We start from the raw sequence: 56,052 nt of genomic DNA, 5'->3' as shown, positions 1-56,052 counted from the left end.
CTGATCGAACGAACGCATGCCGGCATCGCTCGCGCTAAGGCAGAAGGCAAGACGATGGGACGGCCGTCCGCCCTGTCGGACCAACAGCGGGCGGAGGTGCTGCGCGAGCTGGATGCGGGGGCGAGCGTGGCCGCGCTCGCCCGACAATTCGGCACGAGCCGCCAGACAATCATGCGGGTACGCGACGCGGCGTAACGCATCTCCTACCCAATTCACTTTTCAAGGGCCGCAAGGCCCGTTTCTGTTTCTGCTCGCGGAGGAGTGGCGGCACCGGAGATTCTTTGCGCGCAGCGTCCCAGACGGCGGGCCAATTCCCGAGCTGGTCGACGTGGCTCGACGCATTCGACGCTTATCTCCAAACTTATCTCCAGAAAAATAGGTGTGTTGGAGATACACTTGGAGATGACCAAAGCCCCGCCAGATAAGGCAGATAGGCCGAGTTGAGCCGTTATCTCCAACTCTCCAGAAAATTTCGCGTCTGGCGAGGCAAGAATGGACCTTGATCTCTTCGTATAGTGGCTGCGCCGGCAGCGCGGGGGCAACTCCGGGGGCAACTCCACGACACCCTCCAAGCAATCCCCTTACAGCACGGGCCTTACAGCGAATAATTTCATTCCGGCCCTGGCACCAGTATTTCGCAGCGTCATGCGCTGCAACTGTCGAAACCCGCGCAAGCTCGCCGCTTCGCGGGTTTTTTGTTTTGCGTCGCGTTCGCCGCAACAGGTGCCCCGTCCGGCAGTCCAAGCATCATGGATGCCGAGCACGGAGGCCGCCCATATCGATGCGCACGATTTCATACCGGGTGGGCCGCGGCGTGCTCGCGGCAGTGCTGGGTTTCATGCTCGGTGGATGCGACGTGCTGAGCGCGCCGCCCGTCCCCGACTGGCCGGGGCCGCATGCGCCCTATCCGTTCCCGGACAACATTCCCCATCGCACCGAATGACCCGACGGTCGCCCTTCTCTCCCAGCAGACTCAGGCCATCAGTTCGCGGACGAAGTCGAGAAACACGCGCACCTTCGCGGCAACGAGATTGGACGCGTGGTGATACGCGTAGAGCGGAAATGTCTCGTCCGTCCACTCCGGCAGCAGCAGGACCAGCTTCCCGTCGGCAACGATGTCCCGCGCGTAGAGTTCCAGCAATTGCGCGATACCGGCGCCGCCCAGGCACGCGCCGAGCAGACCGCCCGTATCGTTGACCATCAATTGTCCACCGGCATCGAACGGCACCACTTCCTTGCCCCGATGAAATTCCCACTCGTACGGCCGCCCCGTTACCGGGTCGCGGATCAGCACGCACCGGTGACCGTCCGCGAGATCCCGAGGGTGCCGCGGTTCGCCATGACGCGCGACGTAGGCCGGCGACGCGCAGGTCAGCACGCGCGTCTCGAGCAGCAGTCGCGCACGATATGACGACGGCTCGGGGATGCCGAAGCGCACTGCCACGTCGAAGCCGTCGGCGACGAGGTCGCCCATCCGGTCCCGCACGCTGATTTCGACCGACAGGTCGGGAAAGCGGTCGAGAAATTCCGCCATCCGCGGCGCCAGCACGTAGTGACCGAACGTGCCGTCCACGTTGACCCGCAGCCGCCCCCTCACGCGCGCCTTCGACTGACCGGCGTCGAGCGCCGCCTCCTCGATGCCGGCCAGCAGCGGCGCGACCGTCTCGTAAAAGCGCCGCCCTTCGTCGGTCAACGTGATCGCGCGCGCCGTCCGGTTGAAGATCCGGATGCCGACCCGCTCTTCCAGCCGGGCGACGGCGCGGCTCACCGCCGGCTGCGTCAGCCCCATCGCCTCCCCCGCGCGCGCGAAGGTGCCGGCCTCGATCACCGCGGAGAGCACCCCGATACCGCTGAGGAGCCTGCTGTCGAATCCCATGAGACATACTTTCAGTCATTCATTAACTGATCATTATTCATTATTTTTATCGATCGCAGAAGCCTACATTTGTCCTGTCGCCGGATCAACCGGCACTCACGAACCAAGGAGCAGGACATGAGCACATCGGAACAGGTCGCCCTCGTCACGGGTTCGTCGCGCGGCATCGGCGCGGAAATCGCCCGCCAGCTCGCCCGGGACGGCTTCCGGGTCGTCGTCAACTATGCCGGGAGCGCCGGCCCGGCCCGCGAAGTGGTCGACGCGATCGTCGCCGACGGCGGCCATGCCGTCGCGGTGCAGGCGAACGTCGCCGACCCGGCAGCCGTGGCCGCGCTGTTCGACGCCGCCCGCGATGCATTCGGCGGCATCGACGTGGTGGTCAATTCCGCGGGCGTGATGAAGCTGGCGACCATCGCCGACTGCGACGATGCGCTCTTCGACGAAACGATCGCCATCAACGTGAAAGGCACGTTCAACGTATGCCGCGAAGCGGCAAGGCGGGTGCGCGACGGCGGACGCATCATCAACCTGTCGACCAGCGTGATCGGCATGCGCATGCCGACTTACGGCGTGTACGTCGCCAGCAAGGCGGCGGTCGAAAGCCTCACGCAGGTGCTCGCGCAGGAAATGCGCGGGCGCGGCGTCCGCGTGAATGCCGTCGCGCCGGGACCGGTCGCGACCGAGTTGTTCCTGCAGGGCAAGAGCCCCGAACTCGTCGATCGGCTCGCGAAGCTGAACCCGCTCGAGCGGCTCGGCCAGCCCGACGACATCGCGCGCGTCGTCGCGTTCCTCGCGGGCCCGGACGGCGCGTGGATCAACGGCCAGATCCTGCGCGCCAACGGCGGCATGTGCTGACGGACCGCTCGCCGCCACCTCATCTTTCCGCCAGGAGATCGCTCATGAAGGAAGTCGTCCTCGTCACCGGCGCGTCCAGCGGCTTCGGCTTGCTGACGGCCCAGGCGCTCGCCCGCGCCGGTCACACGGTCTATGCATCGATGCGTGAGAGCGCCGGGCGCAATGCGCCGCGCGTCGCCGCCGTCGCCGCCTATGCGCAAGAACACGGCGTCGACCTGCGCAGCCTCGAACTCGACGTCGGCGACGACGTATCGGTCGATGCCGCAATCGAGCGCGTGATCGCCGACCACGGCCGCCTCGACGTCGTGATCCACAACGCCGGCCACATGGTGTTCGGGCCGGCCGAAGCGTTCACGCCCGAGCAGTTGGCGCAGCTCTACGACATCAACGTCGTGTCGACCCAGCGCGTGAACCGCGCGGCGCTGCCGCACCTGCGCGGCCAGGGCCGCGGCCTGCTCGTGTGGGTTTCGTCCTCGTCGGCGCGCGGCGGCACCCCGCCGTTCCTGGCGCCCTACTTCGCCGCGAAAGCCGCGATGGATTCGCTCGCGGTGTCCTACGCTGCCGAACTCGCCCGCTGGGGCATCGAAACGTCGATCGTCGTACCGGGCGCGTTCACCCGAGGCACGAATCACTTCCTCCATGCGGGCAAGCCGGCCGATACCGCCGTGCAGGCTGCCTACGACAGCGGGCCGTACGCGGGCGTCGCCGATCAGGCGCTGAAGGGCCGCGCCGCGCTCGAACCCGCGGACGCCGATGCCGGCGCGGTCGCGACGGCGATCGTCGATATCGTCGCCGCGCCGCACGGCAAGCGCCCGTACCGCGTGTTCGTCGATCCGTCGCAGGACGGCGCGGAGGAAGTGTTCCGCGTCGGCGATCGCATCCGCCGCGAAATGTTCAGGAATATCGGGCTCGCCGACCTGCTCGCGCCGCGCGTCGACGGCTGATCCTTCCCGCGCCGGGCCGGCCGGCGCGGGTCAACCCCGCTCGCAGAACCCGAGAATCGCGTCCGCGACCGCCGCTGGGGATTCGCGCTGCGGGAAGTGCCCGACTCCATCGAGCACCTGTCGCTCGTAACGCCCGGCGAAGAACCGTTCACGCCCGGCCGAGCTGTCCGGATGATTACAGGAGTCCGCACCGCCATGCAGCACGAGCGTCGGCACCGTCAGCACGGGCGCCGGGTTCAGCCGCGCGTCGTCGTCGGCATAGGCCGGCGTACCCGCCGCGAAGCCCCAGCGCTGCCGGTACGAATGCAGCACGACGTCGATCCAGTCGGGTCCGTCGAACGCGACGGCCGCCGCGTCGAAATCGCTGTCGCGATACCAGCCCGGCGGCGACCACGTCTCCCACATCAGGTGCGCAAACGCACGGCGGTCGTCGCGCAGCGCCTGCTCGCCGCGCGGCGTCGCCATGAACCAGTGATACCAGTAGTTGCGCGCCTGCTGCAGCGACAGCGGCTGAGCGGGATCGTTGGTGCCGTACCCGACCGACAGCATCACGAGCTGCGATGCGACACCGTCGCGCAGCCCGCACGCGTTCGCGGCCGCGCGGGCGCCCCAGTCGTGCCCGACCAGCACGGGCCGCTCGATACCGAGCACGTCGACGAACTCGAGCAGGTCGCGCCCGAGCGCCGCGAGCTGGCCGCTGCGCGGCACGGACGCATCGCGAAAGCGGGTCGGCGCGAAGCCGCGCAATGCCGGCGCCAGCACGCGATAGCCGCCCGCAGCGAGCGCCGATGCCACCGCCTCCCAGCCGACCGGGCTGTCCGGCCAGCCGTGCAGCAGCACGGCCACGCGTTCGCCGCACGGGTTCCATTCGAGATAGGCAATGTCGAGCGACGCGGTCGTCGCATGCGCATAGGTCGTCATCGGGTACTCCGTCAGGTCAGCGTGAACCTACGATGGTAGGTCGGCCTTTCATCACGATTCACGGAGTATCATGATTCATCCTTCAAATATTGCGTTGAATCGATCCATGGAACCGCCGACCGACCCCGCGTCGACCGCGCTCGACATCGCGCTGCTGCGCACCTTTCTCGAAGTCGTCGACAGCCGCGGGTTCGCGCCGGCCGCGGAACGCCTCGCGCTGACGCCGTCCGCCGTCAGCGGTCACATCAAGCGGCTCGAACAGGCAGCCGGCACCGTGCTGCTCGCGCGCACGACACGCCGTATCGCGCTGACGCCAGCCGGCGACACGCTGTACGCGTACGCGCGCAACATCGTCGACATGGAGCGCGAGGTACGCGCGCGGCTGCGCGGCGCGCCGGCGCACGGGCCGCTGCGGGTCGGCGCGTCGGAGGATTTCGCGGGCACGTGGCTGCCGCAGGTGCTGCGCACGTTCCGCGACAGCCATCCGTGCACATCGATCGAACTGAAGGTCGGCATCACCGCGTCGCTGCTGCGGGAGCAGACGCTCGGCCGGCTCGACGTCGTGTTCGGCAAGCAGTGCCAACAGGTCGACACGCCCGGCGAACTGCTGTGGGAGGAACCGCTCGTGTGGGCATTCGCGGCCGATACGGCGCTCGACGCCGAAGAAGGCGTGCCGCTCGCGCTGTTTCCGGAACCGTGCGTGTATCGGCAAGCCGCGGTGTCCGCGCTCGCCGCCGCGCTGCGGCCCTTTCGCGTGCTGTTCGAAAGCGCGAGCATGGCCGGCTGCATGTCGGCCGCGCTCGCCGGCTTCGCGGTCACGGCGCTCGCGCGCAGCCAACTGCGCGACGGCCTGCGCGAGTGCGGGCCGCACGACGGCCTGCCGGCATTGCCGGCCGCACGCTTTTACGCATTCGTGTCGAAGCCCGACGGCGCCGGCGCCGCGCTGATCGACGCGGTACGGGCCACCGGGCGCACGCGGCAGTTCGCCGCGCAAGCCGGCTGACCACGCGCGCGCCGGTCGCGGCACGTATCAAATGTCGCTGACGGCCCACCGGTTCAGGCCAGCAAACCGCCGATGCCCCGCGTTCGGGCGCGACGCCTGTTGTGGCGCCTGTCGTGGCGACTTTGTCAGTCGTCGCTGCCGCTCGCGCCCGCGTCGTTCAATGCATCCGCCATCAGCTCCCCGAACCACTCGATGAACGCGTTGAGCCTGCGCGATCGATGCCGGCGGTGCGGATACACGGCCGCCACGTCCATCGGCTCGGCGCGGTGGCCGGGCATCACGTCGACGAGTGCGCCGCTTGCCAGCAGATGCTCGACGTCGAAGCGCGGAATCTGGATCAGCCCCATTCCCGCGATACAGCTGGCGATATAGGTTTCGGCGTTGTTGACGATCACGCGGCTCGGCAGCGTCAGCATGTGCCGCTGCCCGTCCGCGCAGTATTCCCAGCCGAGCTCGCGCCCCGTCGTCGGCGACGCATAGCCGATCGCCCAGTGCCCGTGCGCAAGCGCATCCGGATGCTCGGGCACGCCGCATTCGCGCAGGTAATCGGGGCTCGCGCAGTTGATCAGCGTGAACTGCCCGAGCGGCCGCACGACAAGGCTGCTGTCCGCTAGCCGCCCGACGCGGATCGCGCAATCGACGCCCTCCTGCACGAGGTCGATCGTGCGGTCCGTCGAGCCGAGCGACAGTTGCAGCTTCGGGTGGCGGCGAAACAGCGACGGCAGCGCGGGCGCCACGACGCGGCGCGCGATCCGGCTCGGCACGTCGACGTTCAGCCGCCCGACCACGTCGCGGTCGCGGCGCCGAAACAGGCGGTCGAGTTCGTCGGCCTCCGCGAGCAGGCGCCGGCCGCGTTCGAGCAGCAGCGCGCCGTCGGCGGTCAGCTGCACCTGGCGCGTCGTGCGGTGCAAGAGGCGCGTGCCGAGCGCCATCTCAAGTTGCTGGACGGCCGCCGACACGGTCGCGCGCGGCACGTCGAGCGCATGCGCGGCCTTGATGAAGCTGCCCATCTCGGCAACCTGCAGGAAGATCCTGACCTGATCCAGCTTGTCCATCGGCGGGAAACCCGGGTTCGAACGACGGTCGGCGCCGGCTGCCGCGCATCGCGGCCGGCTTCGGCGACACAGAGAAAACGGGCGCGCGGCCTCGTGGCTGCGCGCCCGTCCATTGTCCACGCAAACGCGCCAGTGCGGTGCGCCGCGCGGCCGCAAGCGGCCCGGTTACTTGGTCGTATAGCCGCCGTTGATCAGGATCGTCTGCCCCGTGATCCACCAGCCGTCGGTCACGAGATGGCGGATGAACGGCACGACGTCCTCGATGTCGGTCAGCCCGGTCTTGCTGAACGGCGACAGCGCGGCGGCCGTCTTGTGGTACGCGACCGCATCGGCGCCTTCGGCCGGATAGAAGAACGGCGTGTCCATCGGCCCCGGCCCGACGGCCGTCACCGAGATCCCGCGCGCGCCGTATTCCTTCGACGCCGCGCGCGTGAAGTGCTCGACCGGCGCCTTCGACCCTTCGTACGCCGCGTAGAACGGCGTGAACGCGCCGAGCAGCGACGTCACCAGCGTGACGAGCTTGCCGTGATCCTCGAGGTGCCGCCCGGCTTCCTTGATGAAGAAGAACGCCGACTTGCTGTTGACCGCGAACATCTCGTCGTACTCGGCTTCGCTGATCTCGGTGAACGGCTTCTTCAGCACCTTGCCGACCGTGTTGATCGCGATGTCGATCTTGCCGAAACGCTGCTTCGCATCGTCGAACAGCTTCTCGACCGCGGCGGCCGTCGTGAGGTCTGCCTGGAACGTCGCGGCTTCCGCGCCGGCCGCGCGCACCGCGGCGGCCGTCTCCTCGGCCTGCGCCTGCGACGCCGCGCTGTTGTAGTGAATCGCCACCGCCTTCGCGCCGTGGCCCGCCAGGTCCCGGGCGATCAGGCCGCCGAGATTCTTTGCGCCGCCTGCGATCAGGACGACCTTGTCTGCGAGCGTATGAGTTGCCACGGTTGACTCCTTGTTTCGTTGGACGAAGCTAGGAGTGTAGGCATGCGCGACGCGCCGGTCAGCCGGTTGCGGCTGGATGGATTATCCAGAAAACCGATCCAATCGAAGCCACGCAAGGTGGCCTGCCGCACCGACGGCGGCGCCGGATTCTGCAGTCGATTACGCGGCCGCCGGCCAGCTCAGCGCGCGTACAGCGCCGCGTCGATCTTGCCGAGCAGCCACTGCATGCCAGCCAGATGCTGCTGATCGTGGCTGCACAGGTAATGGACGAGCCCGCGCACGGTCAGCGAACCGTAGCCGTCGAACTCGCCGGTCCGCTCGAACTGTTCGGGCGTGAGGCGCGACAGCAGCTCCAGCGTCTCGCGCCGCGCGTCGCGAATCGCCGTGAGCACGTCGGACGCATAGGCGTCGTTGTAGCGCCGCTCGGTCGCGAGCGCGTCGCCGTCGATCGAGACGAGCAGCGGCCGGTCTTCGTCGAGCATGCGCCGCAGCCGCACGTGATAGCCGTCGATCTCGATGTCGCGCACGTGGCAGAGCTGCCCGAGCGGCGAGAAATGCTCGCTCGGAATGCCGGCCCAGTCGTCGGGGGTCCAGCGCGCATAGCCGTCGGGCACGGCCGCGAAATACGCTTCGAGCTGACGGGGGAAATCGGCGAGTGCGTCGAGCGTCGTCGGATTCATGCGGGAGACTCCCTGTCGGATAAAGGCGGGCGGCAACCCTGGCACGGGCCTGCCGCCGCCGTTGCGTCACTTCACGCTGAAGCCGTACGCGCCCTGCGTGCGATGCCCGTCGGTCGCGACGGCCACCCACTTCACCGTGTACGCGCCCGTGCCGAGCGCCGCGAGCGGCACCGTCATCCGCTTGCGGTTCGACGCGTCGATGCGCGCGCGGTCGTTCGACACCGTCTTGCCGTCGCCGTCGACGACGACGATCGAGCTGAATGCCGGCTCCAGCGGCTCGGTGAAGTCGATCGTGACGGCGGCCGGTGCGGTAGCCACCGCCGCGCCCGCCGCCGGGTCGCTGTTCGCGAGATGCGCGTGCGCGAACGCGGCCGACGAAACGGTCGCGGCGACGATGACGGCGGCAGCGTGGCGGCCGAACGGGAATGAATCGAAAGGCATGGACTTTCCGTGAAGAATGAACGGGCGCCGCGCGGCGCAGCGTTCCGGCAGCTTACCAGCGCATGCGCGTTCATGCCGGTCAGGCGCCGCCGCTTGATAGAATGCGCGCGCTATGGATCTCGAAAGCATTCTCTACACCCAGGGCTTCGGCTCGCGCCGCCAGTGCCGCGGCCTGATCGAAGCAGGCCGCGTCGCCGTCGCGGGCGCCGCCGCGACCGACCCGGACGCCACCTTCGACACCGACGGCCTCGTGTTCACGGTCGACGATACGGCATGGCCGTTCCATGCGCGCGCGTATCTCGCGCTCAACAAGCCGGCCGGCTACGAGTGTTCGCGCGATCCGCAGCACCATGCGAGCGTGTTCAGCCTGCTGCCCGCGCCGCTCGTCGCGCGCGGCGTGCAGTGCGTCGGCCGGCTCGACCAGGACACGACCGGCCTGCTGCTGCTGTCCGACGACGGCCAGTTCGTGCACGCGTACACGTCGCCGAAGCGCAAGGTGCCGAAGACCTACGTCGCGACCGTGCGCCACCCGCTCGACGACGCGCAACTGCACGCGCTGCGCACCGGCGTGCAGTTGCATGGCGAGCCGAAGCCGATCGCGGCCGTCGCCGCCGACGCCCGCGACACGCACGCGCTCGCGCTGACCGTGCTCGAAGGCAAGTACCACCAGGTCAAGCGGATGGTCGCGGCGGCGAGCAACCGCGTCGAATTGCTGCACCGCGAAAGCATCGGCGGCTTCGCGCTGCCGGCCGACCTCGCGCCCGGCGCATGGCGGTGGCTCGACGAAGCCGACCTTGCCGCGCTGCGCAATCCCGTCGAAACCCTGTAAGGGAAAATCCGCACGACCGTTCGGTGTCCGGCCACGTCTCGGCCGCAGGTTCCCCCGCTATACTCAAATCACAAGCTGCAAGAGCAGCGATGCAGGGGGAGACATCATGAACATCAACCATTCTTTCGAACTGTCGTCGGCGATGATCGCGTTCGCGGTCATCGGTGTGATCGTGATCGGCGGCCTGCTGGCCACGATGCACCTGAAGCACAAATATCATCCGAACCTGATCGGCGCGCTGATCGGTGCGCTGCTGTGCTTCCTGCTGATCGAGGCGTTACCGGCGCTCACCTGATGCACTGCCCGGCGCGAGCGTTTGAAGGAAATCGTCTACGGTCGGATAGCGCAGCGTCACGCACAATTCGGCCTTGAGCCGTGCGTTGGACAGGCGCCGCGACTCGCGCATGAACGACAGCAGCGTCGGCTCCAGCAGGCGCTCCGCGTCCGCGCGGCTGACGCGCGGCGGCCTCGGCAGGCCGAGCACCTGCGCGACCCGGTCGAAATACTCTCCCATCCGCAGTTCGGTGTCGTCCGACGCGTGCACAACGCGCGCCGGCTTGCCGCGCTCGGCCGCACGGCGCAGGATCGCCGCGAGATCGTCCGCGTGGATGTGGTTCGTGTACACGTCGTCGGCCGGCTCGAGCGCCGGCGTGCCGCGCTCGAGCCGCGCGATCGGCAGGCGGTTCGCCGCGTAGATGCCGGGAATGCGCACGATGCGCGCGGACAGCACGCCGCGCACCGTCGCCGCACGCAGTTGCCGCTCGGCCGACACGCGCCGGAATGCGCGCGGGTTCGCGGGGCGCAGCGGGTGCGTTTCGTCGATGCGCGCGCCGCCGCAGTCGCCGTAGACGCCCGTCGTGCTGGCGTAGACCAGCCTCGGCGCGCGAAGACCGTCGGGTACAATACGCGCTGCCCGAACGGGCGCGCCGGCCTGTCGCGCCGCGCTGCGCAGCGTTCGGAGCCGGCCGACCGCCGGTGCCGTCGGTGCCGCCGGCCGACGCGCAGGCATGGACGTTGCGGCGATCAGCGCACGCGTGCGCCGGTCGTCGCGGCCGTCGGATGGCGGCGGCGCGAGATGCAGGATCGTGCGGGCGAGGCCCGCGAGACGGCCGAGCGTCGCCGGGCGATCGAGGTCGCCGACGATCGGCGTCGCGCCTGCGGCGCGCAGTTCGTCGCGGCGGGCCGGGTGGCTCGTCAGCGCGAGGATGCGCAGGTTGCGGCGCGCGTCACGCCATTGCGCGACGCAGCGCATGCCGACGTCGCCGCAGCCGACGATCAGTACGCGCGGCCGGCGCAGGATTCGTGTCGCGATCATGTTGGTTGCGAAATCAGGAGCCGCCGTTGCGCGACGCGCAACGGTTTTGCATTGTAGCTGCCGTGCGCGACATGCACGGTCCCCCCATTTTGTTCTAGTTTGGTTCTATGGCATTCAACGTCACTCTCAAGCAAAGCGGCCGGCAATTCCAGGTCGAGTCGGACGAAACCGTGCTGGCGGCGGCGCTGCGCCAGAACGTCCATCTGCCGTACGGCTGCAAGAACGGCGCGTGCGGCTCCTGCAAGGGCCAGATCGTGTCGGGCCAGATCGAACAGGGCCCGCATGCCGCGTCGGCGTTGTCCAACGACGAACGCACGCGCGGCCTCGCGCTGCTGTGCTGCTCGAAGGCGCAATGCGATCTCGAGATCGACGTGCGCGAGATCGCCGGCGTCGACGGCGTGCAGGTCAAGAAGCTGCCGTGCCGGATCGCCGCGCTCGAACGCAAGGCGGACGACGTGATGGTCGTGAAGCTGCAGTTGCCCGCCAACGAACGCCTGCAGTACCTCGCGGGCCAGTACGTCGAATTCATCCTGAAGGACGGCTCGCGCCGCAGCTACTCGATGGCGAACGCGCCGCACGAGGAAGGCCCGATCGAGCTGCACATCCGCCACATGCCGGGCGGCAAGTTCACCGATCACGTGTTCGGTGCGATGAAGGAGCGCGACATCCTGCGCTTCGAAGGCCCGCTCGGCACGTTCTTCCTGCGCGAGGATTCGGACAAGCCGATCGTGCTGCTCGCGTCGGGCACCGGCTTCGCGCCGATCAAGGCGATCATCGAGCATGTGAAGCACTCGGGCATCACGCGCCCGATGACGCTCTACTGGGGCGCGCGCCGCAAGAAGGACATCTACCTCGGCGAGCTCGCCGAGCAGTGGGCGCGCGAGATCCCGAACTTCACGTACGTGCCGGTGCTCTCCGAGCCGGACGACGCCGACCAGTGGACGGGCCGCACCGGCTTCGTCCACCGCGCGGTGATCGAGGACCTGCCCGATCTGTCCGGCCACCAGGTGTACGCGTGCGGCGCGCCGGTGATGGTCGAATCCGCGCAGCGCGACTTCACGCAGCATCACGCGCTGCCGGCCGACGAGTTCTACGCGGACTCGTTCACGAGCGCCGCCGATCTCGCGCATCCGGTCTGAGCACCGGGCGCGCCCGCGTCCCCGCTGCGCGCCGCCCGTGTCACATCCGTGGCATCGCGGCGGTTTACAGTGGGGCGCGGGATGCCTTATGCTTGCGCACATGAACCGCTTCCTGTCCGCTCTCCGACGTCGCCGCTCGCCGCTCCGCCCGGATGCCGCCGGCTCGTCACGGACTCGCGCGTAACCCTCCTCCGCTTCACCGGTTACGCACAAGCTGTTCGACCCACCAGCCACGGCCTTCCGTGGCTTTTTTATTGCCCGTTTCCCTTTCAACGCCCGCTGGAGTCTGCTGCCATGCCCCTGAACGATTATCCGATCGACTCGCTGATGTACATCACGAACCGCCCCGACATCGTGTTTACGCACGGCAAGGGTTCGTGGCTCTACGATCACACGGGCAAGCGCTATCTCGACTTCATCCAGGGTTGGGCCGTCAACAGCCTCGGCCACTGCAACGACGGCATCGTCGAAGCGCTGAAGAGCCAGGCCGAAAAGCTGCTGAACCCGTCGCCGGCGTTCTACAACGAGCCGATGGCGAAGCTCGCGGGCCTGCTCACGCAGCACAGCGTGTTCGACAAGGTGTTCTTCACGAACAGCGGCGCGGAGGCGAACGAAGGCGCGATCAAGCTCGCGCGCAAGTGGGGCCGCAAGTTCAAGAACGGCGCGTACGAGATCATCACGTTCGACCACAGCTTCCACGGCCGCACGCTCGCGACGATGTCGGCCAGCGGCAAGCCGGGCTGGGACACGATCTACGCACCGCAGGTGCCGGGCTTCCCGAAGGCCGAGCTGAACAACATCGAGTCGGTCGAGAAGCTGATCACCGACAAGACCGTCGCCGTGATGCTCGAACCGATCCAGGGCGAAGGCGGCGTGATCCCGGCCACGCGCGAATTCATGCAGGCGCTGCGCGCGCTGACGAAGCAGCACAACCTGCTGCTGATCGTCGACGAAGTGCAGAGCGGCTGCGGCCGCGCGGGCACGCTGTTCGCGTACGAGCTGTCCGGCATCGAGCCGGACGTCATGACGCTCGCGAAGGGCATCGGCGGCGGCGCACCGCTCGGCGCGCTGCTGTCGAAAGCCGATGTCGCGGTGTTCGAGGCCGGCGACCAGGGCGGCACGTACAACGGCAACCCGCTGATGACGGCGGTCGGCTATTCGGTGATCTCGCAGCTCGTCGCGCCCGGCTTCCTCGAAGGGGTGCGTGCGCGCAGCGAGTATCTGAAGCGCAAGCTGCTCGAGCTGTCGGAGGAACGCGGCTTCGAGGGCGAACGCGGCGAAGGCCTGCTGCGCGCGCTGCTGCTCGGCAAGGACATCGGCCCGCAGATCGTCGAGAAGGCGCGCGACATGCAGCCCGACGGCCTGCTGCTGAACGCCGCACGGCCGAACCTGCTGCGCTTCATGCCCGCGCTGAACGTGACGACCGAAGAGATCGACCAGATGATGGCGATGCTGCGGTCGATCCTCGACACGCTGTAAGGAGACCGCCGCGATGGATGCCGCCGCCGATGCTGTCGCGATCCGCCCGTTCGAACGCGCCGATACCGATGCGGTGCTCGCGGTCTGGCGCGACGCGTTCCCGCAGTACGACGAAGCCGGTGCGCCGCCGCACCGCGATCCGCTGCGATCGATCGAGCTGAAGCTCGCGACGCAGCCGGAACTGTTCTTCGTCGCGACCAGCGGGGCGCGCGTCGTCGGCACGCTGATGGCCGGTTTCGACGGACATCGCGGCTGGCTCTACTCGTTCGGCGTCGCGAACGACGCACGCCGGCTCGGCGTCGGCCGCGCGCTGATTGCGCATGCGGAACGCGCGCTCGCCGCGCGCGGCTGCCTGAAGATCAACCTGCAGGTGCTGCCCGGCAACGACGACGCGTGCCGCTTCTACGCGGCGCTCGGCTATCGCGTCGAGGAACGCATCTCGTTCGGCAAGACGCTGCCCGCCGCGTAACACGGCCGCCGGCAGCGGCGCGGCTCAGCGCGTGATCGGCCCCGCGCCCGGCAGCGCATGCGCGGTGCAACAGTCGAATGGAGTCGCCTTGGCGCGCATAGTTCGACGCGAATCGCACACTACGAAAAAAAGCCGTCACGGTCGCCCGTGACGGCTTTTCGAAAGCCCGGGTGCGACATGCGCAACCGGGCCCGTTCATTCGATCGCTTACTCGCCCAGATACGCGGCGCGCACCTTCGGATCGTCGAGCATCTGCTTCGCGTCGCCTTCCATCGTGACCGTGCCCGAATCCATCACGTAGGCGCGGTCGGCCGCCTGCAGCGCGAGGCGTGCGTTCTGCTCGACCAGCAGCACCGTGATGCCCTCCTTCGAGATCTCGCGCACCACTTCGAAGATCTTCTCGACCATGATCGGCGACAGGCCCATCGACGGCTCGTCGAGCAGCAGCAGCTTCGGCTTCGACAGGATCGCGCGCGACATCGCCAGCATCTGCTGCTCGCCGCCCGACAGCGTGCCCGCGAGCTGCGTCGCCCGTTCCTTCAGGCGCGGGAAGAAGCCGAACATCCGGTCGACGTCCTTCTTGATCTGCTCGTTGTCGTTGCGCAGGTACGCGCCCATCTGCATGTTCTCGATGATCGACATCCGCGCGAAGATCCCGCGGCCTTCCGGCACCATCGCGAGGCCGCGCTTGAGCAGTTCGTGCGACGGCACGCCCTTGATCGACTTGCCGTCGTACTCGATGTCGCCCGCCGAGTACGGTTTCAGGCCGGTGATCGCCTTCATCGTCGTGGTCTTGCCGGCGCCGTTCGCGCCGATCAGCGTCACGAGCTCGCCCTGACGGACTTCCATGTCAACGCCCTTGACGGCCTGGATGCCGCCGTAGTTGACCTGCAAGCCCTTGATTTTCAACATTGCCGCTGCCATCAGTGCACCCCTGCGCCGAGATATGCCTCAATCACCTTCGGATTCTTCTGCACGTCCTGCGGCAGACCCTCGGCGATTACCTTGCCGTAATCGAGCACCGTCATCCGGTTGCACAGCCCCATCACGAGCTTCACGTCGTGCTCGATCAGCAGGATCGTGCGGCCGTCCGAGCGGATCTTGTCGAGCAGGCGCGTGAGTTCGACCTTCTCGGTCGCGTTCATCCCGGCGGCCGGCTCGTCGAGCGCGAGCAGCTTCGGGTCGGTCGCCAGGGCCCGTGCGATTTCCAGACGACGCTGGTGACCGTACGACAGGTTGCGCGACGTGTAGTCGGCGTACTGCAGCACGCCGACGTATTCGAGCAGCTCGATCGCGCGTTCCTTGATCTCGCGCTCTTCCTTGCGCTCGGCCGGCGTCTGGAACACCGCACCGAGGAGCCCGTGCTTGGTGCGCACGTGGCGGCCCACCATCACGTTCTCGAGCGCCGTCATGCCGCCGAACAGGCGGATGTTCTGGAACGTGCGCGCGATGCCGGCCTTGGCCACCTGGTGCACGGCCGTCGGCGTGTAGTTCGTGCCGTCCAGCTTGAAGTCGCCGGAGTCCGGCGTGTAGAGGCCCGTGATCACGTTGAAGAACGTCGTCTTGCCGGCGCCGTTCGGGCCGATCAGACCATAGATCTCGCCTTCGCGGATCTGCAGGCCGACGTCGGACAGTGCCTGCAGCCCGCCGAAGCGCTTGTTCACGCCCTGCACGGACAGTCGGATTTGCTTGTCGCTCATGTGTGTATCCCCTTGTCCGTAGGTTAAGCGCGCACCGGCTTCTTGCTGTTGCGCTTCGCCAGTTTCGCGATCTTGTCCTCATGCTTCGGCGCGGGCCACAGGCCTTCCGAGCGGTACAGCATGATGATCACCATCGCGAGGCCGTACAGCGCCTGACGGATCACTTCCGTATCGACGATGTCATGACCGAACAGCGCATGCTGCAGCGGGCTCATCGTCGAGCGCAGGAATTCCGGGAAGATCGCGAGCAGCACCGCACCCAGGATCACGCCCGGGATGTGGCCCATGCCGCCGAGCACCACGCAGGCGAGCACGACGATCGATTCCCAGAACGTGAACGATTCGGGCGACACGAAGCCCTGGAACGCGCCGAACATCGAGCCCGACAGGCCGCCGAACGACGCGCCCATCGCGAACGCGAGCAGCTTCACGTTACGGGTGTTGATGCCCATCGCCTTCGCCGCGATCTCGTCTTCGCGGATCGCTGCCCACGCGCGGCCGATACGCGAGTGCTGCAGACGCGTACACACCCAGATCACCAGCAGCGAGCAGAGCACGAACAGGTAGTAGTACATGTACACCGACGGCAGCTGGAAGCCGAACAGCGAGTGCGTCTGCGACAGGTTGAAGCCGCCGACGTGCACCGGATCGATGCCCGTGATCCCCTTCGGGCCGTTGGTGATGTTCACCGGACGGTCGAGGTTGTTCATGAAGATCCGGACGATTTCACCGAAGCCGAGCGTGACGATCGCCAGGTAGTCGCCGCGCAGGCGCAGCGTCGGCGCGCCGAGCAGGATCCCGAAGGTCGCCGCCAGCGCCATCGCGATTGGCACGATCAGCAGGAACGGGATGTGCAGCCCGTTCGGCGCGAGCGCCGCGATCCACTCGAACTGCGAGGTCAGGTGCGGCGAGCTCAGGAGCGCCGCCGTGTATGCGCCCACCGCGTAGAACGCGATGTAGCCGAGGTCGAGCAGGCCGGCGAAGCCGACCACCACGTTCAGGCCCAGCGCGAGCATCACGTACAGCATCGCGAAGTCGAGCACGCGGACCCAGTAGTTGCCGCCGGCCGAGCCGATCACGATCGGCGCGGCGATCACGAGGACCGCGGTGAGGAGGCCGATGACGACGGTCTTGGCGGTGTTGCGCTCTTCGACGAGCGACGTCGACGATTCGATCGGTTGAATGGATGTCATGTTGTTTGCTCCCCTTCCGTTACGCGCGATCCGCGACCCGTTCGCCCAGCAGGCCCGACGGACGGAACACCAGCACGATGATCAGCACGACGAAGGCGAACACGTCCTGGTAGTTACTGCCGAATACGCCGCCCGTGAGGTTGCCGATGTAGCCGGCCCCGAGCTGCTCGATCAGGCCGAGCAGCACGCCGCCGACCATCGCGCCGCCGAGGTTGCCGATCCCGCCGAGCACCGCCGCGGTGAACGCCTTCATGCCGGGGATGAAGCCCATGTAGAAGTGCACGTTGCCGTATTCGGACGCGATCATCACGCCGGCCAGCGCGGCGAGCGCGGAGCCGATCATGAACGTCGCGGAGATCACGAAGTTCGGGTTCACGCCCATCAGGCTTGCCGTATTCGGGCTTTCGGCGATCGCGCGCATCGCGCGGCCGAGCTTGGTCTTGTGCACGAGCAGCAGCAGGCCGGCCATCACGAGGAACGCGACCGCGATGATCACGATTTCAGTGACCGAGATCACGGCGCCGGGCGTCGTGTCGGTGGCCTTGATCACGTTGATCGGGTCGGTCGGCAGCAATTGCGGGAACGGCAGCGGGTTGCGCGACCAGATGATCATCGCAGCCGTCTGCAGCAGGATCGACACGCCGATCGCGGTGATCAGCGGCGCGAGGCGCGGCGCGCGGCGCAGCGGCCGGTACGCGACCCGTTCGATCGTGAAGCCGACGAACGCACAGACGACCGCGGCGATGCCCAGGCCGATCGTCAGCGTCGCGACGTTGCCGAGTCCGGGAAAGTGGTTCTGCAGCACGGTGATGGCCGACAGCGCGACCATCGCGCCGATCATCAGCACGTCGCCGTGCGCGAAGTTGATGATGCCGAGAATGCCGTACACCATCGTGTATCCCAACGCGATGATGGCGTACACACTGCCGAGCACCAGCCCGTTGAGAACCTGCTGGACGAAAATATCCATTTAAAGCTCCTTGGCCCATGCTGCCGGAGGACGTTGCGCCCCGCGGGTAAGCGAGGAATCGCGCCTTCTCGGCGACACTGCGGGTACTAGTCGATACCGGTAAGGGTGGATCGTCCCGGCGCGCGCCGCCCGGCCTGTACGGCCGGACCTGCCGCCGGAGCGGATACAAGAACGGCACCGCACTGTTTCGGTGCCGTCATGAGTCCCGTCGCTAAATCGTCACGACATCGAGGACGGTGTTCGTGGCCTCCTTGAAGTCGTGGGGCAGCATGCCGAGACGGCCGTCGTCCGGTTTCCCGGCATCCGTGCGTTGGCCCGTCCAGTACCAAGCAAGCATCGTGCCCGGACGGATCGGATTCCGCGCCGCGTCGCCCGGCAAGGCGTTGCGGCAGCCGCGCCCGACTTTCGTCAGGACTGCATCGGAATCCATCGTACGAATCAGGCTGCGCGCCACGACACGGGTGGTCGCGGCGGCACGCTGTTTCGTCGAATCGAATTGAAGGGGGGGCAGTGGCCTCGGCACGCTGCCGGCAACGCCGCGATCGTCCGGCATCCGTCGACCGGCGGCTTGCCGCGACGCAGCCTGCATGCCCGCTGCCGGCCCGGTCGTCGGGCCAAGCGCGTTGATTTCCTCGATCGTCAAACGTGCCCCGTGTTCCTTGTCCCTGCCCAGTTGCGCGATACGGCGCGCCGATGGCGCCGCACGTCCGCGTCCGGCGACGCACACGCCGCTGGCCGATGGTGCTGCGAACACCCCAGCCTCCCTGCCCGCCCCGTCGTCGCTCTTTTTTCTGCAGCCGGCAAGCATTGCAACCGGTGCGGCGACGGACACGGCGTAAGCCAACTTCACATGCATTGAATGGTCTCCCGCGCCTTGCCAAAATCCGATTTCAAAGCCATTCCGGCTTGAAAACGGGCGCATTGTAACTCCATTTATAGGACGCCAATATTCCTGATTCGATGGGGTTTTCCTGCATTGCAACCAATTTTGAGACAAGACCGGACGCACCGGGAGCAACCGGGTTGCACCATGATTGGGAATAATGGTTGCGATTGCAATTTCGACGCACGAAAAAAAGCGCGCCGGGCGGCGCGCTTCGGTGTTCCGCGGGTGCGATGCGGCAATCAGGCGGCGGGCGGCAGGTTCAACCCGCGCGGCAGCGGAAACGACACGTTTTCCTCGATGCCGTCGAGTGCGCGGACGTTGCGCACGCCGAGTTCGCGCAGCCGCGCGATCACGGCCTGGGCGAGCACCTCGGGCGCCGACGCGCCGGCCGTCACGCCGATGCGGCGCTTGCCGGCGACCCACGCCGGATCGATCTGGTCCGGCGCATCGACCATGTACGCGGCCACGCCGCGCTTTTCGGCCACTTCACGCAGCCGGCTCGAGTTCGAGCTGTTCGGACTCCCGACCACGATCACGACATCGCATTGCGGCGCCATGAACTTCACCGCGTCCTGGCGGTTCTGCGTCGCATAGCAGATGTCCTGCTTCTTCGGTTCGCGGATCTTCGGATACTTCGCCTTCAGCGCGCCGATGATCTCGGCCGCGTCGTCGACGGACAGCGTCGTCTGCGTGACGAGCGCGATGCGCTCGGGATCGGCGAGCTCGAGCTTCTGCACGTCCTCGACGCTTTCGACGAGGTGCATGCCGCGCTCGACCTGGCCCATCGTGCCTTCGACTTCGGGATGGCCCTTGTGCCCGATCATGACGATGTCGACGCCGTCCTGGCGCATCTTCGCCACTTCGACGTGCACCTTCGTGACGAGCGGGCAGGTTGCGTCGTAAATGCGCAGCCCGCGCACGTCGGCCTCGTCACGCACGGCTTTCGACACGCCGTGCGCACTGAAGATCACGGTGTTGCCGGCCGGCACTTCCTCGAGTTCCTCGACGAAGATCGCGCCCTTCTTCTTCAGATCCTCGACCACGTACTTGTTGTGGACGATTTCGTGACGCACGTAGATCGGCGCACCGTGCATCGCGATGGCGCGCTCGACGATCTCGATCGCGCGGTCGACGCCCGCGCAGAAACCGCGCGGCTGGGCCAGCAGGATTTCGGCGTCGGCGGCGACGGTCTGCCCGGACAGCGTATCGGTGGTACTCATAATTACAGGATTCCGATGATTTTCACTTCGAACGTGAGCGCCTGGCCCGCGAGCGGATGATTGAAGTCGAACAGCGCCGAGGTCTCGCTGACTTCCTTCAGCACCCCCGCGTAGCGGCCGCCATCCGGTGCATTGAACTCGATGAGTTCGCCCGGCGTGAAATCGTCGCCGACCATCCCGTTCTCGCGCAGCGTCGACAGCGTCACGCGCTGGAGCATGTCGGGATTGCGGGGACCGAACCCCTGATCGGGGGCTAGCTGAAAAGTCGAGTGGTCGCCGACCCTGAGCCCGAGCAGAATCTGTTCCAGCGACGGCGCCAGTTGCCCCGCGCCCAGCAACAGCGTGGCCGGCTTGTCCGAGAAGGTGTTGACGATGTCGGCGCCGTCGGCCAGTGCCAGCCGGTAATGCAACGTGACGTGGGAACCGGGCTTCACTTCGGATAGATCGATGAGGCTCATGAATTACTCGTTCAGTCGGCGCCCGATACGGCCGAATGGCCCGGCGCAAAGCCAATATTGTAAGTCACCTGAGCGTGCAAGGCGGAAAGTGCGACGACGTTGCGCACACCGCCCGCCGCCAATGGAGTTCCGACCATGCCGTCACCCTGCCTCATCCTGCCGTCGGCCGAATGCCGCGACACCGCCGACGCGCCGGCCGATCCGCCCGCCCGCGTCATCCCGATCAACCGGCGCAGGCGCCGCCCGGGCGACTGGCGGCCCGAGCGGCCGCGCGAGCGGCTGCTGGAGCGCGGGCCGGCCGCGCTGACCGACGACGAGCTGATCGCGCTGCTGCTCGGCACCGGCAAGCCCGGTCACGATGTATTCGTCACCGCCCGCGGACTGGTCGAGCAGTTCGGCACGTTGCACGGGCTGCTCGAGGCGACCACCGACGATTTCGAGGCGCACCCCGGCATCGGCCCCGCACGCTCCGCGCGGCTCGTCGCGGTCACCGAGATCGCGCGGCGCATGCTGGTGGAGAAAGTGGAAGAACGGATGCAGATCGACTCGCCCGGCGCGGTCGAGGATTGCCTGCGACTGAAGATCGGCACGCGCCAGTACGAAGTGTTCATCGCGGTCTATCTGGACGCGCGCAACCGCCTGATCGACATGGAGGAAATCGCGCGCGGCTCGCTCACGCGCATGGCCGTCTATCCGCGCGAGATCGTGCGCCGCGCGATGAAGCAGAACGCCGCGGCGCTGATCGTCGCGCACAACCATCCGTCGGGCGCGGTGCAGCCGAGCGCGGAAGACCGCCGCCTGACCCGCGTGCTGAAAGACGCGCTCGAACTCGTCGACGTGCGGCTGCTCGATCACGTCGTCGTCGGCGTCAGCGATACTTTCTCGTTCGCGCGGGCTGGTTGGCTGTAGACTGTGGCGCGGCGGCCCATCCCGGGCGCCGCAACGGCGAAGTGAAATTAGGTTTGATTTTTCTGAACTTTTTCTGCTAGAATCGCCGTCTGTATTTTTTCCAACCAGTTCTAGCCATCGAAGGGCCTTGTCTGTAAGGGCTACGGCGTTCTGAGTGCAGCCATGGATCACGTGGCGGTGCGATGGAACCTTCACCGGCGATCGAACCCCGAATTTAGCGTATTAGGAGTGCTCTCATGGCACGCGTATGCCAAGTAACTGGGAAAGCGCCGATGAGCGGCAACAACGTTTCCCACGCCAACAACAAGACCAAGCGTCGCTTCCTGCCGAACCTGCAAAACCGCCGGTTCTGGGTAGAGAGCGAAAACCGCTGGGTGCGCCTGCGCGTCTCGAACGCCGGCCTGCGCCTGATCGACAAGAACGGCATCGATTCCGTGCTCGCTGACCTGCGCGCACGCGGCGAAGCCTAAGCCCAAGGAGCACAATCATGGCAAAAGGCGCCCGCGACAAGATCAAGCTCGAGTCGACCGCTGGTACGGGTCACTTCTACACGACCACGAAGAACAAGCGCAACATGCCGGAAAAGATGGCGATCAAGAAGTTCGATCCCGTCGTCCGCAAGCATGTGGAATACAAAGAAACCAAGATCAAGTAATCCCCTGGTTTCTGCAGCCTGACGGCGACCGAAAAGCCCCGCACATGCGGGGCTTTTCGTTTTGGCGCGCACGCGCGAGCCCGACGCGGTATGCTCTCCTCTTTCCGCGGCCACGACCGACGGAACGCACCAGACTAAAAGCGTAACGATGGAGATGCAGCATGAAATTCGACGTGGCGATCGTCGGCAGCGGCCTGGCAGGGCTGTCGGTCGCACTCAACCTGGCCAGCACGCGACGTGTCGCGCTGATCGCGAAACGTTCGATGATGGAGGGGGCGAGCGATAACGCGCAGGGCGGCATCGCGGCCGTCCTCGACTCGGCGGACAGCATCGAGAACCACGTCGACGACACGCTGGTCGCCGGTGGCGGCCTGTGCGACGAAGGCGCGACGCGCTACATCGTCGAGCACGGCCGCGAAGCAATCGAATGGCTGATCTCGCAAGGCGTGCCGTTCACGAAGGACGACGCGGCCGAACTCGGCTTTCACCTGACGCGCGAAGGCGGCCACAGTCACCGCCGCATCATCCACGCGGCCGATGCGACCGGCCATGCGGTGCTCGCGACGCTGTCGGAGCGCGCGCGCCAGCATCCGAACATCACGTTCTTCGAAAACCACCATGCGATCGACCTGATCACGTCGGACCGGCTCGGCCTGCCCGGCCGTCGCTGTCACGGCCTGTATGCGCTCGACGTCGACAACGACCGCACGATCACGATCGAGGCGCCGCATACGGTGCTCGCCACCGGCGGCGCCGGCAAGGTCTACCTGTACACGACGAACCCCGACACCGCGACCGGCGACGGCATCGCGATGGCGTGGCGGGCGGGCTGCCGCGTGTCGAACATGGAATTCATCCAGTTCCACCCGACCTGCCTGTTCCATCCGTACGCGAAGTCGTTCCTGATTTCGGAAGCCGTGCGCGGCGAAGGCGGCCTGCTGAAGCTGCCCGACGGCACGCGCTTCATGCCCGCGCACGATCCTCGCGCGGAACTCGCGCCGCGCGACATCGTCGCGCGCGCGATCGACTTCGAGATCAAGAAGCGCGGGATCGACTGCGTGTATCTCGACATCAGCCATCAGCCGGAAGCGTTCCTGCGCGAACATTTCCCGACGATCCATGCGCGCTGCCTCGAATTCGGCATCGACATCGCGAAACAGCCAATCCCCGTCGTGCCGGCCGCGCACTATACGTGCGGCGGCGTCGTCACCGATCTCGCGGGGCGCACCGATCTCGCGGGCCTGTACGCGGTCGGCGAAACGTCGTACACGGGGCTGCACGGCGCGAACCGGCTCGCGAGCAACTCGCTGCTCGAATGTCTCGTGATCGGCCGCGCGGCGGCCGAGGCGATCGAAGCGGCCGGCTTCGAGGCCCAGACGCCCACCGCACTGCCCGCGTGGGACGAAAGCCGCGTGTCGGATGCGGACGAGGAAGTCGTCGTGGCACACAACTGGGACGAACTGCGCCGCCTGATGTGGAACTACGTCGGCATCGTGCGCACCGACAAGCGCCTCGAGCGCGCGAAGCACCGGCTGTCGCTGCTGCGCGACGAGATCCACGAGTACTACGCGAATTTCCGCGTGACGCGCGATCTGCTCGAACTGCGCAACCTCGTCGACGTGGCCACGCTGATCGTGAAGAGCGCGCACTCGCGCCGCGAAAGCCGCGGGCTGCACTATAGCCGCGACTGGCCGCATACGCTGCCGAAGGCATTGCCGAGCGTGCTCACGCCGCGCGTGCGCCGCTGAGCGGCGCGCCGCCCTTCCCGGCTGCGGCCGCGGCACAAGAAAAAAGCCGTTGGCGTTTGCGCGCCAACGGCTTTTTGTCTGACAGACGACGTTCGATCAGTCGACGATCCGCATCGAATAGTCCGTCGCCCGCACGTCCTTCGTCAGCGCGCCGATCGAGATGCGATCGACGCCCGTCTCCGCGAACGCGCGCACCGTATCGAAATTGACGCCGCCCGATACTTCGAGCACGGCCTTGCCATCCGCCACGCGCACCGCTTCGCGCATCATGTCGAGCGTGAAGTTATCGAGCAGCACCGACTGCGCGCGATGCGCGAGCGCCGTGTCGAGCTGCGCGAGCGTCTCGACCTCGACCTGCACGGGCACGCCCGACTCCAGCGCGAACGCCGCATCGAGCGCCTCGCCGACACCGCCTGCCGCCGCGATGTGGTTCTCCTTGATCAGGATGCCGTCGTACAGCGCGAGACGCTGGTTCTCGCCACCGCCCACACGCACGGCGTACTTCTGCGCGAGCCGCAGCCCCGGCAGCGTCTTGCGCGTATCGAGGATCTTCGCGCGCGTGCCTTCGACGCGATCGACGTAACGGCGCGTCGCGGTCGCGACGCCCGACAGCAGCTGCAGGAAGTTGAGCCCGTTGCGCTCGGCCGTCAGCAGCGCGCGCGCCGGCCCTTCGAGTTCGCACACGGTCGAATCGGCCGTCATCCGGTCGCCTTCGCGATAGCGCCATTGCACGACGATCGACGGATCGATCCGCGCGATCACGGCCTCGAACCACGGCACGCCGCACAGCACGGCTTCCTCGCGCACGATGATCCGCGCGCGGCGGCGCTCGCCGGCCGGCACGAGCCGCCCGGTCTGGTCGCCGGTGCCGACGTCTTCGGCGATCGCATCGGCCACGTTGCGCGCGATCGCTTCGTCGAATGCCGCGCCGTATTGGGCGCGGACGCTGTCGAACAGCGGGGATACGGCGTTGCTCATGCAGGCCCCACGTTCGCAAACAGTTGCTGGTCGCGCTGCAAGTCGCCGCTCGCCTGCACGCGCTTCTTGTGCGCAGCCGCGAATTCGAGCATCCGGTCGATCGGCAAACGCGCGCGCTCGCCGATCGCGGGATCGACGAAGATCTCGTTGTGACCGCGTTCGAGCACGTCGGCGAGGTTCGCGAGGCCGTTCATCGCCATCCACGGGCAGTGCGCGCAGCTCTTGCAGGTCGCGCTGTTGCCGGCCGTCGGCGCCGCGATGAAGGTCTTGCCGGGCGCGGCAAGCTGCATCTTGTGCAGGATGCCGAGATCGGTCGCGACGATGAAGCGCTTCGCGTCAAACTTGACGGCCGCGTCGATCAGCTGCGTGGTCGAGCCGACGACATCGGCCTGCGCCACGACGTTTTCCGGCGACTCCGGATGGACGAGCACCTTCGCGTCCGGATATTCGGCGCGCAGCAGGTCGAGCTCGATACCTTTGAACTCGTCGTGAACGAGACACGAGCCCTGCCACAGCAGCATGTCCGCGCCGGTTTTCTTCTGGATATAGCTGCCCAGATGGCGGTCCGGCGCCCAGATGATCTTTTCGCCGCGCGCGTGCAGGTCGGCCACGATCTCGAGGCCGATCGACGACGTGACCATCCAGTCCGCGCGCGCCTTCACGGCCGCGCTCGTGTTCGCGTAGACGACGACGGTACGGTCCGGATGCGCATCGCAGAATGCCGAGAATTCGTCGACCGGGCAGCCGAGGTCGAGCGAACAGGTCGCGTCGAGATCGGGCATCAGGATCCGTTTGTTCGGGCTGAGGATCTTCGCGGTTTCGCCCATGAAGCGCACGCCGGCGACGACCAGCGTCTGCGCATCGTGATCGCGGCCGAAGCGGGCCATTTCGAGTGAATCGGCCACGCAGCCGCCCGTTTCGTCGGCCAGTTCCTGCAGTTCGGCATCCACGTAGTAGTGGGCGACGAGCACGGCCTTTTCACGGGCGAGCAACGCCTTGATGCGTGCCTTCAGCGCAGCGCGCTCCTCGGCGGACGGCGCCTCGGGCACCTTGGCCCATGCCTGTCCCACGCCGCACACGGTCCCTGCTGCGACGGGCCGGTCGTACTCGACGGGTTTGATCGTCGATTGCATCTCCATATCTCCTGTCGATCAGAGTTAGCGCTTTAGCGCTTACTCTGATCCCATGCTTCGCGGTCGATCAGAGTTAGCGCTTTAGCGCTTATTCTGATCCCATGCTTCGCGGTCGATCAGCGTTAGCGCTTCAACACTACTCCGATCCCATCCTCTTCGCTCGCCCCGGGGCACCGCTACGCCGCCGCCCCAAGCCTCACACAAATTCCGGCCCTGCCGATCGCGTCCCGCAAAAACCGGCGGCCCAAATGAAAAAACCCCGCCAACGCGGGGTTTGTGACGTCCTGAGATTCTAATCGATTTCGAATCAGGCGTAGCGACGCAGGCGCGTCGCGAATTCCTGCAGCGCCTTGATGCCGCTTTGTTCTGCGCGATGGCACCAATCCTGCAATTGCGCGAGAAGCTGTTCGCGCGACGCGGTCGAACGATCCCAGATCGCGGCGAGATCCTGGCGCAGCTGGAAGTACGTATGCAGCTTCTGGCTGTTCGCGAAGATTTCCGGCAGCAGCTTTTTCTGCGGCTCGTCGAGGCCGTCGGCGTCCTTGTGGAACCACTTGCGCGCGCCGCGCATCAGCTGGTACTTCTCGCTCGAACCGAGTTCCTTCAGGTGCGCGAGCTCCTGGCGGTACGCACGCTTCACGGCCTTGCCGTAGCGCGCCATCACTTCGTAGCGGTTCGACAGCACGGCCTGCAGCGTTTCCTGGTCGAGCACCGTCTTCGGCTTGTTCAGGCGCGGCGTCGGCGCGACCTTCTTCACCTTCGCGAGACCGAATGCCGACATGATGCGGATGTACATCCAGCCGATGTCAAACTCGTACCACTTGTTCGACAGCTTCGCCGACGTCGCGAACGTGTGGTGGTTGTTGTGCAGCTCTTCGCCGCCGATCACGATGCCCCACGGGAACAGGTTCGTGCTCGCGTCGGCCGAGTTGAAGTTGCGATAGCCCCAGAAGTGACCGAAGCCGTTGACGACGCCGGCCGCCCAGAACGGGATCCACACCATCTGCACGGCCCACACGGTCAGGCCGAGCACGCCGAACAGCGCGACGTCGATCACCATCATCATGCTGATGCCGAGGATCGGGTACTTCGAGTAGAGATTGCGCTCGAGCCAGTCGTTCGGCGTGCCGTGGCTGAACTTGCGCATCGTCTCTTCATTCTTCGCTTCCGCGCGGTACAGCTCCGCGCCCTCGAGGAACACCTTCCAGATGCCGCGCGTCTGCGGGCTGTGCGGATCTTCCTCGGTTTCACACTTCGCGTGGTGCTTGCGATGGATCGCGGCCCACTGGCCGGTCAGCATCCCGGTGGTCATCCACAGCCAGAAACGGAAGAAATGGCTCGCGATCGGATGCAGCTCCAGCGCGCGGTGCGCCTGGCAGCGGTGCAGGTAGACCGTCACGCCGATGATCGTGACGTGCGTGACGGCGAGCGCGAACAGCGCGACCTGCCACCACGAAAAACGCAGGAGCCCGTGGGAAAGAAAATCGAGCAGGGAATTCAACAAGGCAGTTACCCGTGATGAGAGCGACGCCGGCTCACGCCCGCGTCAGAAAAATGAAAGCATACCGCGTGTAGACCAGAATTTTACTTCAACCGTTCCAAGTCTTTGTAAAAAATGAACATTTTCTTGCCCTGACGCAATCCGCGCGGTCCACGGGCGGACTGGGAAAGGCCCGCGATCCGGTTTCGACCGTGGAATCGGTACGATTGACCGCGCGCGCCCGCTACGCCGCCGGCGTATGCCCGTCCAGCGCACCGTTGGGGGCCGCCGGATCGAGCCCGGCCGCCACGCTCGCCGCGGGAAAGCCGTCCGGCAATCCGACCACGCGCACTTCGCGCTGCGGAAACGGAATCGAGATCCCGTGCTCGCTGAACAGCCGCCAGATGTTGCGGTTCACGGCCGAGCGCACGCCCGACATGCCTTTCGCCGAATCCTCGATCCAGAAACCGAGCTCCAGGTCGATCCCGTCCGCGCCGAAACTCACGAGGTACGGGGTCGGCGCCGGCTCGTCCAGCACGCGCGGCACGTCCTTCGCGGCGTCGGCGAGCAACGCGAGCGCCTGCTCGACGTCGCTCGTGTACGCGACCTGCACCGCGACCTTCGCATAGCCGCGCGTCAGGTACGACGACTGGTTCTGCACGACGTCGGTGATCAGCTTCTCGTTCGGGATCAGCGTCTCGTTGCCGTCGAGGCCGCGCACGACCGTGTAGCGCGTGCGGATCTGCGTGACGACGCCCTGCAGCCCGCCGACGCTGATCGCATCGCCGAGCCGCAGCGAGCGGTCGAGCAGGATGATGAAGCCCGACACGTAGTTGCTCGCGATCTTCTGCAGCCCGAAACCGAGGCCGACGCCCACCGCCCCGCCGAACACGCCGAGCACCGTCACGTCGATACCGACGAGCGACAGCCCGATCAGGATCGCCGCGAACACGAGCAGCGCGCGGCCGACCCGCGACAGCACGACCTTCAGGTTCGCGTCGAGCGTGCTCGCGCGCGACAGGCGATCCTCGAGCACCGAGCCGAGCCACATCGCGACCATCAGCGTCACGCACACCCACAGCGCGCCGGAGATCACCGACAGCAGCGTGAGATGCGCCGTCGCGACCCGGAACTGCACGCTGTCGAGCCAGCCGAGCACGTCGCGTTGGATACCGAGCACGGTCATCACCATCGCGGCCCACACGACGGTCGACACGATCTTCTCGACGATCGACAGCCATGCGTGCGTGTGGCCGTCGCGCGCGAACACGCGCCGCGCGAAGAAGAACAGTACGTAGATCAGCCCGATGCCGAACAGCGGCACGAGCGCGAGCGACAGCAGCGACGTCGACATGAACGGGTCGAACGCGAGCTCCGCGCCGCCGACGAACACGCTGCCGAACAGCGGAAACAGCGCACGCTTCAGGCTTTGCGCGCCCGCGCCGGGCGCGCGTCCGGCCGCCCGCCGCCGCGCATCGATCCGGCCGTGCACGAAGCGCGCGGCCACCCACGCGAAACCCAGCGCGCCGATAAGGATCGCCGCCTGCCAGATCATCACCGGCTGGTGGAAATCGCGAATCACCGATGCCAGCCGGTGCGACAGCAGGCGGCTCTGCAGGTTCTCCATCGTCCGTCCGGGCAGTCGTTACTGCGCGGCGCGGCGTTCGAGCACCGCGGCGAAGAAGCCGTCGGTCGCGTGACGGTGCGGCCACAGCGACAGGTAGTCGCCCGTCTCGAGCTCGATGCGCTGGTCGGCCAGCACCTGCTGCGCCGGCACCAGCACGAACTCGGGATGATCGGCCAGGAACTGTTCGACGATGCGCTCGTTCTCGGCGTCGAGCACGCTGCAGGTCGCGTAGATGAGCCGGCCGCCCTTCTTCACGAGCCGCGCGGCGCTCGCGAGGATCGACGCCTGCTTCGGCGCGAGCTCGTCGATCGCCGTGCGCGTCTGGCGCCACTTCAGGTCGGGATTGCGGCGCAGCGTGCCGAGGCCGCTGCACGGCGCATCGACCAGCACGCGGTCGATCTTGCCGGCGAGCCGCTTGATCTTCGCGTCGTGCTCGCTGTCGATCAGCACCGGATTCACGTTCGACAGCCCGCTGCGCGCGAGGCGCGGCTTCAGCTTCGCGAGACGCTTCTCCGAGATGTCGAACGCATAGAGGCGCCCGGTCGAGCGCATCATCGCGCCGAGCGCGAGCGTCTTGCCGCCCGCGCCCGCGCAGAAATCGACGACCATCTCGCCGCGCCGCGGCGCGACCAGCGAGCACAGCAGCTGGCTGCCTTCGTCCTGCACCTCGATCGCGCCTTCCTCGAACAGCTTCAGGCGCGTCAGCGCCGGCTTGCCGACCACGCGCACGCCGAACGGCGCGAACGGCGTCGCGCCCGCATCGATGCCGCTCACGCGCAGCGCTTCGATCACCTGGTCGCGGGTCGCCTTCTGCGCGTTGGCACGCAGGTCGAGCGGCGCCGGGTAGTTCAGCGCGGCGGCGAGCTGCGCGAGCTCGTCGGCGTCGAAACGGGCCGACAGCGCCTGGTGAATCCAGTCGGGCAGGTTCGTGCGAATGCGCACGGGCAGGCTCGCCGGATCGATCTTCGACACGTGCTCGAGCCACGCGGACTCGGTGTCGGACAGGAACGGCTTCAGCGCATTGCGACCGACCGTCTGCATCAGGCCGAGCAGCGTGAGGCGCCGCGCGGGCGTGCCCGTGCCGCTCTCGGCCAGATGCGAAAACTCCATCTTCCGGCGCAGCACCGCGAACACGGCCTCGGCGATCACGCCGCGCTCGGCATGCCCGAGCTTCGGGTGCGCGCGGAAGAACCGGCTCGTGGTTGCATCGGCGGGGCCGGCGAACTTCAGCACCTCGGCCAGCAAAGTCTCGGTCTGGCCGATCAGGAATCCGTGCAGCTTCATACGCCCTCACTCGTTTCGGTATGCGGTTGATCCGCGAAAATCCAGCGCGCCTCTTCGGGCGCCACCACTGCACGGCCGTTCTCGAGGCGCAGGCGCTCCTCGACGAACCAGCGCACCGCGCGCGGATACAGCACGTGCTCGACCGTCAGCACACGCTGCGCGAGCGCGGCCGCGTCGTCGCCGGCGCGCACGGGCACCGCGCCCTGCGCGACGATCGCGCCGCTGTCGAGCTCGGGAATGACGAAATGCACGCTCGCGCCATGTAGCGCGACGCCGGCATCCAGCGCCTGCTGGTGCGTGTGGATGCCCTTGAAGCTCGGCAGCAGCGACGGATGGATGTTCAGCAGCCGGCCCTCGTATCGTCTGACGAATGTGGGCGTGAGGATGCGCATGAAGCCGGCGAGGACGACGAGATCGGGCGAGAAACGGTCGATCTCGGCGGCGAGCGCCGCGTCGAAGCTGTCGCGGCCGTCGAACGACCGGTGGTCGACCACCGCCGTCGCCACCCCGTGCGACGCGGCAAAAGCCAGCCCGGCCGCATCGGGCCGGTTGGCGATCACGGCGGCAATCTGGGCCGGCCAGCGTTCCTGCGCGCACGCGCGGACGATGGCCTCCATGTTGCTGCCGCGACCGGAAATCAGGATCACGAGTTTTTTCATCCGCGAATTTTACCATTCGCCCTCGCGTTTCCCGCCTTCTCGGCCGTCGGCCCGCCCGAACGTTTATAATCTTCTGCTTTGCGGCATCCCACCGCCCATTCCCCCGACGCTGCATCCGCTATCGTGAAAGTCTTCCGCGGCCTGCCCAACGCCGAGAGCCGCGCCCCGTGCGCGCTGACGATCGGCAACTTCGACGGTGTCCATCGCGGCCACCAGGCCCTGCTCGCGCGCGTGCGCGCGGCAGCGGACGCGCGCGGCCTGCCCGTGTGCGTGATGACGTTCGAGCCGCACCCGCGCGAATTCTTCAATCCGGCCGGCGCGCCGCCGCGCATCGCGATGCTGCGCGACAAGCTGGAAGCGCTGCGCGACCACGGGGTCGACCGCGTCGTCGTCGAGCACTTCAACCACACCTTCGCGAGCCAGTCGCCGCAGGCGTTCGTCGAACGCACGCTGGTGAACGGGTTGCACACGCGCTGGATGATGGTCGGTGACGACTTCTGCTACGGCGCGAAGCGCGCGGGCACCTTCGATACGCTGAAGGCGGCCGGCGAGCTGCATGGCTTCGAGGTCGAGCAGATGGGCACGGTGGCCGGCAGCGACGGCACGCGCATTTCCAGCTCCGGCGTGCGCACGGCGCTCGCCGCGGGCGATCTCGACGCGGCCGCGCAGGCGCTCGGCCACGGCTACGCGATCAGCGGCCACGTCGCGCACGGGCTGAAGCTCGGCCGCGACCTCGGCTTCCCGACGCTGAACCTGCCGATCGCGCACAAGCGCCCGGCGCTCGCGGGCATCTTCGTCGTGCAGGTGCACGGCCTCGGCCCCGAGCCGCTACCGGGCGTCGCGAGCCTCGGGCTGCGCCCGACCGTCGACGATTCGGGCCGCGTACTGCTCGAAGTCCACCTGCTCGACTGGCACGGCGATGCGTACGGCAAGCTGATCCGTGTCGAATTCCTGAAGAAGCTGCGCGACGAAGCGAAATTCGACGATCTCGAGGCGCTGTCGCGTGCCATTGCGCTGGACGTCGCGAATGCGCGCGCGTACTTCATCGAGCGCGACCGTGCGCCGGGCAGCCGCGCGACCGGCTTCTCGACGTCGGCGACCGACCGAATTAGCTGATCCGGACGGCGGCGCCTCGCGCCGCACCCCTCGCGCTGCCCTCTCGCGCGCATCCCCGATTCACGACGCCCGAGCGTCCCCCGATTGAGATAGCGATCCCATCATGAGCAACAAGAAAGCCGATTCGAAACCGCAGGCCAAGTATCCGGTCAACCTGCTCGACACGCCGTTCCCGATGCGCGGCGACCTGCCCAAGCGCGAGCCGCAGTGGGTCAAGGAGTGGGAAGAGCGCGGCATCTACGAGAAGATCCGCGCGGCCAGCCAGGGCCGCCCGAAGTTCATCCTGCACGACGGCCCGCCGTATGCGAACGGCGACATCCACCTCGGCCACGCGGTGAACAAGATCCTGAAGGACATCGTCGTCAAGTCGCGCAACATGGCCGGCTTCGACGCGCCGTACGTGCCGGGCTGGGATTGCCACGGGATGCCGATCGAGATCCAGATCGAGAAACAGTTCGGCAAGTCGCTGCCGGCGGCCGAAGTGATGAGCAAGGCGCGCGCGTACGCGACCGAGCAGATCGAGAAGCAGAAGGTCGGCTTCAAGCGCCTGGGCGTGCTCGGCGACTGGGCCAACCCGTACAAGACGATGAACTTCGTGAACGAGGCGGAAGAAATCCGCGCGCTCGGCAAGATCATCGAGAAGGGCTACGTGTACCGCGGGCTGAAGCCGGTGAACTGGTGCTTCGACTGCGGCTCGGCGCTCGCGGAAGCGGAAGTCGAGTACAAGGACCGCACCGATCCGACGATCGACGTGATGTTCGCGTTCGCGGAACCGGAAAAGACCGCGCAGGCGTTCGGCCTGCCGGCGCTGCCGCGCGCCGAGGGCGGCATCGTGATCTGGACCACCACGCCGTGGACGATTCCCGCCAACCAGGCGCTGAACCTCCATCCGGAAATCGTCTACGCGCTGGTCGACACCGAGCGCGGGCTGCTGATCATTGCCGAAGAACGCGTCGAAGCCTGCATGACCGACTTCAAGCTGACGGGCCGCGTCGTCGCGACCGCGCCCGGCGTGAAGCTCGCGAACCTGCGCTTCCACCACCCGCTCGCGTCGGCCCACCCCGGCTACAAGCGCACCGCGCCCGTCTACCTCGGCGACTACGTGACGACCGACACCGGTACCGGCGTCGTGCACTCGTCGCCCGCGTACGGCATCGAGGACTTCCAGTCGTGCAAGGCGCACGGGATGACCGACTCGGACATCATCAACCCGGTGATGGGCGACGGCCGCTATATCGAATCGCTGCCGCTGTTCGGCGGCCTGTCGATCTGGGACGCAAACCCGAAGGTCGTCGACGCGCTGAACGCAGCCGGCTCGCTGCTGCGCAGCGAGCACTACAAGCACAGCTACATGCACTGCTGGCGTCACAAGACGGCGATCATCTACCGCGCGACGTCGCAGTGGTTCGCCGGCATGGACGTGACGCCGCACGACGGCGGCAAGACGCTGCGCGAAACCGCGCTAGAAGGCATCGACGCCACCGCGTTCTACCCGTCCTGGGGCAAGCAGCGCCTGTTCAGCATGATCGCGAACCGTCCCGACTGGACGCTGTCGCGCCAGCGCCAGTGGGGCGTGCCGATGGCGTTCTTCGTGCACAAGGAAACCGGCGAGCTGCACCCGCGCACGCTCGAGCTGCTCGAGGAAGTCGCGAAGCGCGTGGAGCAGTCGGGCATCGAGGCGTGGCAATCGCTCGACCCGCGCGAGCTGATCGGCGACGACGCGAACCTGTACGAAAAGAACCGCGACACGCTCGACGTGTGGTTCGATTCGGGCACGACGCACTGGCACGTGCTGCGCGGCTCGCACAAGGATCAACTGCAGTTCCCGGCCGACCTTTACCTCGAAGGCTCGGACCAGCATCGCGGCTGGTTCCACTCGTCGCTGCTGACGGCATCGATGATCGACGGCCGCGCGCCGTACAAGGGCCTGCTCACGCACGGCTTCACGGTCGACGGCGAAGGCCGCAAGATGAGCAAGTCGCTCGGCAACGGCATCGATCCGCATGAAGTCGCGAACCGCCTCGGCGCGGAAATCATCCGCCTGTGGATCGCATCGACCGACTACTCGGGCGAGCTCGCGATCTCCGAGGAAATCCTGAAGCGCGTGACGGAAGGCTATCGCCGCATCCGCAACACGCTGCGCTTCCTGCTCGCGAACCTGTCGGATTTCGATTTCGCGCAGCACGCGGTGCCGGTCGACGAATGGCTCGAGATCGACCGCTATGCGGTCGCGTTCTCGCAGCAACTGCAGACGGAACTGCTCGGCCACTACGAGAAGTACGAGTTCCACCCGGTCGTCGCGAAGCTGCAGACGTACTGCTCGGAAGACCTCGGCGGCTTCTACCTCGACGTGCTGAAGGATCGCCTGTACACGAGCGCCGCCGATTCGCGCGCGCGCCGCTCCGCGCAGACCGCGCTGTACCACCTGACGCACGGCCTGCTGCGCGTGCTCGCGCCGTTCCTGTCGTTCACGGCGGAAGAAGCGTGGAAGGTGTTCCAGCCGGCGAGCGACACGATCTTCACGGAAACCTACTATGCGTATCCGGACGTCGCCGGCTCGGCCGCGCTGATCGAGAAGTGGGCGCTGCTGCGCGACGTGCGCGGCAACGTGACGAAGGCGCTCGAGGAAGCGCGCACCGCAAACCGCATCGGTTCGTCGCTGCAGGCCGAAGTGGCCGTGCATGCGAGCGGCGCGCGCTACGACGCGCTGACGAGCCTCGGCGACGACCTGAAGTTCGTGCTGATCACGTCGGCCGCGACGGTCGTCAAGGTCGACGACGAAGCACAGGAAAGCGTCGACGTGGCCGCGTCGAAGTACCAGAAGTGCGAGCGCTGCTGGCACTACCGCGAAGATGTCGGCGCGCACGCCGAGCATCCGACGCTGTGCGGCCGCTGCTTCTCGAACCTGTTTGAAAACGGCGAAATCCGGAGCGCTGCGTAACCATGGCGAAGACCCTGTCGAAACCGGCCAGCGGCGCGCTCGCGCCCTGGCTCGGCATTTCGCTGATCGTGATCCTGTTCGACCAACTGTCGAAGATCGCGATCCTGAAAACGTTCGCGTACGGCGCGCAGCATGCGCTGACGTCGTTCTTCAACCTCGTGCTGGTGTACAACCGCGGCGCCGCGTTCGGCTTCCTGTCGACCGCCGGCGGCTGGCAGCGCTGGGCGTTCACCGCGCTCGGCATCGGCGCAACGCTCGTGATCTGCTTCCTGCTGAAGCGCCACGGCCAGCAGCGGCTGTTCAGCCTGTCGCTTGCGCTGATCCTCGGCGGCGCGCTCGGCAACGTGATCGACCGGCTCGTCTACGGTCACGTGATCGACTTCCTCGATTTCCACCTCGGCGCGTGGCACTTCCCGGCGTTCAACCTCGCCGATTCCGCGATCACGATCGGCGCGGTGCTGCTGATCTACGACGAGTTGCGGCGCGTGCGCGGCTCGCGCTGAGCGCGCATACTCCGTGTCGACGGCCGGCTTCGCGCCGGCCGTTCCGTTTGACCCCAGGAGGCCTGAGTTGGCACACGCAGAACTCGCAGGAAAACACCTCGTTCTCGGCCTGACGGGCGGCATCGCCTGCTACAAGATCGCCGAACTCACGCGGCTGCTCGTGAAGGCCGGCGCGACCGTGCAGGTCGCGATGACCGACGCCGCCACCCAGTTCATCACGCCCGTGACGATGCAGGCGCTGTCGGGCCGGCCCGTCTATACGAGCCAGTGGGACGCGCGCGTCGACAACAACATGGCGCATATCGACCTGTCGCGCGAAGCCGACGCGATCGTGATCGCGCCCGCGTCGACGGATTTCCTCGCGAAGCTCGCGCACGGGTTCGCCGACGATCTGCTGTCGACGCTGTGCGTCGCGCGCGACTGTCCGCTGCTCGTCGTGCCCGCGATGAACCGCCAGATGTGGCAGAACCCGGCCACGCAACGCAATGCCGCACAACTGCGCGCGGACGGCGTGTCGGTGCTCGGCCCCGATTCGGGCGCGCAGGCCTGCGGCGAAGTCGGCGACGGCCGCATGCTCGAACCCGAGGCGATCTATGAAGCGATCGTCGCGCACTTCGCGCCGAAGGTGCTCGCGCACCGCCGCGTGCTGATCACCGCCGGGCCGACGTTCGAGCCGCTCGACCCGGTGCGCGGCCTGACGAATCGCTCGAGCGGCAAGATGGGCTTCGCGCTCGCGCGCGCCGCGCAGCAGGCCGGCGCCGACGTGCATCTCGTCGCCGGGCCGGTCGCGCTCGACACGCCGTGGGGCGTGTACCGCCAGGACGTGCAGACCGCGCAGCAGATGTACGACGCGGTGATGCATGCGGTCGCCGATGCCGACATCTTCATCGCGGTGGCCGCGGTCGCCGACTGGCGCGTCGACCAGCCGGCCGAGCACAAGATCAAGAAGACGGCCGACCGCAAGATGCCGACGCTCGCGTTCGTCGAGAACCCCGACATCCTCGCGTCGGTCGCGGCGCTGCCCGATGCGCCGTTCTGCGTCGGCTTCGCGGCCGAAAGCGGCGACCTCGACGTACACGGCGACGAGAAGCGCAAGCGCAAGAACGTGCCGCTGCTCGTCGGCAACCTCGGCCCGCTGACGTTCGGCCGCGATGACAACGAAGTCGTGCTGTTCGAGGCCGCCGGCGTCACGCGCCTGCCGCGCGCGCCGAAGGACGAACTCGCGCATGCGCTCGTCGCGGAAATCGCGAAGCGCCTGCCCGACAACCGCCTGATCTGATTACCCGCGCGGCGGCGCTTGCCGCCGCGCCCTTCCCGACCGATTCGACGACCGCATGAAACTCGACCTGAAGATTCTCGACGCGCGCATGCGCGACTACCTGCCCGCCTACGCGACCCCCGGCAGCGCCGGCCTCGACCTGCGCGCGTGCCTCGACGCACCGGTCACGCTGCAGCCGGGCGAAACCACGCTCGTGCCGACGGGCCTCGCGATCCACCTCGCCGATCCCGGCTATGCGGCGCTGATCCTGCCGCGCTCGGGCCTCGGCCACAAGCACGGGATCGTGCTCGGCAACCTCGTCGGCCTGATCGACTCCGACTACCAGGGCCAGCTGATGGTCTCGACGTGGAACCGCGGCCAGACCGAGTTCGTGCTGAATCCGTTCGAACGTCTCGCGCAGCTCGTGATCGTGCCGGTCGTGCAGGCGCAGTTCAACATCGTCGACGAATTCACCGAGAGCGATCGCGGCGCAGGCGGGTTCGGCAGCACCGGCCGCCACTGAGCCACGCAGCACGAAAAAAGGGGCGGTTGAAAAACGGCCCCCTTTTCCTTTTCCCCGCGCCGTCACTTGCCGGCAGGTTGCGCGATCCGCGCGGGCGCCGGCTCACGGCGCCGCGCCTGCGCGATGCTCGCATAGACGACCATCGCGACCAGCACGCCGAGCAGCACGGCCGACGAGCCGACCGTGCCGAGCGCGAGTCCGCCCTTCGCGACCGGCTTCGTCAGCAGGTCGCCGACCGTCGCACCGAACGGACGCGTGAGCACGAACGCGGCCCAGAACAGCAGCACGCCGGAGATTCGCGTGAAGTAGTGCGCGAGCACGATCACCGCCAGCAGCCCGCCGATCAGCAGCGCGCCGCCGCCGAAGCCGAGGCCCGAGCTATCCGCGAGGAAGTCGCCGAGCGCGGTGCCGAGCGTGTTCGAGAACAGGATCGCGATCCAGTACAGCAGCTCGACCTTGCGCGTACGGATCAGGTCGACCGACAGCGATTCGCCGCTGAGGCGCCAGACCGCGAAGATCGCCAGCAGGATCGCGACCAGAATCGACGAGCCGGCCGCATAGCCGAGGCCGAGCGTGCGATCCATGAAATCGGACATCGTCGTGCCGGCCGTGCTCGTCGCGACGATCACGGCCCAGTAGATCGCCGGGCGATAGCGCGTCGTCCTGAGCTGGGCGCCCAGCGTGACGAGAAAGAAACCGAACAGCAGGATCGAGCTCACCGCGTAGCCGACGTTCAGCGTCATCGACAGCAGGTCGCCGCCCGTTTCGCCGAGCGTCGTCGCGCAGATCTTCATGATCCAGAACGCGAGCGTGATTTCGGGAAGTTTGTTCATTCGAACCCCTTTTTGCAGGAGAGGGCGCGCCGGTACGGACCGCGCGCCTTGCAGACAGGATCGAATGTAGTCGCCGCTCGCTTAACGGAACCTTAGCGAGTGTGACGAACGGCATGGGCGGCCACGCCGGCGCGGTCAGCGCGCGTGTCGGTGCCGGTAATGCAGCGCATAGGCGAGCGTCAGCAGCACGACGAATACGACGCCGACCACCATCGTCATCCGGAATTCGCGCGTGAAAGCGGTCGTCAGCAGGATTGCGGCCACGAGCCCCGCGCCGAGCAGGCTGCCGAACGGGTGCCCCCACATCCGGAACGCGAGCGCGGGGCCGCGATACTGCGAACGGAACCGCAGGTGGGTGACGAAGATCATCAGCCACGTGAACAGCGCGCCGAACATCGCGATCGCCATCATCACCGTGAATGCGGTGTCGGGCGCGAGCGCGACCAGCACGGCCGCGACCGCAACACCACTCGTCGAGATCCACAGCGCCGCGCGCGGCACGCCGTTCGCGCCGAGCCGGCCGAACACCGCGGGCGCGAGGCGCGCGCGCGACAGGCTGAACATCATCCGCGTCGTCACGTACAGCTGGCTGTTCATCGCCGACAGCGCCGCGATCAGCAGCACGAAGTTGATCACGCCCGCCGCGTACGGCACGTGCGTCGCGGCCATCACCTTCACGAACGGGCTTTCGTCGGTGCCGGCCTGCGTCCACGGCACGATCGCGAGCATCAGCGCAAGCGTCAGCAGGTAGAACAGCACGAGCCGGAACACGGTCGAGCGGAATGCGCGTGTGACCGCGTGCTGCGGATCGCGCGCCTCGCCGGCCGCGATCGCGACGGCTTCGATGCTCATGTAGCTGAAGATCGCGACGATCACCGCGACCCACGTCCCCCACGGCCCCTTCGGCATGAAGCCGCCATGCGCGATGTAGTTCGCGAAGCCGATGCCCGATGCGGCCGGCGCCGACCAGACGAGATAGGCGCCGAGCAGGATGAACACGACGATCGCCGCGATCTTCAGCAGCGAAAACGCGTATTCGACCGTCCCGTACAGCGTGACGCTCGCGAGGTTCACCGCGATCAGCAGCACGGAGAAGCCGATCACCCAGTACCAGCCGGGCACGGCCGGGAACCAGTACTTCATGAACACGGCGATCGCGCTGATTTCGGTGCCGATCGCGAACACGACCGCGAACCAATACGCATAACGCACGAGAAAACCCGCGAGCGGGCCGACGTAATGCTCGGCATAGGCGCCGAACGAGCCGGCCGTCGGATGCGCGACCGTCATTTCCGCGAGCGCGCCCATCAGCAGCAGCGCGATCAGCGCGCCGATCGCATACGAAACCAGCACGCTCGGGCCGGCGAGCCCGATCGCGAACCCGCTGCCGAGAAACAGCCCCGTGCCGATCGCGCCGCCGATCGCGATCATCGCCATCTGCCCCGACGTCAGCGCGTGGCGCAACCCTTGTTCGCGCGCGACGATATCGTCGAACGACCGTTGTTGTTGTGTCACTGCGTTACCACTCCCCTGCACCACCATCGCGCCGCCGGCGCCGGATAAAACGAAACGGCGCGGAGAACTTCCCGCGCCGTTCGCATGAACCACGAATTATCGCTTACTCGACTTCGACCGTCTCTTCGTTCGGCTTGTGCGGCGGGTTCGCCAGCTTGTCGAACGACAACTGCACCTTGTCGCTTTCGTCAACGTCGACCGTCACGTGGCCGCCGTTCAGCAGCTTGCCGAACAGCAGTTCGTCGGCCAGCGCACGGCGGATCGTGTCCTGGATCAGCCGCTGCATCGGCCGCGCACCCATCAGCGGGTCGAAGCCGTGCTTCGCGAGATGCTTGCGCAACGCGTCGGTGAAGAGCGCGTCGACCTTCTTCTCGTGCAACTGTTCCTCGAGCTGGATCAGGAACTTGTCGACCACGCGCATGATGATTTCCTCATCGAGCGAGCGGAAGCTGATGATCGCATCCAGACGGTTGCGGAACTCCGGCGTGAACAGGCGCTTGATGTCGGTCATCTCGTCGCCGGTTTCGCGGCGCGTCGTGAAGCCGATCGTCGCCTTCTGCATCGACTCGGCGCCCGCGTTCGTCGTCATGATGATGATGACGTTGCGGAAATCCGCCTTGCGGCCGTTGTTGTCCGTCAGCGTGCCGTGGTCCATCACCTGCAGCAGCACGTTGAAGATGTCCGGATGCGCCTTCTCGATTTCGTCGAGCAGCAGCACGCAATGCGGCTTCTTCGTGACGGCTTCGGTCAAGAGGCCGCCCTGGTCGAACCCGACGTAGCCCGGCGGCGCGCCGATCAGCCGGCTCACCGCGTGACGCTCCATGTATTCCGACATGTCGAAGCGGATCAGCTCGATGCCGAGCGTGAACGCGAGCTGGCGCGCCACTTCGGTCTTGCCGACGCCCGTCGGGCCGGAGAACAGGAACGCGCCTATCGGCTTGTCCATCTTGCCGAGGCCCGCGCGCGCCATCTTGATCGAGGCCGCGAGCGCGTCGATCGCGGGATCCTGGCCGAATACGACGCTCTTCAGGTCGCGATCGAGCGTCTGCAGCTTGCTGCGATCGTCCTGCGACACGCTTTGCGCCGGCACGCGTGCGATCTTCGAGATGATTTCCTCGATCTCGCCCTTGCCGATCGTCTTCTTCTGCTTCGACTTCGGCAGGATGCGCTGCGCGGCGCCCGCCTCGTCGATCACGTCGATCGCCTTGTCCGGCAGGTGCCGGTCGGTGATGAAGCGCGCCGACAGCTCGGCCGCGGCCGACAGCGCGCCCGACGAATACTTGACGCCGTGGTGCTCCTCGAAGCGCGACTTCAGCCCGCGCAGGATCGCGACCGTCTGCTCGACGCTCGGCTCCGTCACGTCGACCTTCTGGAAGCGCCGCGACAGCGCCGCATCCTTCTCGAAGATGCCGCGATATTCGGTGAACGTGGTCGCGCCGATGCACTTGAGCGTGCCCGACGACAGCGCCGGCTTCAGCAGGTTCGACGCATCGAGCGTGCCGCCCGACGCGGCGCCCGCGCCGATCAGCGTATGGATTTCGTCGATGAACAGGATCGCGTGCGGGCGCTCCTTGAGTTCCTTCAGCACCGTCTTCAGACGCTGCTCGAAATCGCCGCGATACTTGGTGCCTGCCAGCAGCGCGCCCATGTCGAGCGAGTACACCTGCGCGTTCGCGAGGATGTCCGGCACTTCGCCGCGCGTGATCCGATACGCGAGCCCTTCCGCGATCGCGGTCTTGCCGACGCCGGCTTCGCCGACGAGCAGCGGGTTGTTCTTGCGCCGGCGGCACAGCACCTGCACGACGCGCTCGACCTCGGGCTCGCGACCGATCAGCGGATCGATGCGGCCGTCCTTCGCCATCTGGTTCAGGTTCTGCGTGAACTGCGCGAGCGGCGTTTCCTTCTGCGCATTCGCGTCTTCGCTTTCCGCGTTTGCGTCGGTCGACTTCGCGGCTTCGCCGCCGTTCGTCTTCGCGATGCCGTGCGAAATGAAGTTCACCACGTCGAGGCGCGTGACGCCCTGCTGCTGCAGGTAGTACACGGCGTGCGAATCCTTCTCGCCGAAGATCGCGACCAGCACGTTCGCGCCGGTCACTTCCTTCTTGCCGTTCGACGTCGACTGGACGTGCATGATCGCGCGCTGGATCACGCGCTGGAAACCGAGCGTCGGCTGGGTATCGACGTCGTCGGTGCCCGGGACGGTCGGTGTGTTGTCGTGGATGAAATTGCGCAGGTTCTGACGCAGGTCCTCGATGTTTGCCGCGCACGCGCGCAACACCTCGGCCGCCGTCGGATTATCCAGCAGGGCCAGCAGCAGATGCTCGACCGTAATGAACTCATGGCGCGCCTGGCGTGCTTCCATGAACGCCATGTGCAGGCTGACTTCCAATTCCTGGGCAATCATGCTTCCTCCATCACGCACTGCAGCGGATGCCCTGCCTGCCGCGCATGGGTAACGACTTGCTCAACCTTGGTCGACGCGATGTCCCGCGTATAGACCCCACATACCCCTCGCCCTTCGCGATGGACCTTCAGCATGATCTGCGTGGCCGTCTCGCGATCCTTCTTGAAATACTCCTGGACCACCATCACGACGAACTCCATCGGCGTGAAGTCGTCGTTCAGCAGCACCACCTTGTACATCGAAGGCGGCTTGAGCTTCTGCTGCTTGCGTTCCAGGACGGTACTGTCCTGCTTGTCCGGGATAATCGCCATACACCCATTCTAAACAACTCGGACAGGCCCGCAATCCTGCCATTACCCGACCGACCGGCCGGCGCCCTCCCCGGTATCCCGGAACACGCGATCGTCCTCGCGCCATGCGAAAGCCGGCTGCGGTGCCGGCTTTCACGCATGGCGCGGAACACGAACCGTCAGGGGGAATCGCACCGGAACGTCGTGTCCGCATCCAGTATCCCACAAGCCGGGACGACTCGAACGCGTGTCACTCGAGCCTGGTATATGAGCCGATTATGCGGCTTTTCAAGCCCCCGCGCTTGGCCACATGCTGCAAAGCAAAGCCGGAAAAACCCTGAAAATGGGTTCTTTACAACGACCCTCTAAACGTCGAAAAATTCCACTTGACACTCCAATAAAGAGCGCCAACAATCAAGCTGGCACTTTTTTCAATTTGCCGATTGGCGAAACGAAAGAGGCCGAGGTGAGCTTGTGAGGGGGGAACGACTGTATTTTCAGTCGTTTAGCTTTTCGAGCGTGCTCGTGGTAAGTAGCAGCGACTGTGTGACAGGGGAAGTAGGAAAATGGCAACTGGTATCGTTAAGTGGTTCAACGACGCGAAGGGCTTCGGTTTCATCACTCCCGACGAGGGCGGTGAGGATCTGTTTGCGCACTTCTCGGCTATCACCATGAATGGCTTCAAGACGCTGAAGGAAGGCCAGAAGGTGAGCTTTGACGTCGTTCAAGGACCGAAGGGCAAGCAAGCGTCGAACATCCAGGCCGCATAAAGGCATCGGATATCGGACGAAGAAACCCGGCGCACAGCGCCGGGTTTCTTTTTTTGAGGCCGGCCAATCGATAATCGATTGGCCGGCCTTTTCGTTCAATCCCGATAATTGAACACGCATTGTCTCGTCGCGCATGCAGATCGGATAACGAATCCGCATGTGAAACACATTCTCGGCTTCGTTACACGACCTTCAGCGTACCCATCATGCCGAGATCCTCGTGTTCGAGAATGTGGCAGTGAAACATGCGCTCACCGGGCATGTCTTGCGTGACGAGAATCGACACGGTTTCACCGCTGCGCACGTTCACGGTATCGCGCCACGCGCGGAACGGTTCGCTCGTGCGCGAACCGGCCGACGCCCGCTCGATCACCTGGAACTGCGTGCCGTGCAGATGGAACGGGTGGTCCATGTCCGTCGAATTGCGGATCTCCCAGCGCTCGACGTCGCCGCGGCGGCTCGTCAGCGTCGCGCGGTGCGGCGCGTAGGTGTCGCCGTTGATCGTGAAGCGCATGCCCGCCGGGCGGCCGTGCGCCGCGCCCTTCATCATCGCGTCCATGTCCATTTCCTCGCCGAACGCGACCGTCTTGTGCGCCACCGGTTCGCCCAGCGGCGGCACCGCGCGCAGCGTGGCAGGCAGTGCACGGGCCCCGGCGGGCGCAAACGCGACATCGGCCAGCGCCAGCGCCGGATCGGGCGGCAGGCTGCCGTGGCCGTCGTCGTGCGACATCGCCATCTTGCGGCGGTCGTACTCGGCCGCCTGCAGCACCGCGCGCGACGCACGGTCGCCGGCGCGCACCAGCAACTCCGCGCGCTCGCCCGGCGCAATCAGCAACGACGTCACGCGCCGCGGCGCGTCGAACAACCCGCCGTCGGTACCCGCGTGCTCGAACGCGCGGCCGTCATCGAACGCGATGCGCAGGTAACGTGCGCTGCACGCGTTCCAGACACGCCAGCGTTCGTCGCCCGCGACGTCGATGCGCGGCCGGCGCGCGCCGTTGACCAGCACGAATTGACCTTCACGGCCGTTCATCCAGTCCATCATGTCGTTCCGCGCAATCGTGCCGTCGCGCGCAAGCTTCAGGTCCGACACGAACAGGTGGCGCTCGGTCCAGCCGGCAAGCGGATCGTCCGCTGCGCGCACGACGAACGGGCCGGCCAGCCCGCGGAACACCTGCTCGGCGGTCATCATGTGCGGATGCGGGTGGTACCAGTAAGTGCCGGCGCTGCCCTTCGGCAGCGTGAAGCGATACACGCGCGACGCGCCGGGCGCGACGGGATCGGACGGGTTGCCGTCCTGGTCGGGCGGCACGGGCAGGCCGTGCCAGTGGATCGTCGACGGCTGCGGCAGCTTGTTCACGAACCGGATCTCGACCGTATCGCCCTCGCGCACGTCGATCAGCGGGCCGACAACCGGCCCCTGCGTGCCCGCGCCGAACTGCCAGAACGTCGTCGGCTTCGCACCGCGCAGCAGCGGTCGCGCCACCGGTTGAGCAACCAGCGTGGCCCGGAACGTACCGGGCTCACGGCTTTCGTTGGCCAGCGTGCGCAACGTCGCGAGCGGCGCGCCGGCCGGCAGCGCGTCGGCGGCCGCGAGCGCGGCCGGCGCGGGCGTGCCGTGCTGCGCGTGCGCCGCCATCCCTGACATACCCGACATGCCCGGCATGTCGTCCATCGAATCCATGCCGGCCATGCCCGCGTGACCGGCATGCTGCGCCCACGCAGTGCGCGCGAACAGCGACGCGGCCGCGACGCCGATGGCGCGCGACAGGAAGGTTCTCCGTCTCATCAATCGATCCTCGTTATTCATGCGGCGCCGCGCGACAGCCGCGGCGGTCGCGTCATCATAACCGCAGGGCCCGATCGAAAAACGCTGCCTGACGGGCGGCGATACGCCGCAGCAAGCGGCGCTACCGCGCCGGATTCAGCGCCATGACCGGCATCGCCGAGCGGCGCTTCGGCAGCGACTGCCGTTCACCTATCGCCCCTTTGCGCCTTCCGCTCGTCCCTCGCGTTCGCACCTGTTGCATCGATGATCCGCCAATCCGCCAATTTTTCACGATGCGGAACAAGTCACTGCGTTATAAAAATTCGTGGTGCAGGGCACAAATTTCCCGTTTCGCGATGCCGAAAAACGTTCCGCAATACAAAACGCATTAAATAATTATTTGTTTTTAAAAGAGAATTTTTGTTTCGAGAAGCCGTTCTACATGCACCATGCGAGCAGGTCGCGGACGTAGACTTTGTTCCATGCACTGACGCTTCGCCACGGCGTTCGATACGGAACCCGGCGCAAGCAGCCAGTCGGGCCACAGCCGGCCGAGCCGGCAGGCGGCACAACAGAATCGCTCGTGATCAGAAAGGGAGAACGGAAATGAAGGGATTTCGCTTTGGTTCAGCGCTCGGGTCGTTCTACATCCTGCCGGCAAACGGCGGCTGGGAAGCGACGTTCGGCAACGCTTCGCTCGGCGCGTTCTCGTGCCCGGAAGTGGCAGCCGACCGCATCTCCCGCGGCGACTGCGCGCAACCGTCCGAACTGGACACGGCGACGCTCGAAGTGCCGGACGAAATCGCCGAATGGGAAATCGTTCACGTCTGAATGGCAAGCCTGCAACGACAAACGCCCCGGGCGACCGGGGCGTTTTTCTTGTGTGCCGGGCGGCGAACCGTTCAATCCGCCGCGCCGGCACATGCATCGGCTCGCGCGATTGCGCGGCCGGCGTCAGGCGACCGCGTCAACGATGCCGTTCAGCGTCGCGCTCGGGCGCATTGCCTGGCTCGTCAGGTCGACGTTCGGACGGTAGTAGCCGCCGATCGCCTGCGGCTTGCCTTGCGCGGCCGCCAGTTCTTCCAGGATGCGCGCTTCGCTGTCGGACAGCGCCTTCGCCACGCCTTCGAACTGCGCCTTCAGCGCGGCGTCCTCGGTCTGCTCGGCCAGCGCCTGCGCCCAGTACAGGCACAGGTAGAAGTGGCTGCCGCGGTTGTCGAGGCCGCCGACCTTGCGCGCCGGCGACTTGTTCTCGTCCAGGAACTTGCCGGTCGCCTGGTCGAGCGTCTTCGCGAGCACGAGCGCCTTCGGGTTCTGGTACGCGTTGCCGAGATGTTCGAGCGACGCGGCCAGCGCGAGGAATTCGCCGAGCGAATCCCAGCGCAGGAAGCCTTCCTCGACGAACTGCTGCACGTGCTTCGGTGCCGAGCCGCCCGCCCCCGTTTCGAACATCCCGCCGCCGGCCATCAGCGGCACGATCGACAGCATCTTCGCGCTGGTGCCGAGTTCCATGATCGGGAACAGGTCGGTCAGGTAGTCGCGCAGCACGTTGCCGGTGACCGAGATCGTGTCCTTGCCCGCGCGGATGCGCTCGAGCGAGAAACGCGTGGCTTCGACCGGCGTCATGATGCGGATGTCGAGGCCGTTCGTGTCGTGATCCTTCAGGTAGCGTTCGACCTTCGCGATGATCTGCGCATCGTGCGCGCGCGCCGGATCGAGCCAGAACACGGCCGGGGCGCCGGTCGCGCGGGCGCGGTTGACCGCGAGCTTGACCCAGTCCTGCACCGGTGCGTCCTTCGTCTGGCACATGCGCCAGATGTCACCCGACTCGACCGCGTGCTCGAGCAGCACGTTGCCGGCTTCGTCGATGACGCGCACGACGCCGTCCGCCGGGATCTGGAACGTCTTGTCGTGCGAACCGTATTCCTCGGCCGCCTGCGCCATCAGGCCGACGTTCGGCACGCTGCCCATCGTGACCGGATCGAACGCGCCGTGCTGCTTGCAGTCCTCGATCACGGCCTGGTAGACGCCCGCGTAGCAGCGGTCCGGAATCACGGCCTTCGCGTCGTACAGTTGACCGTCCGGGCCCCACATGCCGCCCGAATCGCGGATCATCGCCGGCATCGACGCGTCGACGATCACGTCGCTCGGCACGTGCAGGTTCGTGATGCCCTTGTCCGAGTTGACCATCGCGAGGCGCGGGCGCACTGCGTATTCGGCCTTGACGTCGGCTTCGATCGCTTCGCGCGTGTCGGCCGGCAGGTCCTTCAGGCGCGCGTACAGGTCGCCGATCCCGTTGTTCGGGTTGAAGCCGGCCTTCGCCAGCACGTCCGCGTGCTTCGCGAGCGCGTCGCGGTAGAACACCGACACGAAGTGACCGAACAGGATCGGGTCCGAGACCTTCATCATGGTCGCCTTCAGGTGCACCGAGAACAGCACGTCCTGCGCCTTCGCGTCGGCGATCTGCGCTTCGATGAAGCTGCGCAGCGCGTTGCGGCTCATCACCGATGCGTCGATCACTTCACCGGCCTTCACGGCGGTCTTTTCCTTCAGCACCTTCTTCGCGCCGTCGGTCGTCGTGAGTTCGATCTTCACGCTGCCGGCCTCGGCGATCAGCGCCGACTTCTCGCTGCCGTAGAAGTCGCCTTCGGTCATGTGCGCGACGTGGGACTTCGACGTGGACTTCCATGCGCCCATCTTGTGCGGATGCTTGCGTGCGTAGTTCTTGACCGACAGCGGCGCGCGGCGGTCGGAGTTGCCTTCGCGCAGCACCGGGTTCACCGCGCTGCCCTTGATCTTGTCGTAACGCGCCTTGACGGCCTTCTCTTCGTCCGTCGACGGATCTTCCGGATAGGCCGGCAGTGCGTAGCCCTGCGCCTGCAGTTCGGCGATCGCGGCCTTCAGCTGCGGCACCGATGCGCTGATGTTCGGCAGCTTGATGATGTTCGCTTCCGGCTTCAGCGTGAGCTGGCCCAGCTCGGCCAGATCGTCGGAACCCTTCTGCTCCGACGGCAGGACGTCTGCGAAGGCCGCGATGATGCGGCCGGCGAGCGAGATGTCGCGCGTTTCGACGGCGACGCCGGACGAACGCGTGAAGGCCTTGACGATCGGCAGCAGCGAATAGGTCGCGAGCGCCGGCGCTTCGTCGGTGAGGGTGTAGATGATCTTGGGCGAAGTGGACATGGTGGTCAAAGCATTGCTACGTGATTGTTGAACTGAGGAGCGCCGGCGGTAACCGGCGGGGAGCGACCGGGTCGGTCGCGAAAGGGGCGCGCCGGCTCAGCCGGGCGGTGGTGTTGCGAGGGCCGTCATGTTCTACCTTGCAGGGCTTCCGGGCCGCATCGCGGCGCCGCGGCCCGCATGCCGGACCGCCCTGCCAACAAAACCTGCCATCCACGAAACGCTCCGGCGCCGGCAGTCAGCGCCGGGGCGGCCGGCAACGCGCCGGCCCACCCCGGAAGGGGTCTTACATGTTCTCGATCAGCACTTCGCCGAAGCCGGAGCACGACACCTGCGTCGCGCCTTCCATCAGGCGCGCGAAGTCGTACGTGACGCGCTTCTGCAGGATCGACTTCTCCATCGCGGCGATGATCGTATCGGCTGCTTCCGTCCAGCCGAGGTGGCGCAGCATCATTTCCGCCGACAGGATCTCGGAACCCGGGTTCACGTAATCCTTGCCTGCGTACTTCGGCGCCGTGCCGTGCGTCGCCTCGAACATCGCGACCGAATCCGACAGGTTCGCGCCCGGCGCGATCCCGATGCCGCCGACCTGCGCGGCCAGTGCGTCGGAGATGTAGTCGCCGTTCAGGTTCAGCGTCGCGATCACGTCGTATTCGGCCGGGCGCAGCAGGATCTGCTGCAGGAACGCGTCGGCGATCGAATCCTTGATCACGATCTCGTTGCCCGTCCTCGGGTTCTTCACGCGCATCCACGGGCCGCCGTCGATCAGTTCGCCGCCGAATTCCTTCTGCGCGAGCGCGTAGCCGGCGTCACGGAACAGGCCTTCCGTGAACTTCATGATGTTGCCCTTGTGCACCAGCGTGACCGACTTGCGATCGTTGTCGATCGCATACTGGATCGCCTTGCGCACGAGGCGCTCGGTGCCTTCGGTCGACACGGGCTTGACGCCGATCCCCGAGGTTTCCGGGAAGCGGATCTTCTTCACGCCCATCTCGTCCTGCAGGAACTTGATGACCTTCTTCGCCTGCTCGGAGCCCGCGGCCCATTCGATGCCCGCGTAGATGTCTTCCGAGTTCTCGCGGAAGATCACCATGTCGATCTTCTGCGGCTCGCGCACCGGCGACGGCACGCCCTTGAAGTACTGGACCGGGCGCAGGCACACGTACAGGTCGAGCTCCTGGCGCAGCGCGACGTTCAGCGAACGGATGCCGCCGCCGACCGGGGTCGTGAGCGGCCCCTTGATCGACACCACGTATTCCTTCAGCACCTGCAGCGTTTCGTCCGGCAGCCACACGTCCGGACCGTACACCTTGGTCGCCTTCTCGCCCGCGAAAATCTCCATCCAGTGGATTTTGCGCTGGCCCTTGTAGGCATGCGCGACCGCCGCGTCGACGACCTTGATCATGACCGGCGTGATATCGAAGCCCGTACCGTCGCCTTCGATATAGGGAATGATCGGCTGATCGGAAACGTTGAGCGAGAAGTCCTTGTTGACGGTGATCTTGTCACCGCCCTCCGGAACCTTGATGTGCTGATACGGCATGATCGACTCCAGTGACGTGGCTGAGCAGGTGATGCTGGTCGAAGCTGCGCGCGCGGCGGGGGCGCGGCATGGCCACCCCGTGACGACAACAGCGAGCCGCTATTCTAGCGCCCCAACCGGGCACTTCGGCGCGAACCGCGGCACTGCGTATCAAGACCTCACTTATGTCTTATATAAGACAGAGGACTTGCCGTTCCGTATTATGCATTAAGATTCCGCCATTTGCCATAGACCGCCCGCCCCCGCTCCCTGCGGGGCGCCGGGCGGGCGCCCTGCCATGAACCTGATCGCCCTCAACAAGCCGTTCGGCACGATTTGCCAGTTTTCCGCGCACGAGACGCGGCCGTCGCTCGGCGACTGGGTAAAAACGCCCGGCGTGTACGCGGCCGGCCGGCTCGACGCGGACAGCGAGGGGCTGCTGCTGCTCACCGACGACGGCGCGCTGCAGGCCCGCATCGCGGAGCCGCGCCACAAGCTGGTGAAGCGCTACTGGGCGCAGGTCGACGGCGCGCCGGGGCCGGCCGACCTGAAGGCGCTCGCACGCGGCGTCGACCTCGGCGACTACGTGACGCGCCCGTGCCGCGCCGAATTCATCGAGCCGCCCGACACGCTGTGGCCGCGCAATCCGCCGATCCGCTACCGCGCCGCGATCCCGACCACGTGGATCGAGCTGGCGATCACCGAGGGCAAGAACCGGCAGGTGCGCCGGATGACGGCGGCCGTCGGCTTCCCGACGTTGCGCCTGGTGCGCGTCGGCATCGGTGCGCTCGACATATTCGCGCTCGGCATTGCACCAGGCGAAACGATCGCGCTGCCGCCGCGCGCGCCGTGGGACGGTTTCGCGCCCGCCGGATGACGAATCGGGGACGCGCGCATTTTTCGTCATCTTTTTCGTCAACCGGCTGCGGAGATCGCGCGTTAAACCACGCAGATGCCAACCTTAGCTATCCGGCATTGGCAGCCGAACCCCGTGTTTGCGTCACGAAAGCGACGTTTTATTCGAATACGATTCGGCGCCCGCAGCGCAAAGAGAAATTTCTCGAAGCGTCTGTCAACCGAAAGGTGGATGGCACCGTTAGACGACATGACTCCTATTGCCGGGTCATTTGGTTAATTAACTAAAGCTGAGGAACACAACATGAACAAACTGATCGCCGCTCTGGTCGCTGGTCTCTTCGCAACGGCAGCTTTCGCACAAGCTTCGGCTCCGGAAGCTGCTCCGGCACCGGCAGAAGCTGCTTCGGCACCGGCTAAGCACGCTGCCAAGAAGCACCACGCTGCCAAGAAGCACCACAAGGCATCGAAGAAGGCTGCAGCAAGCGACGCAGCAGCACCGGCAGCTGCTTCGAACTAAGTAAGCCAGCTGTAATAACGCAGTCAAGAACACGCAGTCCTGCCGTTCTTACGGCGTTGAAAGGCAGATCACCGCAAGGCGATCTGCCTTTTTCTTTTTTGTGCCCGCCGGCGCGCATCGCGTACCATGCGGGTCTCGTTTTCCAGACAGGAGCCATGCTGTGTCATTCTCCCTGCGCTCGTCGCTCGGCCGCCTTGCGCGCGCCGCCGTGTTTCCCGCCGCCCTCGCCGTCCTCGCGCTCGGCATGCAGGCTGCCGGCGCCCAAGTGCCGCCCGGCGCCAAGCAGCCGAGCGAGTTCCCGCGCGTGAAGCTGCGAGCCGGCATGTACGTGATCGACGCGGCCGTCGCCGCCAACGACGCCGACCGCGAACAGGGGCTGATGTACCGTTCGCAGCTCGCGCCGAACGAAGGCATGCTGTTCGTCTTCAACGAGAACGCCGTGCACTGCTTCTGGATGAAGAACACGCTGATTCCGCTGTCGATCGCGTTCATCCGCGCGGACGGCACGATCACCGACATCGACGAGATGCGCGCGGAAACCACCGACAACCACTGTCCGCGCAACAACGGCGTCTATGCGCTCGAAATGAGCAAGGGCTGGTTCGCCGCGAAGGGCATCAAGCCCGGCATGAAGCTCGAGGCCTGCCGCGGGCCCAGTAACGGCACCGGCCCGCGCGGCGGCGCCGCGCCGCGCACCGACCGAAAGCCGGCCGCCCGTTATTTCTTGTCGGGCGCCGGCTTTTTTTCGCCCGTCGGCGGCGACGCACGCCTTGATTCCGCCGGCGCAGGCCGCATCTGCAAAAGCCACGCGCAAGCGCTATGCTTGAAGTCTCGCTTGTTCCAACCCGGGTCGGCCCCAGCCGCCCCGCTTACGATCCGAACCACCAGGAGGTTCACGTGCCCCGCAAAACCCCCATCGAGCGCTATCGAAATATCGGGATCAGCGCTCACATCGATGCCGGCAAGACCACGACGACCGAGCGCATCCTGTTTTACACCGGCGTGAGCCACAAGATCGGTGAAGTGCACGACGGCGCGGCCACGATGGACTGGATGGAGCAGGAGCAGGAACGCGGCATCACGATCACGTCGGCGGCGACCACGGCCTTCTGGAAAGGCATGGCCGGCAACTATCCGGAACACCGCATCAACATCATCGATACGCCCGGCCACGTCGACTTCACGATCGAAGTCGAGCGCTCGATGCGCGTGCTCGACGGCGCGTGCATGGTCTACGACTCGGTCGGCGGCGTGCAGCCGCAATCGGAAACCGTGTGGCGCCAGGCGAACAAGTACAAGGTGCCGCGCATCGCGTTCGTCAACAAGATGGACCGGATCGGCGCCGACTTCTTCCGCGTGCAGAAGCAGATCGGCGAGCGCCTGAAAGGCGTCGCCGTGCCGATCCAGATTCCGATCGGCGCGGAAGATCATTTCCAGGGCGTCGTCGATCTCGTGAAGATGAAGGCGATCGTGTGGGACGACGAAAGCCAGGGCGTGAAGTTCTCGTACGAGGACATCCCCGCGAATCTCGTCGAGCTCGCGCACGAATGGCGCGAGAAGATGGTCGAGGCCGCGGCCGAAGCGAGCGAGGAACTGCTCGACAAGTATCTGCACGACCATGAATCGCTGACCGAGGACGAGATCAAGGCCGCGCTGCGCAAGCGCACGATCGCGAACGAGATCGTGCCGATGCTGTGCGGCAGCGCGTTCAAGAACAAGGGCGTGCAGGCGATGCTCGACGCGGTGATCGACTACCTGCCGTCGCCGGTCGACGTGCCCGCGATCCTCGGCCACGACTTCGTCGATCCGGAAAAGCCGGCGGAACGTCATCCGAGCGACGACGAGCCGTTCTCGGCGCTCGCGTTCAAGATCATGACCGACCCGTTCGTCGGCCAGCTGATCTTCTTCCGCGTGTATTCGGGCGTCGTCGAGTCGGGCGACACGGTGCTCAACGCGACGAAGGACAAGAAGGAGCGGCTCGGCCGGATCCTGCAGATGCACGCGAACGAGCGCAAGGAAATCAAGGAAGTGCGCGCGGGCGACATCGCGGCGGCCGTCGGCCTGAAGGAAGCGACCACCGGCGACACGCTGTGCGATCCGGCGAAGCCGATCATCCTCGAGAAGATGGAATTCCCGGAGCCGGTGATCTCGCAGGCCGTCGAGCCGAAGACGAAGGCCGACCAGGAAAAGATGGGCCTCGCGCTGAACCGCCTCGCGCAGGAAGATCCGTCGTTCCGCGTGCAGACCGACGAAGAGTCCGGCCAGACGATCATTTCGGGGATGGGCGAGCTCCACCTCGAAATCCTGGTCGACCGGATGAAGCGCGAGTTCGGCGTCGAAGCGACGGTCGGCAAGCCGCAGGTCGCGTATCGCGAAACGGTGCGCACGACGGCCGCCGACGTCGAAGGCAAGTTCGTCAAGCAGTCGGGCGGTCGCGGCCAGTACGGCCATGCAGTGATCACGCTCGAGCCGAACCCGGGCAAGGGCTACGAGTTCCTCGACGAGATCAAGGGCGGCGTGATTCCGCGCGAGTTCATCCCGGCCGTCGACAAGGGCATCACCGAGACGCTGAAGAGCGGCGTGCTCGCGGGCTACCCGGTCGTCGACGTGAAGGTGCATCTGACGTTCGGTTCGTACCACGACGTCGACTCGAACGAAAACGCGTTCCGGATGGCCGGCTCGATGGCGTTCAAGGAAGCGATGCGCAAGGCGAAGCCGGTGCTGCTCGAACCGATGATGGCCGTCGAGGTCGAGACGCCCGAGGACTTCATGGGCAACGTGATGGGCGACCTGTCGAGCCGGCGCGGCATCGTGCAGGGGATGGAGGACATCGCGGGCGGCGGCGGCAAGCTGGTGCGCGCCGAGGTGCCGCTCGCGGAGATGTTCGGCTATTCGACGTCGCTGCGCTCGGCCACGCAGGGCCGTGCGACGTACTCGATGGAGTTCAAGCATTACGCGGAAACGCCGGCGAACGTGTCGGAAGCCGTGATCAACGCGAAGACGAAGTAAGCGCCGCTCGCCCGCGCCCTGTCGCTGGCACGCAAAGCCCGTCCGGTTCCGGACGGGTTTTTTTTCATCCGGCGCGCATCGCGTTCGAGGCTTGTTGATCGGCGCGCCGAGCTTTTTTTCGCGTGCCACAATGGATGGCGAATCGTCAGATGGAACCCGCCCGATGCCGCCCACTCCTGCCCTGCGCCGCCTGCTGACCCTCTATGCCGGCCTGATCGCCGCGAACGTCGCCGTCTGGCTGTGGGCGCTCGCGGTGCTGCGCGACCATCCGCTGCTGCTCGGCACCGCGGCGATCGCGTACGGGCTCGGGCTGCGTCATGCGGTCGACGCGGATCACATCGCCGCGATCGACGTCGCGACGCGCAAGCTGATGCAGGACGGCCAGCGTCCGGTGAGCGTCGGCCTGTTCTTCTCGCTCGGCCATTCGACGATCGTGATCGCCGCGACGCTCGGCATCGCGCTGACCGCGTTCGCGCTGCGCGACCGCTTCGATGCGTTCCGCGAGATCGGCGGCACGATCGGCACGGCGGTATCGGCCACCTTCCTGCTGGTGCTCGCGTGCGTGAACCTGATGATCCTGCGCGACGTGTGGCGACGCTATCGCGGCGCATCCGGGCACACGCACGACGGCGCGCATGATCATCGTCCCGCCGGACTCGTAGCGCGGTTGCTGCGCCCGCTGTTCCGGTTCGTGTCGAAGAGCTGGCACATGTATCCGGTCGGCGTGCTGTTCGGGCTCGGTTTCGATACTGCAACCGAAATCGGCCTGCTCGCGATCGCCGCCGCGCAGGCGAGCCAGGGGCTGCCGGTCTATACGATCATGCTGTTCCCCGCGCTTTTCACCGCCGGCATGACGCTGATCGACTCGACCGACAACGTCCTGATGATTCAGGCATACGGCTGGGCGATGGACGATCCGCAGCGCAAGCTGCTCTACAACGCGAGCATCACGTTCGTGTCGGCGGCCGTCGCGCTGGCGATCGGCGGGATCGAGGCAGCCGGCCTGCTGGCCGACAAGCTGTCGCTGACGGGCCCCGTGCGCGACACGCTCGATGCGCTCGGCGAACGCTTCGGCTCGATCGGCTACGGCATCGTCGCGCTGTTCCTCGTCTGCTGGATCGCGTCGATCCTGTTCCACCGCTGGCAACGCGCGACCGACGCGCCGGCGCGCTGAACGACGCTCCCGACGTTTCATTCCGGCAACAAAACGCTCCCCAACGACGTTGCATGCGTGATCGCGCGACGGCTCCCGCCTTTCGCCACGGTCCCGCGCGGCCGATGGCACGAATCTCGCAGATAGGGATTCGCACGGCGGGCCCGCGTGCCGATCCGCATTCGCGGCTGGCGTCAAGCGCCGGCCGCGAATGCCATCGGCCGACGATAGGACAACGAATCTTTTACGCCCCCCTGCACCACACGTAAATAGTCGCGCGGCAACGAGGCATCGCGCGCATGGGGAGGCCATGATGCATAAGACGAAACAACCGTTCCGCGCGGCGGGACGGCGCCCTCGTGCAACCTTGCTGGCCGCGGCCGCGTTTGCGTGCTGCTGCTCGTATGCCGTCGCACAGAACACGACACCTGACTCCGCGTCCGACGCGAACGCCAGCGCGGACACCATCATGACGCTGGTCGAGAACGCATCGCCGTGCGCCGCCGATCCGGCTGCGTGCGCGGTGCACGTTTATGCCGGCCGCGGCGTCGGGAATGGCGGTGCCGGCGCGAGCGGCAGCGGCAATGGGAACGGCGGTGGCAGCGGTAGTGGCAATGGCAGCGGGAACGGCAGCGGCGGCAACAATGGGAACGGCGCCGTCGGACCTGCCGGTGTCGGCGGAACGACAGGTGGAACGTCAGGCAGTACGAGCGGCACGGGCCGCGGAGGCAATGCGTCCGGCAACGGTGGTTCAGGTGGTGGCACTTCGGGTGGTGGTACCTCGGGTGGCGGTACCTCGGGTGGAGGTACTTCGGGTGGCGGTACTTCGGGTGGCGGTACTTCGGGTGGCGGCACCTCGGGTGGCGGCACCTCGGGTGGCGGTACTTCGGGTGGCGGTACTTCGGGTGGCGGTACCTCGGGTGGCGGCACTTCGGGTGGCGGCACTTCGGGTGGCGGCACCTCAGGTGGCGGTGGCCACGGTGGGGGTGGCGACGGTGACGGCGGCGGTCACGGTCATGGTGGCGGCCATGGCGATGGCGACGGTGA

At 66.5% G+C, this 56,052-nt stretch carries 54 protein-coding genes and 2 pseudogenes (1 of these 56 only partly in view); 29 read left to right on the top strand and 27 right to left on the bottom strand.

All coding sequences use genetic code 11. From position 1 onward, the window contains the following. Positions 1–195: the 3' portion of a recombinase family protein gene (locus HWW87_RS22160; RefSeq protein ID WP_089468220.1), read on the top strand. 381 nt of this gene lie to the left of the window's left edge; only the last 195 of its 576 coding nucleotides appear in the window; its start codon lies beyond the left edge, outside the window; its stop codon occupies positions 193–195. Between the two features lie 586 nt (positions 196–781). Next, the gene (locus HWW87_RS22155; protein WP_175822126.1) at positions 782–943 is read left to right on the top strand and encodes a hypothetical protein; all 162 of its coding nucleotides are present in this window, start codon (positions 782–784) and stop codon (positions 941–943) included. 30 nt (positions 944–973) lie between these two features. On the opposite strand, the gene HWW87_RS22150 is transcribed toward HWW87_RS22155, so the two are convergent. Further along, positions 974–1,876 (bottom strand): LysR family transcriptional regulator, encoded by a 903-nt coding sequence (locus tag HWW87_RS22150; protein ID WP_175822156.1) that lies wholly within the window; start codon positions 1,874–1,876, stop codon positions 974–976. 117 nt (positions 1,877–1,993) lie between these two features. On the opposite strand from HWW87_RS22150, the gene HWW87_RS22145 reads away from it, so the two are divergent. Together HWW87_RS22145 and HWW87_RS22140 are read left to right on the top strand one after the other, a co-directional pair. Then, positions 1,994–2,731: an SDR family oxidoreductase gene (locus HWW87_RS22145; protein ID WP_175822155.1), complete on the top strand. Its 738-nt coding sequence runs from the start codon at positions 1,994–1,996 to the stop codon at positions 2,729–2,731. Positions 2,732–2,775: 44 nt separating this feature from the next. Further along, complete coding sequence (locus HWW87_RS22140; RefSeq protein WP_175822154.1) at positions 2,776–3,675, top strand: SDR family oxidoreductase; 900 nt, start codon at positions 2,776–2,778, stop codon at positions 3,673–3,675. Between the two features lie 30 nt (positions 3,676–3,705). Here HWW87_RS22140 and HWW87_RS22135 read toward each other — a convergent pair whose 3' ends face one another. Then, the gene (locus tag HWW87_RS22135; RefSeq protein ID WP_175822153.1) at positions 3,706–4,596 is read right to left on the bottom strand and encodes an alpha/beta hydrolase; all 891 of its coding nucleotides are present in this window, start codon (positions 4,594–4,596) and stop codon (positions 3,706–3,708) included. A gap of 106 nt (positions 4,597–4,702) precedes the next feature. Here HWW87_RS22135 and HWW87_RS22130 point away from each other — a divergent pair, with 106 nt between their 5' ends. Continuing rightward, positions 4,703–5,599 (top strand): LysR family transcriptional regulator, encoded by an 897-nt coding sequence (locus HWW87_RS22130; RefSeq protein ID WP_175822152.1) that lies wholly within the window; start codon positions 4,703–4,705, stop codon positions 5,597–5,599. A gap of 125 nt (positions 5,600–5,724) precedes the next feature. Here HWW87_RS22130 and HWW87_RS22125 read toward each other — a convergent pair whose 3' ends face one another. From HWW87_RS22125 to copC, 4 genes are all read right to left on the bottom strand, one after another. Beyond that, positions 5,725–6,654 (bottom strand): LysR family transcriptional regulator, encoded by a 930-nt coding sequence (locus tag HWW87_RS22125; RefSeq protein ID WP_175822151.1) that lies wholly within the window; start codon positions 6,652–6,654, stop codon positions 5,725–5,727. Between the two features lie 165 nt (positions 6,655–6,819). Further along, positions 6,820–7,593: an SDR family oxidoreductase gene (locus HWW87_RS22120; protein ID WP_006478064.1), complete on the bottom strand. Its 774-nt coding sequence runs from the start codon at positions 7,591–7,593 to the stop codon at positions 6,820–6,822. Positions 7,594–7,772: 179 nt separating this feature from the next. Further along, positions 7,773–8,273 (bottom strand): DinB family protein, encoded by a 501-nt coding sequence (locus HWW87_RS22115; RefSeq protein ID WP_175822150.1) that lies wholly within the window; start codon positions 8,271–8,273, stop codon positions 7,773–7,775. 66 nt (positions 8,274–8,339) lie between these two features. After that, positions 8,340–8,714 (bottom strand): copper homeostasis periplasmic binding protein CopC, encoded by a 375-nt coding sequence (gene copC, locus HWW87_RS22110; protein ID WP_175822149.1) that lies wholly within the window; start codon positions 8,712–8,714, stop codon positions 8,340–8,342. Positions 8,715–8,826: 112 nt separating this feature from the next. Between copC and HWW87_RS22105 the strand changes: the two genes are divergently transcribed. Together HWW87_RS22105 and HWW87_RS22100 are read left to right on the top strand one after the other, a co-directional pair. Next, entirely contained in the window at positions 8,827–9,543 is a 717-nt protein-coding gene (locus HWW87_RS22105) for a 16S rRNA pseudouridine(516) synthase (protein WP_175822148.1), read from the top strand. 106 nt (positions 9,544–9,649) lie between these two features. Beyond that, positions 9,650–9,838, top strand: coding sequence for a hypothetical protein (locus HWW87_RS22100; protein WP_175822147.1), 189 nt, complete (start codon positions 9,650–9,652; stop codon positions 9,836–9,838). Here the strand turns inward: HWW87_RS22100 and HWW87_RS22095 are convergent. Further along, a complete protein-coding gene (locus HWW87_RS22095; RefSeq protein WP_175822146.1) occupies positions 9,821–10,858 on the bottom strand; it encodes an NAD-dependent epimerase/dehydratase family protein in 1,038 nt (345 codons plus the stop codon). The two genes, HWW87_RS22100 and HWW87_RS22095, sit on opposite strands and share 18 nt — an antisense overlap. 107 nt (positions 10,859–10,965) lie before the next feature. On the opposite strand from HWW87_RS22095, the gene HWW87_RS22090 reads away from it, so the two are divergent. From HWW87_RS22090 to HWW87_RS22080, 3 genes are all read left to right on the top strand, one after another. Then, complete coding sequence (locus HWW87_RS22090) at positions 10,966–11,997, top strand: CDP-6-deoxy-delta-3,4-glucoseen reductase (protein WP_175822145.1); 1,032 nt, start codon at positions 10,966–10,968, stop codon at positions 11,995–11,997. Positions 11,998–12,291: 294 nt separating this feature from the next. Next, positions 12,292–13,476 (top strand): acetylornithine transaminase, encoded by a 1,185-nt coding sequence (locus HWW87_RS22085; RefSeq protein ID WP_175822144.1) that lies wholly within the window; start codon positions 12,292–12,294, stop codon positions 13,474–13,476. A 13-nt stretch (positions 13,477–13,489) separates the two neighbouring features. Beyond that, positions 13,490–13,945 (top strand): GNAT family acetyltransferase, encoded by a 456-nt coding sequence (locus HWW87_RS22080; RefSeq protein ID WP_059576818.1) that lies wholly within the window; start codon positions 13,490–13,492, stop codon positions 13,943–13,945. Positions 13,946–14,152: 207 nt separating this feature from the next. On the opposite strand, the gene HWW87_RS22075 is transcribed toward HWW87_RS22080, so the two are convergent. From HWW87_RS22075 to HWW87_RS22045, 7 genes are all read right to left on the bottom strand, one after another. After that, positions 14,153–14,869 (bottom strand): ABC transporter ATP-binding protein, encoded by a 717-nt coding sequence (locus tag HWW87_RS22075; RefSeq protein ID WP_174432496.1) that lies wholly within the window; start codon positions 14,867–14,869, stop codon positions 14,153–14,155. Continuing rightward, positions 14,869–15,645 carry an ABC transporter ATP-binding protein gene (locus HWW87_RS22070; protein ID WP_174391175.1) on the bottom strand — a complete coding sequence of 259 codons (777 nt, stop codon included), beginning with the start codon at positions 15,643–15,645 and terminating at the stop codon, positions 14,869–14,871. Before HWW87_RS22070 ends, HWW87_RS22075 begins: the two co-directional genes overlap by 1 nt. 23 nt (positions 15,646–15,668) lie before the next feature. Next, complete coding sequence (locus HWW87_RS22065; RefSeq protein WP_126362938.1) at positions 15,669–16,838, bottom strand: ABC transporter ATP-binding protein; 1,170 nt, start codon at positions 16,836–16,838, stop codon at positions 15,669–15,671. A gap of 19 nt (positions 16,839–16,857) precedes the next feature. Then, on the bottom strand, positions 16,858–17,808 hold the full coding sequence (locus tag HWW87_RS22060) for a branched-chain amino acid ABC transporter permease (protein WP_174391173.1): 951 nt from the start codon (positions 17,806–17,808) through the stop codon (positions 16,858–16,860). Positions 17,809–18,019: 211 nt separating this feature from the next. Further along, complete coding sequence (locus tag HWW87_RS22055; protein WP_244107320.1) at positions 18,020–18,664, bottom strand: amino acid-binding protein; 645 nt, start codon at positions 18,662–18,664, stop codon at positions 18,020–18,022. A 269-nt stretch (positions 18,665–18,933) separates the two neighbouring features. Then, positions 18,934–19,914 (bottom strand): 4-hydroxy-3-methylbut-2-enyl diphosphate reductase, encoded by a 981-nt coding sequence (ispH, locus tag HWW87_RS22050; RefSeq protein WP_006488968.1) that lies wholly within the window; start codon positions 19,912–19,914, stop codon positions 18,934–18,936. Positions 19,915–19,916: 2 nt separating this feature from the next. Beyond that, the gene (locus tag HWW87_RS22045) at positions 19,917–20,372 is read right to left on the bottom strand and encodes a peptidylprolyl isomerase (RefSeq protein ID WP_006488950.1); all 456 of its coding nucleotides are present in this window, start codon (positions 20,370–20,372) and stop codon (positions 19,917–19,919) included. A 135-nt stretch (positions 20,373–20,507) separates the two neighbouring features. On the opposite strand from HWW87_RS22045, the gene radC reads away from it, so the two are divergent. The 4 genes from radC to nadB all read left to right on the top strand — a co-directional run bounded on the left by radC (position 20,508) and on the right by nadB (position 23,684). Further along, positions 20,508–21,281 carry a DNA repair protein RadC gene (radC, locus tag HWW87_RS22040; RefSeq protein WP_175822142.1) on the top strand — a complete coding sequence of 258 codons (774 nt, stop codon included), beginning with the start codon at positions 20,508–20,510 and terminating at the stop codon, positions 21,279–21,281. Between the two features lie 236 nt (positions 21,282–21,517). Further along, positions 21,518–21,751 carry a 50S ribosomal protein L28 gene (gene rpmB, locus HWW87_RS22035; RefSeq protein WP_004186391.1) on the top strand — a complete coding sequence of 78 codons (234 nt, stop codon included), beginning with the start codon at positions 21,518–21,520 and terminating at the stop codon, positions 21,749–21,751. Positions 21,752–21,768: 17 nt separating this feature from the next. Then, the gene (rpmG, locus tag HWW87_RS22030; RefSeq protein WP_006478046.1) at positions 21,769–21,936 is read left to right on the top strand and encodes a 50S ribosomal protein L33; all 168 of its coding nucleotides are present in this window, start codon (positions 21,769–21,771) and stop codon (positions 21,934–21,936) included. 161 nt (positions 21,937–22,097) lie between these two features. Beyond that, positions 22,098–23,684, top strand: a complete 1,587-nt coding sequence (gene nadB / locus HWW87_RS22025) for an L-aspartate oxidase (RefSeq protein ID WP_174432493.1) — start codon at positions 22,098–22,100, stop codon at positions 23,682–23,684. Between the two features lie 96 nt (positions 23,685–23,780). Here the strand turns inward: nadB and nadC are convergent, their stop codons facing one another. The 6 genes from nadC to purN form a co-directional block, all read right to left on the bottom strand. Then, positions 23,781–24,662 (bottom strand): carboxylating nicotinate-nucleotide diphosphorylase, encoded by an 882-nt coding sequence (gene nadC, locus HWW87_RS22020; RefSeq protein ID WP_175822141.1) that lies wholly within the window; start codon positions 24,660–24,662, stop codon positions 23,781–23,783. Further along, a complete protein-coding gene (gene nadA, locus HWW87_RS22015; RefSeq protein ID WP_126362950.1) occupies positions 24,659–25,795 on the bottom strand; it encodes a quinolinate synthase NadA in 1,137 nt (378 codons plus the stop codon). Before nadA ends, nadC begins: the two co-directional genes overlap by 4 nt. 307 nt (positions 25,796–26,102) lie before the next feature. Next, positions 26,103–27,299: an acyl-CoA desaturase gene (locus tag HWW87_RS22010; RefSeq protein ID WP_174432490.1), complete on the bottom strand. Its 1,197-nt coding sequence runs from the start codon at positions 27,297–27,299 to the stop codon at positions 26,103–26,105. Between the two features lie 220 nt (positions 27,300–27,519). After that, complete coding sequence (locus HWW87_RS22005) at positions 27,520–28,902, bottom strand: mechanosensitive ion channel domain-containing protein (protein ID WP_175822140.1); 1,383 nt, start codon at positions 28,900–28,902, stop codon at positions 27,520–27,522. An 18-nt stretch (positions 28,903–28,920) separates the two neighbouring features. Further along, on the bottom strand, positions 28,921–30,186 hold the full coding sequence (locus tag HWW87_RS22000; RefSeq protein ID WP_175822139.1) for an RsmB/NOP family class I SAM-dependent RNA methyltransferase: 1,266 nt from the start codon (positions 30,184–30,186) through the stop codon (positions 28,921–28,923). Then, the gene (gene purN / locus HWW87_RS21995) at positions 30,183–30,845 is read right to left on the bottom strand and encodes a phosphoribosylglycinamide formyltransferase (RefSeq protein ID WP_175822138.1); all 663 of its coding nucleotides are present in this window, start codon (positions 30,843–30,845) and stop codon (positions 30,183–30,185) included. The genes HWW87_RS22000 and purN overlap by 4 nt, the downstream gene beginning before the upstream one ends. Positions 30,846–30,968: 123 nt before the next feature. Between purN and HWW87_RS21990 the strand changes: the two genes are divergently transcribed. The 5 genes from HWW87_RS21990 to dut all read left to right on the top strand — a co-directional run bounded on the left by HWW87_RS21990 (position 30,969) and on the right by dut (position 37,186). Further along, positions 30,969–31,961: a bifunctional riboflavin kinase/FAD synthetase gene (locus HWW87_RS21990; protein ID WP_175822137.1), complete on the top strand. Its 993-nt coding sequence runs from the start codon at positions 30,969–30,971 to the stop codon at positions 31,959–31,961. 103 nt (positions 31,962–32,064) lie between these two features. Next, the gene (gene ileS / locus HWW87_RS21985; protein ID WP_175822136.1) at positions 32,065–34,902 is read left to right on the top strand and encodes an isoleucine--tRNA ligase; all 2,838 of its coding nucleotides are present in this window, start codon (positions 32,065–32,067) and stop codon (positions 34,900–34,902) included. A 2-nt stretch (positions 34,903–34,904) separates the two neighbouring features. Further along, positions 34,905–35,405 (top strand): signal peptidase II, encoded by a 501-nt coding sequence (gene lspA / locus HWW87_RS21980; protein ID WP_174391104.1) that lies wholly within the window; start codon positions 34,905–34,907, stop codon positions 35,403–35,405. Positions 35,406–35,472: 67 nt separating this feature from the next. Next, positions 35,473–36,684, top strand: coding sequence for a bifunctional phosphopantothenoylcysteine decarboxylase/phosphopantothenate--cysteine ligase CoaBC (gene coaBC, locus HWW87_RS21975; RefSeq protein WP_175822135.1), 1,212 nt, complete (start codon positions 35,473–35,475; stop codon positions 36,682–36,684). Positions 36,685–36,739: 55 nt separating this feature from the next. Next, positions 36,740–37,186 (top strand): dUTP diphosphatase, encoded by a 447-nt coding sequence (gene dut, locus HWW87_RS21970; protein WP_175822134.1) that lies wholly within the window; start codon positions 36,740–36,742, stop codon positions 37,184–37,186. 62 nt (positions 37,187–37,248) lie between these two features. Here dut and HWW87_RS21965 read toward each other — a convergent pair whose 3' ends face one another. The 4 genes from HWW87_RS21965 to clpS all read right to left on the bottom strand — a co-directional run bounded on the left by HWW87_RS21965 (position 37,249) and on the right by clpS (position 42,249). Continuing rightward, positions 37,249–38,019, bottom strand: coding sequence for a hypothetical protein (locus HWW87_RS21965; protein ID WP_174432484.1), 771 nt, complete (start codon positions 38,017–38,019; stop codon positions 37,249–37,251). Positions 38,020–38,154: 135 nt separating this feature from the next. Further along, on the bottom strand, positions 38,155–39,534 hold the full coding sequence (locus HWW87_RS21960) for an amino acid permease (RefSeq protein WP_175822133.1): 1,380 nt from the start codon (positions 39,532–39,534) through the stop codon (positions 38,155–38,157). Between the two features lie 103 nt (positions 39,535–39,637). Further along, the gene (gene clpA / locus HWW87_RS21955; RefSeq protein ID WP_174390886.1) at positions 39,638–41,938 is read right to left on the bottom strand and encodes an ATP-dependent Clp protease ATP-binding subunit ClpA; all 2,301 of its coding nucleotides are present in this window, start codon (positions 41,936–41,938) and stop codon (positions 39,638–39,640) included. Next, on the bottom strand, positions 41,935–42,249 hold the full coding sequence (gene clpS, locus HWW87_RS21950) for an ATP-dependent Clp protease adapter ClpS (protein WP_006398529.1): 315 nt from the start codon (positions 42,247–42,249) through the stop codon (positions 41,935–41,937). The genes clpA and clpS overlap by 4 nt, the downstream gene beginning before the upstream one ends. A 289-nt stretch (positions 42,250–42,538) precedes the next feature. Here clpS and HWW87_RS21945 point away from each other — a divergent pair, with 289 nt between their 5' ends. Further along, positions 42,539–42,706, top strand: coding sequence for a hypothetical protein (locus HWW87_RS21945; RefSeq protein ID WP_174432481.1), 168 nt, complete (start codon positions 42,539–42,541; stop codon positions 42,704–42,706). Between the two features lie 88 nt (positions 42,707–42,794). Further along, the gene (locus HWW87_RS21940) at positions 42,795–42,998 is read left to right on the top strand and encodes a cold-shock protein (RefSeq protein WP_006478030.1); all 204 of its coding nucleotides are present in this window, start codon (positions 42,795–42,797) and stop codon (positions 42,996–42,998) included. Between the two features lie 181 nt (positions 42,999–43,179). On the opposite strand, the gene HWW87_RS21935 is transcribed toward HWW87_RS21940, so the two are convergent. Continuing rightward, positions 43,180–44,787 carry a multicopper oxidase family protein gene (locus HWW87_RS21935; RefSeq protein ID WP_175822132.1) on the bottom strand — a complete coding sequence of 536 codons (1,608 nt, stop codon included), beginning with the start codon at positions 44,785–44,787 and terminating at the stop codon, positions 43,180–43,182. Between the two features lie 143 nt (positions 44,788–44,930). Here HWW87_RS21935 and HWW87_RS21930 point away from each other — a divergent pair, with 143 nt between their 5' ends. Beyond that, on the top strand, positions 44,931–45,158 hold the full coding sequence (locus HWW87_RS21930) for a hypothetical protein (RefSeq protein ID WP_175822131.1): 228 nt from the start codon (positions 44,931–44,933) through the stop codon (positions 45,156–45,158). Between the two features lie 214 nt (positions 45,159–45,372). Then, a complete protein-coding gene (locus HWW87_RS21925; protein ID WP_006478028.1) occupies positions 45,373–45,597 on the top strand; it encodes a hypothetical protein in 225 nt (74 codons plus the stop codon). 123 nt (positions 45,598–45,720) lie between these two features. Here HWW87_RS21925 and HWW87_RS21920 read toward each other — a convergent pair whose 3' ends face one another. Together HWW87_RS21920 and icd are read right to left on the bottom strand one after the other, a co-directional pair. After that, positions 45,721–47,949, bottom strand: a complete 2,229-nt coding sequence (locus HWW87_RS21920) for an NADP-dependent isocitrate dehydrogenase (protein WP_175822130.1) — start codon at positions 47,947–47,949, stop codon at positions 45,721–45,723. Between the two features lie 283 nt (positions 47,950–48,232). Beyond that, positions 48,233–49,489 carry an NADP-dependent isocitrate dehydrogenase gene (gene icd / locus HWW87_RS21915; RefSeq protein ID WP_174390882.1) on the bottom strand — a complete coding sequence of 419 codons (1,257 nt, stop codon included), beginning with the start codon at positions 49,487–49,489 and terminating at the stop codon, positions 48,233–48,235. Between the two features lie 277 nt (positions 49,490–49,766). On the opposite strand from icd, the gene HWW87_RS21910 reads away from it, so the two are divergent. The 6 genes and pseudogenes from HWW87_RS21910 to HWW87_RS37230 form a co-directional block, all read left to right on the top strand. Then, positions 49,767–50,345: a pseudouridine synthase gene (locus HWW87_RS21910; protein WP_006490892.1), complete on the top strand. Its 579-nt coding sequence runs from the start codon at positions 49,767–49,769 to the stop codon at positions 50,343–50,345. A 282-nt stretch (positions 50,346–50,627) separates the two neighbouring features. Beyond that, positions 50,628–50,843, top strand: coding sequence for a hypothetical protein (locus HWW87_RS21905; RefSeq protein WP_175822129.1), 216 nt, complete (start codon positions 50,628–50,630; stop codon positions 50,841–50,843). Positions 50,844–51,003: 160 nt separating this feature from the next. Beyond that, a pseudogene (locus tag HWW87_RS21900) lies at positions 51,004–51,483 on the top strand (DUF192 domain-containing protein); the annotation flags it as partial. A gap of 257 nt (positions 51,484–51,740) precedes the next feature. Beyond that, positions 51,741–53,852: an elongation factor G gene (gene fusA / locus HWW87_RS21895; protein ID WP_175822128.1), complete on the top strand. Its 2,112-nt coding sequence runs from the start codon at positions 51,741–51,743 to the stop codon at positions 53,850–53,852. Positions 53,853–54,015: 163 nt separating this feature from the next. Then, positions 54,016–55,026, top strand: coding sequence for a HoxN/HupN/NixA family nickel/cobalt transporter (locus tag HWW87_RS21890; protein ID WP_175822127.1), 1,011 nt, complete (start codon positions 54,016–54,018; stop codon positions 55,024–55,026). Positions 55,027–55,318: 292 nt separating this feature from the next. Next, positions 55,319–56,052: pseudogene (locus HWW87_RS37230) on the top strand (hypothetical protein); the annotation flags it as partial.

This window comes from Burkholderia sp. BCC0419 (assembly GCF_902830285.1).
In the GTDB taxonomy this organism is placed as follows: Bacteria; Pseudomonadota; Gammaproteobacteria; order Burkholderiales; family Burkholderiaceae; genus Burkholderia.
The sequence above is the reverse complement of the archived record's forward strand: the minus strand, read 5'-3'. Positions and strand labels throughout refer to the sequence as shown.

What these genes read in the sequence shown, in the direction of transcription:
- HWW87_RS22155 (WP_175822126.1), top strand. Translation starts at nt 782, where the DNA reads ATGCGCACGATTTCATACCGGGTGGGCCGCGGCGTGCTCGCGGCAGTG.
- HWW87_RS22150 (WP_175822156.1), bottom strand. Translation starts at nt 1,876, where the DNA reads ATGGGATTCGACAGCAGGCTCCTCAGCGGTATCGGGGTGCTCTCCGCG.
- HWW87_RS22145 (WP_175822155.1), top strand. Translation starts at nt 1,994, where the DNA reads ATGAGCACATCGGAACAGGTCGCCCTCGTCACGGGTTCGTCGCGCGGC.
- HWW87_RS22140 (WP_175822154.1), top strand. Translation starts at nt 2,776, where the DNA reads ATGAAGGAAGTCGTCCTCGTCACCGGCGCGTCCAGCGGCTTCGGCTTG.
- HWW87_RS22135 (WP_175822153.1), bottom strand. Translation starts at nt 4,596, where the DNA reads ATGACGACCTATGCGCATGCGACGACCGCGTCGCTCGACATTGCCTAT.
- HWW87_RS22130 (WP_175822152.1), top strand. Translation starts at nt 4,703, where the DNA reads ATGGAACCGCCGACCGACCCCGCGTCGACCGCGCTCGACATCGCGCTG.
- HWW87_RS22125 (WP_175822151.1), bottom strand. Translation starts at nt 6,654, where the DNA reads ATGGACAAGCTGGATCAGGTCAGGATCTTCCTGCAGGTTGCCGAGATG.
- HWW87_RS22115 (WP_175822150.1), bottom strand. Translation starts at nt 8,273, where the DNA reads ATGAATCCGACGACGCTCGACGCACTCGCCGATTTCCCCCGTCAGCTC.
- copC (WP_175822149.1), bottom strand. Translation starts at nt 8,714, where the DNA reads ATGCCTTTCGATTCATTCCCGTTCGGCCGCCACGCTGCCGCCGTCATC.
- HWW87_RS22105 (WP_175822148.1), top strand. Translation starts at nt 8,827, where the DNA reads ATGGATCTCGAAAGCATTCTCTACACCCAGGGCTTCGGCTCGCGCCGC.
- HWW87_RS22100 (WP_175822147.1), top strand. Translation starts at nt 9,650, where the DNA reads ATGAACATCAACCATTCTTTCGAACTGTCGTCGGCGATGATCGCGTTC.
- HWW87_RS22095 (WP_175822146.1), bottom strand. Translation starts at nt 10,858, where the DNA reads ATGATCGCGACACGAATCCTGCGCCGGCCGCGCGTACTGATCGTCGGC.
- HWW87_RS22090 (WP_175822145.1), top strand. Translation starts at nt 10,966, where the DNA reads ATGGCATTCAACGTCACTCTCAAGCAAAGCGGCCGGCAATTCCAGGTC.
- HWW87_RS22085 (WP_175822144.1), top strand. Translation starts at nt 12,292, where the DNA reads ATGCCCCTGAACGATTATCCGATCGACTCGCTGATGTACATCACGAAC.
- HWW87_RS22080 (WP_059576818.1), top strand. Translation starts at nt 13,490, where the DNA reads ATGGATGCCGCCGCCGATGCTGTCGCGATCCGCCCGTTCGAACGCGCC.
- HWW87_RS22075 (WP_174432496.1), bottom strand. Translation starts at nt 14,869, where the DNA reads ATGGCAGCGGCAATGTTGAAAATCAAGGGCTTGCAGGTCAACTACGGC.
- HWW87_RS22070 (WP_174391175.1), bottom strand. Translation starts at nt 15,645, where the DNA reads ATGAGCGACAAGCAAATCCGACTGTCCGTGCAGGGCGTGAACAAGCGC.
- HWW87_RS22065 (WP_126362938.1), bottom strand. Translation starts at nt 16,838, where the DNA reads ATGACATCCATTCAACCGATCGAATCGTCGACGTCGCTCGTCGAAGAG.
- HWW87_RS22060 (WP_174391173.1), bottom strand. Translation starts at nt 17,808, where the DNA reads ATGGATATTTTCGTCCAGCAGGTTCTCAACGGGCTGGTGCTCGGCAGT.
- HWW87_RS22055 (WP_244107320.1), bottom strand. Translation starts at nt 18,664, where the DNA reads ATGCATGTGAAGTTGGCTTACGCCGTGTCCGTCGCCGCACCGGTTGCA.
- ispH (WP_006488968.1), bottom strand. Translation starts at nt 19,914, where the DNA reads ATGAGTACCACCGATACGCTGTCCGGGCAGACCGTCGCCGCCGACGCC.
- HWW87_RS22045 (WP_006488950.1), bottom strand. Translation starts at nt 20,372, where the DNA reads ATGAGCCTCATCGATCTATCCGAAGTGAAGCCCGGTTCCCACGTCACG.
- radC (WP_175822142.1), top strand. Translation starts at nt 20,508, where the DNA reads ATGCCGTCACCCTGCCTCATCCTGCCGTCGGCCGAATGCCGCGACACC.
- rpmB (WP_004186391.1), top strand. Translation starts at nt 21,518, where the DNA reads ATGGCACGCGTATGCCAAGTAACTGGGAAAGCGCCGATGAGCGGCAAC.
- rpmG (WP_006478046.1), top strand. Translation starts at nt 21,769, where the DNA reads ATGGCAAAAGGCGCCCGCGACAAGATCAAGCTCGAGTCGACCGCTGGT.
- nadB (WP_174432493.1), top strand. Translation starts at nt 22,098, where the DNA reads ATGAAATTCGACGTGGCGATCGTCGGCAGCGGCCTGGCAGGGCTGTCG.
- nadC (WP_175822141.1), bottom strand. Translation starts at nt 24,662, where the DNA reads ATGAGCAACGCCGTATCCCCGCTGTTCGACAGCGTCCGCGCCCAATAC.
- nadA (WP_126362950.1), bottom strand. Translation starts at nt 25,795, where the DNA reads ATGCAATCGACGATCAAACCCGTCGAGTACGACCGGCCCGTCGCAGCA.
- HWW87_RS22005 (WP_175822140.1), bottom strand. Translation starts at nt 28,902, where the DNA reads ATGGAGAACCTGCAGAGCCGCCTGCTGTCGCACCGGCTGGCATCGGTG.
- HWW87_RS22000 (WP_175822139.1), bottom strand. Translation starts at nt 30,186, where the DNA reads ATGAAGCTGCACGGATTCCTGATCGGCCAGACCGAGACTTTGCTGGCC.
- purN (WP_175822138.1), bottom strand. Translation starts at nt 30,845, where the DNA reads ATGAAAAAACTCGTGATCCTGATTTCCGGTCGCGGCAGCAACATGGAG.
- ileS (WP_175822136.1), top strand. Translation starts at nt 32,065, where the DNA reads ATGAGCAACAAGAAAGCCGATTCGAAACCGCAGGCCAAGTATCCGGTC.
- lspA (WP_174391104.1), top strand. Translation starts at nt 34,905, where the DNA reads ATGGCGAAGACCCTGTCGAAACCGGCCAGCGGCGCGCTCGCGCCCTGG.
- dut (WP_175822134.1), top strand. Translation starts at nt 36,740, where the DNA reads ATGAAACTCGACCTGAAGATTCTCGACGCGCGCATGCGCGACTACCTG.
- HWW87_RS21965 (WP_174432484.1), bottom strand. Translation starts at nt 38,019, where the DNA reads ATGAACAAACTTCCCGAAATCACGCTCGCGTTCTGGATCATGAAGATC.
- clpA (WP_174390886.1), bottom strand. Translation starts at nt 41,938, where the DNA reads ATGATTGCCCAGGAATTGGAAGTCAGCCTGCACATGGCGTTCATGGAA.
- clpS (WP_006398529.1), bottom strand. Translation starts at nt 42,249, where the DNA reads ATGGCGATTATCCCGGACAAGCAGGACAGTACCGTCCTGGAACGCAAG.
- HWW87_RS21945 (WP_174432481.1), top strand. Translation starts at nt 42,539, where the DNA reads ATGCTGCAAAGCAAAGCCGGAAAAACCCTGAAAATGGGTTCTTTACAA.
- HWW87_RS21940 (WP_006478030.1), top strand. Translation starts at nt 42,795, where the DNA reads ATGGCAACTGGTATCGTTAAGTGGTTCAACGACGCGAAGGGCTTCGGT.
- HWW87_RS21935 (WP_175822132.1), bottom strand. Translation starts at nt 44,787, where the DNA reads ATGAGACGGAGAACCTTCCTGTCGCGCGCCATCGGCGTCGCGGCCGCG.
- HWW87_RS21930 (WP_175822131.1), top strand. Translation starts at nt 44,931, where the DNA reads ATGACCGGCATCGCCGAGCGGCGCTTCGGCAGCGACTGCCGTTCACCT.
- HWW87_RS21925 (WP_006478028.1), top strand. Translation starts at nt 45,373, where the DNA reads ATGAAGGGATTTCGCTTTGGTTCAGCGCTCGGGTCGTTCTACATCCTG.
- HWW87_RS21920 (WP_175822130.1), bottom strand. Translation starts at nt 47,949, where the DNA reads ATGTCCACTTCGCCCAAGATCATCTACACCCTCACCGACGAAGCGCCG.
- icd (WP_174390882.1), bottom strand. Translation starts at nt 49,489, where the DNA reads ATGCCGTATCAGCACATCAAGGTTCCGGAGGGCGGTGACAAGATCACC.
- HWW87_RS21910 (WP_006490892.1), top strand. Translation starts at nt 49,767, where the DNA reads ATGAACCTGATCGCCCTCAACAAGCCGTTCGGCACGATTTGCCAGTTT.
- HWW87_RS21905 (WP_175822129.1), top strand. Translation starts at nt 50,628, where the DNA reads ATGAACAAACTGATCGCCGCTCTGGTCGCTGGTCTCTTCGCAACGGCA.
- HWW87_RS21890 (WP_175822127.1), top strand. Translation starts at nt 54,016, where the DNA reads ATGCCGCCCACTCCTGCCCTGCGCCGCCTGCTGACCCTCTATGCCGGC.